Raw genomic sequence first — 56,262 nt, forward strand, 5'->3', positions numbered from 1 at the left:
GACGCTGACCGAGGTGCGGGCGCAGGGCGGGCCCCTCCCCGTCGAGCAGGCGCTCGACATCGCCGGCCAGGCCCTGGACGCGCTGCACGCCGCACACCTCCAAGGGGTCACGCACCGCGACATCAAGCCCTCGAACCTCATGCTCGGGGACGACGGCCGCGTGACCGTCACCGACTTCGGCATCGCCCGCTCCAGCGCGGCCAGTACCGGCATCACCGACTCGCACGCGGTGCTGGGCACGGCCCTCTACATGGCTCCCGAGCAGGCGGAGGGGCTCGGGGCCGTCGCGGCCTCCGACCTCTACTCCATGGGCGTCGTCTGCTACGAACTGCTCACCGGCGAGCCGCCGTTCACCGGCGAATCGGTCGTCGAGATCGCGCTCAAGCACATCCGGGAGCCGGTGCCGGACCTCCCCGCCGAATTCCCCGCGCCGGTCCGCGCCTTCGTCGCCAGGGCGCTGGCCAAGAGGCCCGAGGAGCGGTACGCGGACGCCTCGGTGATGGCCGCGGCGGCCCGGCGCGCGGCGGCCGGCCGGCCGCTCGGCGAGCTCGACGCGCCGGCCGGACCCCTCGTCGCCGGTGCCGGCCGGGGGCCGGCCGGCACGAGTGCCGCCACCGAACTGCGGCGCTCCTGGCGGGAGCGGCTGCGCATCCCCTCGGGCATCTCCACACCGCTCTCGATCGGGCTCTCGGTGACGATCACGGTCTCGGTGGCCGTCACCGTCTACTCCCTCGACTCGGGGGCCCGCCGGACCGATGCGAACGGGCCGGGGCAGCACCCGTCCACCTCCGTGTCCGCACCCGCGTCGGCCGGCGGGAGCCAGAGCCCCGGCGCGGACCCCGCGCAGAGCGCGCCGGCCGCCGCGCCCAGCGCCTCGGCGGCGCCCCCGGGCGGCGAGAACGCGGGCGCGCAGGGCGGGGCGGGCCCCGCCGCGGGCGGCGTCGGCGGCGCGGCGCCCGTACCGAATCCCCCGCCGGTCGCGGGCGGTTCGGGCAACCCCGGGAGCAAGCCCGGCTCGGGTCCGGGCGGCGGCGCCGGGGGCGGATCCGCGCCCGGAGGCAGCGGCTCGACCCCCACGGGTCCGGGCAACGGAGGGTCCAACCCTCCGCAGGGCTGCGGCGGCGCCGGCTGGAGCCCCATCACCAACGTCGGCGACGGCCTCAAGATCGGCGTGAGCGGCTCCGCCCCGCAGGGCGGCAGCAAGGTGATCATGGGCGGGACCACCGTGTTCGGCTGGCTCCACGAGAAGGAGAGCTACGACACCTTCAAGACGTGCGGCCCGTCCGGCAACGCGATGGCCCGGGCGCTGACGCAGTTCGGGGACACCGTCCGGGTGGAGCTCGCGGGCCCCTACGCGGGCGGCGCGTGGTGGAACCTGGAACACGCGCCCACGTCGGGCGCCTACTTCATCAAGGACATCGCGTTCCAGGGCGGCTGCCTGACGGACAACGGCGCCGGCAACCAGCTGACGGTCGTCGCCTGCAACGGGAGCAAGGCCCAGCAGTGGCGGTTCTCCTGAGTCGGACGGCGTGACGACTCCCCGCCTCGTCCGGGACAGCGGACGAAGGCGGGGAGTACGCAGGGGCGGGCGGGCGGGCGGGCGGGACGACGGCCGGCCTCAGCCTTCCCGTACCGCCACCGGTACGGGCCGCCGGGCGGACTGCGTCAGGCCGCTGTCCACGTGGTTCGCCCTGAGCGCCGCGTACGCGTCGCACACGGCCTCCGTCCGGACCGTGCGCCGGTCCGCGCACGCCGTCAGATCCCCCGCGCACTGCAGCTCCCAGCGCGGGAAGCGGCGGCGCGACATGGCCACGGCGGCACTCGGGGCGAAGTACAGCATCGTGGTGTTCTCGTGGGGGTTGTGCGCCGAGCCCTCGTAGACCATCCGGCCGGTGGTCTCCAGCCGGTCCGCCAGTCGGGTGAGGGCCCTCTCGTCGGGCCGGTCCATGAACAGCCCCACGTGGTTCTCGAAGCCGTGGACGCGCTCCTGCGCACCCACGTCGTCCGAGTACCCGGGGCTGCGGCGAGGGAAGAGGAAGACCTCGACCTCCGGCGCCAGACCGGTCGTGACGCGCAGCCGCGTCACCCGTATGTCCGCATCGTCCGGAAGCCAGTGGCGCTCCACCAGACGGCGCTTGACCAGCACGCTCGGTATGGTGGTCGACGCGGGCCAGCCGTTTTCCTCGAAGTACGCGAGAGCGGATTCCACTGTTTCCGGGAACAGTAGCGTTGCACAATGCGAGACAACGCATCCGCTCTTGATTTCCCGTTTGAGATCGCCCGGCATCCAGGGTGGCAGGAGAGCGTCCAGTGATTTCTCGGAGGCGTGGAGGGCGTAGTCAACAGCATGCTGGAGGCGCTGGACGTCGCACGGTTCGAACGTCACTTCAGGCATGTCGCAGCCTTTCTGTTGCCGACACCCGATTAAAGCCACGTCACCCATCAGGCGGCACTCGGCCATAGCCTGATCGAGTGAACGCCTGCGCCTGACCTGCACTTTCGACATCGCGCATACAGCACCTCGCATTCAGCACCGCACGTTCAACGGAAGGCGTCTTTCCCAGGAGGTAGAGGGCATGTCTCCGTACGGCCGAAGAAATTCTCCGCGCATCCTCATAGCCGGCGCCGGAATTGGCGGATTGACGACGGCCCTGAGCCTTCACGCGGCAGGGCAGGACGATGTGCTCATCGTGGAGGCGTGCCCCAACCTGCGCGCCGTCGGTGCCGGGATCAATCTCCAGCCCGCCGCCGTCCGGGAGTTGACCGAACTCGGACTGGCACCGGCACTCGAGAAGGTCGCCGTCGCGACGGGCCGGTTGGAGTACCACCACCGCTACGGCGGTCTGATCTGGTCCGAGCCGCGCGGCCGCGCCGCCGGCTACAACTGGCCGCAGTACTCCGTGCACCGGGCCGACCTGCAGGAGATCCTGCTGTCGGCCGCCTTGGACCGGCTCGGCCCCGAGGCGCTCGTCACCGGCGGCCGCCTCGTACGGTACGAGCAGGACCCGGCGAGCGGCCTCCGGCCGGGCACGCCCCCCGTCCGGGCGTACGTGGCGGACCGGTCGAGCCCGTACACCTGCGACCTGCTGATCGGTGCCGACGGGATCAACTCGGCCGTGCGCGCCACGATGCACCCGCACGAAGGCCCGCCCCTCGGCAACGGGATATGCATGTGGCGCGGGGTGACCGAAGGCCCGCCCTTCCTCGACGGACGCACGATGGTCATCCTCGGCTGCAACGCCCGGGTGAAGGCCGTGGCCTACCCCGTCACCCGGCCCGACCGCAGCGGGCGGTGCCTGCTCAACTGGGTCGTCGAGAGCCGCACCGACGACGGCCTCGGCGAGGAGGAGGCGCGCGGCGGCGCCGACTGGGACCGCGCCGTCCCCCCGGAAGAGGTCCTCACCCACATCCAGGGCTGGCGCAGCGAGTTCCTCGACCTCCACGACGTCATCACCCGGGCGCCGCGCATCGGCCGGTACCCGATGATCGACCGCGATCCGCTGCCCACCTGGACGGACGGCCGGGTCGTCCTGCTCGGCGACGCCGCGCACCCCTTGTACCCGACCGGCTCCAACGGCGCCTCGCAGGCGATCGTCGACGCCCGCGTGCTGGCGTACGAGCTGGCCCACCACGGCCTGGACGAGGCGCTGGCCCGCTACGAGGCGGACCGCCGGCCGCAGACCGCGGAGCTCCTGGCCGCCCACCGCCGGCTGGAGCCCGACCCGGTGCTCCGCCAGGTCGAAGCCCTGGCCCCCGACGGCTTCCACGACATCCGCCACGTCCTGCCCGAGGGCAGCCTGGCCGGCATCAAGTCCTGTACCCGCCAGGTCACCGGCGTGGACGCCACCGCGCTCAACGCCCGTTCCTCGTGGAGCGTCGCCGTATGAACACCTCCCGCATGCGCTCCACCGCCGTCGCCGCGCTCGGCTCCGCCGCACTGCTGGCGGCGCTCCTGTCCGCCACCGGGCGGCCCGCGGCCCCGCCGCCGCCCTCCGGCTCCGCCGCCCGCGTGCCCGCCTGCGACGAGAGCACCGGGAGCGCGGCCTGCGCCGCGTACGGCCGCGCCGCCCGGCTCGGCGACGGCACGGTCCGTACGTACAGCGAGTACCAGGGCGGGATACCCAAGGCGCTGGGCATCGCCCTGACCGCCCCGGCCGTCACCGGACTGCCCACCTCCGCCGCCACCGACGGCAAGCACTGCTACGACGCGGACGCCGACGGGCACCTCGACGGCATGCACGAATGCGTCGGCGGCCACAGCCTGGAACTCGGTCTCCCGGCGACCCCGGCCGCCGCGGCCGCGGTGCCCTTCCAATGGGTGCTGTTCAACTGGAACCCGCACGGGCACAACCCGCACGGCCGCTACGACGTCGCCCACTTCGACGTGCACTTCTACCTCGCCCCCCGGGCGGTCCGGACCGCGATCAAGACCGGCGCCTGCGCCCTGCTGATCGCCTGCGACCAACTGGCCGCGGCCGGCGAACCGGTCCCGGCCGCCTACCTGCCGGCGGGCTACCCCGCGAGCAGCCCGCAGACCGCCGAAGGCGCCATGGGTGCGCACCTGGACAGCCGTCCCCCGTCGACCGGCACGCTCAGCGGCCAGACCTTCATCTACGGGGCGTACGCGGGCGACCTCATCTTCATGGAGCCCATGCTCACCCGGGACTTCCTGCAGCGGCACCGCACCGCGCCCGGCCACCGGACCTGCGAGGCCATCCCCCAACCGGCCGCCTGGCGGATCCCCGGCTGGTATCCCACGCAGTACTGCACCGCGTACCGCCCCGACCAGGGCGACTACACGGTCTCCCTGACGGACTTCGTCCACTCGGGCGGCGCGCACCGCCTCGGTGCGGCGGCCCGCTGAAGCCGGTCCGCTGAAGCCGGGCCGCCGGATCCGGGCCGCCGCTGTCCCGCCGCGGTCCGGCCGCGTGGCGCAGTCGGCCGGACCGGCGGGCAGCCGTCACAATCAGTTTGTCCGTCATGCCGCCTCATCACCCATTTGGGGGCTGGTTTCATGTACGCAGCCGTCGTCCACGCCCTGGGGCAGCCGCCCCGGTACGAGTCCGTGCCCGAGCCCGTCCCCGCGGCCGGCGAGGTGGTCGTCGAGGTCCTCGCCGCCGCGCTGTACCCCCTGGTGCGCTCGTTCGCCTCGGGCGGCCACTACACGGGAGGCGACGCGCTGCCGCTGGTCCCCGGGTTCGACGGGGTGGGGCGGACCGCGGCCGGTGAGCTCGTCTACATCCCGGGGCTGGAGCCGCCGCACGGGACGATGGCCGAGCGGGTCGCGGTACCGGCCGCCGCGCTCATGCCCGTACCGGACGGGCTCGATCCGCTCGCCGTCGCCGCCGTCATGAACCCCGCGTCCTCCGCGTGGATCGCGCTGCGCGAGCGGGGCCGGCTGCGCAAGGGCGAGTCGGTGCTCGTACTCGGCGCCACCGGCAACGCCGGGCGGGCCGCCATCGGGATCGCCCTCGACCAGGGCGCGGGCACGGTGGTGGCGGCCGGGCGCGATCCGGAGGCGCTGCGCGTGGCGGCGGAGCTGGGCGCCCACCGCACGGTGCGGCTCGCGGGCCCGGACGAGGAGGTCGCGGCCGCGTTCGGCGCGGCCGCCGCCGACGTGGACGTGGTCCTGGACTACCTGTGGGACCGCCCCGCCGAGCTGGCGCTCGACGGGATCCTGCGCCACCGCGCCGATCTCACCCGTACGTTGCGGTGGGTCCAGGTCGGCTCCGCGGCGGGGCCCGACATGACCGTGCCGTCCGCCTGGCTGCGCAAGGCGGACGTGAGCGTCTGCGGGAGCGGACTCGGCTCGATCTCGGCCTCGCGCCGCGCCGCCGCCCTGCGCGAACTGCTCGAGCGGCTGCCGGCCCTGGCGCCGACCACCGAGGCGATCGCCGTGCCGATGGCCGAAGTGGAGGCCGCCTGGGAGTCGCCGATGCCGTCCGGCGGCCGGTTCGTGTTCGTCCCCACGGTCGGCGGCGCACCGGCCTCCGGTGCCCGGGAGGCCGTCGGGGACCGGGAAACGGTCTGACCGGAGCCCGGCTCGCCGCGCGTCCGGGCGGCGGCTCCGTCCCGGTGCCGGTGTCGGCGCCGGTGCGTGGTCCGGCCGCCCGTGGCGTGCGCAGCGGTGGGCCGGGCGCAAGTAGACCGGCTCACCGGAGCGGTCCCGGGGAACCCCGACGGCATGCACCCCGCGGCCCGCCCCGGCCGCCCCCCGCCGCGACGAGCACGTCCTGCCGCTGTCGCGGAGCGTATCCGAGGAACTACCCGCCGGTGCGGGGATCGTAGGACTAGCATCACCCGACGTGAGCCATCCGGGGGACCCAGAGCGCACCGTACGACTGGCCGCAGAGACGGCAATGGACGCGATGGCGGCGCGGCTGCAGCGTGTCGTCCGACTGCGGGACGTGACACCGGTGTTGGAGGCCGAGGCCCTGCGCGAAGCGCGGCGGCTCGCGGAGCTGATGCCGGGGGAGGACGACCTCGCCGTCCACCATCTGCTGGGCTGGTTCCACTGGTTCCGCCACCAGGCGACAGCCGAACGGGAAGCCCAGGTCCACCAGGTCCAGGTCCAGGGCCGGGCCAAGGACCAACCGGACCTGCGTGTTGCCGTGCAGGCGCTCACCGCGTGTTTCATCGCCGGTGACGAGAACCTGCCGGAACCGCTGGTGCCCGTCCTCGCGGAGAACGCGGCCGGGTACGCCGTGGAGGCGTTCTCGGAGTTGCGGGAGTCGGACGACCCCGCGCGGATCGCCGGCCTGGCGGACCTGTGGCAGCGCATCGTGGCGGCCGTGCCCGCCGGGCATCCCCGCCGTGCCATCCACCTGACCGCCCTCGGCAACGTGCTGCGGATCAAGTGGCGGCGGGGCGGCCGGCCGGCCGACCTCGACGCCGCCGTCGACCGTTTCCGGGAGGCCCTGTCGGCGGTCTCCGAGGAGTCCGGCCGCGCCATGTACCTCTACAACCTCGGGGACGCGCTGAACGCCCGGTTCGACCGGGCCGGAGCGGTGGAGGACCTCGAGGGCGCCATCGCCCTGCTCGGGGAGGCGGTGCGGGCGACGCCCGATGACGGCCTCTACCGCGCGCTGGTCCTGACCGGACTGGGGAGCGCGCTGAGAGCCCGCTACGAGCGGGCCGGAGCGCTGCCGGACCTCGACGGCGCCATCGCCCGGCTCCGGGAGGCGATGACCGTCTTCCCCGAGGACCAGCCCGGTCGCACCGAGGTCCTCTCCCACCTCGGGAACGTACTGCGGCTGCGCTTCGAACGGACGGGCTCCACCGAGGACTTGGACGAGGCGGTCGCGGTGGGCCGGCAGGCGGTGCAGGCTGCTCCCGCCGACCACCCCGAGCGTGCCGTCCACCTGACCAACCTCGGAGACGCGCTGCTCGTACGGTTCGACCACGACGGCGACCCGGCGGACCGGGAGGCGGCGGTGGCGGCCTGGTCGGCGGCATCGGCGACGGAGCTGTCGACGGTGTCCGTCCGCATCCGCGCGGGGCGGTCCGCGGCCCGCCTGCTGGCGCGGACGGGTGAGGCGGAACGCGCGGCGCAGGCAGCGGACGCGGCCGTGCGCCTGATGCCGCGGATGGCCCGGCGCCGGCTGGAGCGCCATGACCGGCAGGACGTCGTCGGCGATGTGGCGGGCCTGGTCTCGGCCGCGGCCGCGCTCGCGCTCGCGGCCCCGGGCGGGACGGCGGACGGGCGGGCGGAGCGCGCCCTGGGTCTGCTGGAAGTGGGCCGCGCCGTCATGTGCGGCCAAGCGCTGGAGAACCGCGGCGACCTGACCGGGCTGCGCGGCCTCCACCCTGAACCGGCGCTCAGATCGGCCGAGTTGCGGGAGAGACTCGACCGGCCCGCGGACCCGCCGACGCCCGACCGGCACCGGCCGGGGCAGCCGTTCACCACCCTCCTGGCCGAGATCCGCGCCCTGGAGGGCTTCACCTCCCTCGCCCAACCGCCCACCGCCGACGAGCTCAGGGCCGACGCGGCCCACGGGCCGATCGTGGTGTTCAACGTCAGCACGTACCGCAGCGATGCGCTGCTCCTGACGGCCGAAGGCCTCACCGGCCTCCCGCTGCCCGGGCTCGGCCACACCACCCTGGTCGACCGGATCAACGCCTTCCGGCAGGCCCGCCACACCGCGTCGTCGGGTACGGACCCGGCCGAGCGGCAGGAGGCGCAGACCGTACTCGCCGACGTCCTCGAGTGGCTGTGGGACGCCGCCGCCGGCCCCGTGCTGGAGGCCCTCGGGCACAAGGGCCCGCCCCCGCCCCAAGCGGACGGGGAGCTGCCGCGCGTGTGGTGGGCGCCGGGCGGACTGCTGGGGCTCCTGCCGCTGCACGCCGCCGGTCACCACACCGACGCGCGGGACGACCCGTCCCGGCGCACCGTCATGGACCGGGTCGTCTCCTCCTACACCCCGACCGTACGCGCGCTGCGCCACGCCCGCGAACGCGGCCGGCCCCCGGGTGCGGGCGAAGCGCCGGGCGCCGGGCGGGCGCTGATCGTCGCCATGCCGACCACTCCCGGACTGCCCGGGGAGGGCCGGTTGCGCTTCGTCGACGCCGAGGCCGCCGTGGTGGAGGCCCGCTTTCCCGACCACGTCCTCCTCAGGGAAGGGGACCGGGCGCAGGAGGACGCCGCCCCCACGAAGGCCAACGTGCTGGCGCAGCTGCCCCATTGCGCGATCGCGCACTTCGCCTGCCACGGAACGAGCGATCCCGCCGACCCCTCGCGGAGCCGGCTGCTGCTCCACGACCACGAGGACGACCCGCTCACCGTCGAGAGCCTGGCCCCCGTCGCCCTCGACCACGCCAGGCTGGCCTACCTGTCCGCCTGCCGCACGGCGGCCATCGACACCGTGAGCCCGCTCGACGAGACCATCCACCTCACGTCCGCCTTCCAGCTCGCCGGCTTCCCCCACGTCATCGGCACGCTCTGGGAGATCGACGACCAGATCGCCGTCCGCATCGCCCGGACCTTCTACGACGGCCTCAGGACGGATTCGGGAGCCGTCGACCCCGATCGGGCCGCCCGCGCGCTGCACGCCGCCGTACGCCAGGTCCGGGACGGCCACGACCTGTCACCCGGCCACGACCGCAGCCGGACCCCGCTCCTCTGGGCGGCCCACCTCCACACGGGAGCCTAGGGGGCGTCCGCACAGTCCGGCCTGGCCCGCGGCGCCCGGCACGTGCCCGTGTCCTTCGGCCCCCGGCCGCCCGCGCCGATGGCGCGACGTGGTGGGACGCTGGGAGGGGGCAGGCCCGAGCGGCTCCGGCGCTCCGGGCGAACCGTGGAGGACAACCCATGAAACGCGCAACGCGATGCGTCGCGATCAAGGCCTCGTCCGCGCTCCTGCTGGCGGGCTTCGCGTCCGGAACGCTGTTCGTCGCTTCGGCGGCCGCGGCCACCGGGGACGGAGCACGCCGCGCGGCGGCGGCCCCGTGCACGAGCAGCCAGGTCGCTGCCACGAGCGCGCAGCCGACCGGGTCCGCGCAGGTACGGATCACGGTGACCAACAAGAGCGCGAAGCCGTGCGTGCTGAAGGGCTTCCCGACCGTGGCGCTCGCGGGCCAGGGCTCGCCGGACAAGAACAAGCCGCTCCGGGTGATCCGGGTCGGCACGTCGGGGCCGGTGCAGCTGGCGGCCGGCGGCCGGGCCTCGGCGCAGCTCACCTTCACCCCGGTGCTCGGCGAGGCCGACGGCTACTGCGCCTCCGGCGCGGATCCCTTCGTCGCGCCGTCGATGGTGGTGGGCGTGGCGGGCGGGCGGCAACAGCTGGCACCCGACGACGGCAGTGAGTTCGCGCTCTGCGGCTCGACCGTTCGCGCGACCGCCTTCCGCGGGTAGAGCCGCCGGGCAGGGCTGCGGACACCGCAGGTCAATGCGGTCGTTGTAGGCGACGTGTTATAGCGTGCGCACGTCAAGCAATGTACAGTGCACACGCTCACGGGGGATTTTCCGCATGACCTACCCGCCGCAGCAGGGCCCCGGCCCTTACGGCCAGCCCGCCCCGCATGCCCAGCAGCCGCCGCAGGGCTACCCGCCCCAGCCGGGATACGGGCAGCCCCAGCAGCCGGGCCAGCCGCCGTACGGCGCCCCGCCGCAGCAGTACCCCTACCCGCAGCAGCAGTTCGCGGCCCCGCCCGCGCCGCCGCGCAAGCGCATGGGGGTCATGAAGATCCTCAAGATCATCGTCGCCGTGGTCGTCGTCATCGCGGCCGCGGTCGGGTACTACGCCAGCCGCGACGACGCCGACAAGGCGAAGGTCGGGGACTGCCTGACGAACAAGGGCAACACCATCAGCCCCGACCTCCAGGTGGTGAAGTGCGGCGGCGCGAACGCCGAGTACAAGGTGGTCAAGGTGATCCCCGACTCCCTGGACACGAACCAGTGCAAGGGCCAGTCGGACATCGGCTACCAGGAGCAGATGCGCGGCTCCCGCCGCAGCTCGGGCAAGCAGTTCGTGCTCTGCATCGACGAGGTCAAGAAGTCCTGACCCGCCCGTGACCCGAGCCGCGGCCCCGGCGGACCGCGGCTCGGTTCCCTACGACCCGGCCGAACTCCTCGCCAGGGCCGGGTAGGGGTCCTCGGCCGGCGCGGGACGGCGGGCGGGGCGGAAGCCCAGCACCAGGACCACCACGCCGATCAGGGCGAATCCCGCCGTCCAGAGGGCGCCGACGTGCATGGCGTGGACGAAGGCCGCGTCGGCCGCCCGGGCGAGCCGGGGGTCGTGCGTCGCGGCCGCGACATGGCGGGCGAGCTCCGCCGAGACCCGGGCCTGGTTCCGCACCGGATCCGGAAGGCCCGTCAGCGAGCCCTCGATCGCGTGCCGGTAGACGATCGAGGTGATCGTGCCGCCCGCCGCGATCCCCAGCACGCTGCCGGTCTGGCGCAGGGTGCTGTTGACCGCGCTGCCCGCACCGGCCCGCTCCAGGGGCAGGGAGCCCAGTACGGCGCCGGTGACGGGCGCGATCACCATGCCGATCGACGTGCCCTGCACCAGCATGACCACCGGGTACCAGGCGATCGGCGTAGCCGCGTCGAACAGCGCCACGGAGCCCATCGCCAGGGCCGCGATCGCGAGCGCGACCGCCCCGACCATCCGGACCGACGTCCTGCGGGTCAGCCGCACCGCGATCGGCGAGCCGACGACCACGCCGAGCGCTCCCGGCAGCCCGAGGAGCGAGGCGTCCCACGCCGAGAACCCGCGCGCCCCCTGCAGGTAGAAGGCGAGGTAGAAGGAGCCCGCCGTCATCGACAGGAAGACCGTCATCAGGGCGACGTTCCCGGCGGCGAAGCGGCGCTGCTTCAGCAGCCGCGGGTCGAAGCTGGGCTCGGCCATCCGCAGTTCGGTGACGGCGAACGCCGCGATCAGCGCGATGCCCGCGGCGGTGCTTCCCCACACCGCCGGCCGGGTGAAGGAGGCCTCCTGGCCGGCGCGGATCAGACCGTACGCGAGCAGCCCCAGGCCGCCGGTCGACAGGAGCAGCCCGGCCGGGTCCAGGCGGCGGACCTGCGGGCTGCGGGAGTTGGGGACGCAGCGGGCGATGAAGCCGAGGCCGAGCACGACGACCGGCACGTTGACGAGGAACACCGAGCCCCACCAGAAGCGGGCGAGCAGGGCGCCGGCCAGGATCGGCCCCGCGGCGATCCCGACCCCGGCGAACGAGGACAACGTACCGAAGGCGGCGGGTCGTTGTTCCGGCTCGAAGGTCCAGCTGACCACGGCCATGGTGGCGGGAACGAGTAAGGCGGCCCCGGCGCCCATCACGGCCCGCGCCGCGACGAGTTGGCCCGGCGTGGCGGCGTACGCGGCGAAGCCCGACGCGGCTCCGAACAGGGCCATGCCCGCCAGCAGCGTGTTGCGGTGCCCGAAGCGGTCGCCGAGCGCGCCCCCGGTGAACATCAGCCCGGCGAAGGCCAGCGTGTACGCGCCCGTGGCCCACTGGAGTTGGCCGGGTGTGGCGCCCAGGCCGCGGTCGGGATCGGTCAGCGTCTCGAAGGCGGTGGACAGGATCGTACCGTCGAGCCAGATGAGGACCTGGGCGAAGACCAGAACGCCCAGGACGAGCCGTTGGCGGGCCTTCGGCGGCGTGGCGGATGGCATGGGTGACTACCTTCGGGTCAGGAGGAGTTGGCGCTAGAATCGACAGGGACCTGACGATCCGGCGCGGCGTCATCCTGTCAAACTCGTCAAGTTCCTGTCAATCAACAAGAGTTCGGAGGACGCCTCGTGGGCGAGAAGAGCCACGACCGAGTGCTGAGTTTCCTGGTCCGCCACGCCTGGCTCAGCATGCGGGCGGCCATCGGCGCGGAGTTGGAGGAGTTCGGGCTCACCGTGCCGCAGTTCGCGACCCTGATGATGGTCAAGGAGTCGCCGGGCAAGTCGGTCGCCCAGCTGGCCCGCTCCGTCGGGAGCACCCGGCAGGCCGCCAACGAGATGCTCGCGGCGCTGGAGCGCGACGGGCTGATCACCCGCTCCCCCCACCCCACCGACCGCAGGACGCACCAGGTTCACCTCACCGACCTCGGGGCCGACCGCTACGCGGACGCGCTCCCGGCCGTACAGCGACGGGAGGCCGAGCTGGAGGCCGGACTGGCCCCGGACCAGCGCGATGCGGTCCTCGCGTGGATGGCGTCGGTCTCCACCGCCTGCCAGGCGCCGGGGGAGGGCCACTGAGCCGGTCGGGGGAGCGGCAGTCACGGCACGGGCGGCCCGTCGTTTCCCGGATATGACTGATCTGATGGTCCAGATCCCGGCCGACTGGCTGGCCCGGGTGTTCCTCTCGCTCCGCCGCGGCTCGTCGCAGGACGCCCAGGTCTCGGCGGCCGAACTCCAGCCGTTCACCGAGAAACCCGGGCAGCGGATCCCGGTGCCGCGGGCGACCGTACTGCGCACCGAGCTGGCGCTGAGGAGCGAGATCGAACGTGCCCAGGAGGACGAGCGGCGGGCCCGGCTCTCGGAAGAGGCCGACTACCTGATCAGCGCCCGGCTCGGCGGACAGGCCGACCGCTCCGATCAGTAGACGAGCTTGTACGTCACGTCCTTGGTGCCCGGGAACGGAGCCGTGTCGGTGTAGAGAAGCCGGATCGTGGCGTAGCGCTGCACGTCGGGGTGGCCGGGCCAGGGGCGCGGGTGGCTCAGGGTCACGGTGACCGGGTACGAGCGGAAGCGGCCCGCCGCGCAGTACGGGGTGCAGTCGTTCACCATGTCGGTGCCGGTGGCCGTCGCGGTCCGCTGCCCCCAGGTGTTCCAGCGCAGACCGACGAGACGGTTGTTCCCGTCACCGCAGGCCAGCAGGTACTCCCGGGGGCGCACCCGGCCCTGGGAGAAGCAGTCCACGACCACGACCGGATTGGGATCCATGACGGCCCGGGGCGTCTGCGCGGAAGCAGAAGCGGAAGCAGAAGCGGAAGCGGAAGCTGAAGCGGGTGCGGCGGCGGCGGGTACGGCGGCGCCGACCGCGAGGGCCACCGCCGCGCACATCAGGGCGGCCTTCCGTACCCGGGTCCCGGTCGCGGGAGTGAGCCCGCCGACTCGTGAAACGTCCACGCAGCCCTCCTTGCATCGGCGGTCCGGCTCCGGGCCCGCCTCGCGGCTACAGCCGTCCCCAGCTTCGCTCATCCGGCCGCACCCCGCACCCGCTGCGCCGGGGCGGCCGGCTCCGGGGGCGCCTGAGCTGCGCTCATGCGGCCCTGCGGCCCGCTCGGCTCAGGAGATCGCGTACCACTGGCTGCCCCAGCCCGTGTTGATGGTGCTCGTGGACTGATCGGCGAGGTTCACGGTGGGGGGCAGGGAGGTCTGGCCGGTCAGGAGGGTGCTGTAGCGCAGGTTCGGCGGGGTCAGGCCCGCGTTCACCGAGATCCCGGCGCCCGTGGCCTTGAGGGTGAGGGCGTTGGTGGCCCAGGTGCCGTTGAGGAGGAGGGCGATGAAGTAGGTGCCGGGGGCGGCGGTGAAGGGCTTGGTGAGGGGGAACGGCTTGGCGATCGCGTCGGTCATCAGCTGCGGGGAGACGTCCGCGGTGGAGGCGCGCAGGGTGCCGTTCGCGTCGTACACGCCGAGGTAGTTCTGGGAGAGCTGGGCGCCCGGGTCGATTCCGGCGAGCCCGAGCCAGATGTTGGACCAGGTGATCTGCTCGCGCAGCACGACCCGTACGAGGGTGACCCGTCCGGCCACGCCCGCGACGGACTGGGCTGTCACGTGCCCCGCGTCGTTGGGGTCGCCGGTCCAGGCGAGGAGGTTCTGGTCCTGCGGCCGGGGGCCCTCGAACGCGGCGCCGCCGCCCGGCGAGACGGGAGCGGGCGCCGCGGCGCTGCTGCCGCCCGTGCCCTTCGGGCTCCCGCCGGACGCGGTGCAGCCGGCCAGGACGAGCACCGTCGCGAGCGTGGCGGCGAGGACGGCCGGGACGGTGGTGGTGCGGGTGCGCATGGTCCCCCCAGGAAATGCGGCGATGCGGAAGTGCGTGTGCCAAAGGAGGCCATGGTCACACGGGGCCCGCGCCCGACCGCGACCGGGGACTACTTGGCCTCGGTGGCCACCGGCGCGGGCCAGAGGTGGTCGGGGGTCACGATGGAGGTGACGGCGTTCCCGATCATGCTGGACAGGTTCTTGCCCTGGTGGTCCATGTCGCTGTTGACGAGCACCACCAGCGTGGCCTTCTCGGCGGGGAGTTGGACGGCGATGGTCTCGTAGCCGGGCAGTTCGCCGTTGTGGCCGAGCCAGCCGTTGAAGTCGAGGATGCCGAGGCCGTACGAGGCGCCGGGGACGGCCCCGATGGGGAGCGTGCGGAGCCGCTCCGCCTGCGTCCTGGGGGTCAGCAGCCGGCCGTCCGCGAGCGCGGGGGCCCAGGTGTGCAGGTCGTCGAGGTCGGAGATGATCCCGCCGGCGGCCCAGGCCCAGGAGGGGTTCCAGTTCGTGGCGTCGGCGACGGTGCCCTTCGGAGTGAAGTCCGTGTACCCGTGGGCGTGCGGATCGGGCATGGCGCCGTCACCGGGCAGCGAGGTGTCGTTCAGCTTCAGCGGCGCGAACACGTGCTCGCGGAGGTAGTCGGCGAGGCTCTGCCCGCTGACCTTCTCGACCAGCATCCCGAGCAGGACGGTGTTCGTGTTGCTGTACTCCCACTTGGCGCCGGGCTTGAAGTTCGGGGGGTGGCTGAACGCGACGTCCACCAACTGGCGCGGGGTGTACGTGCGGTGCGGGTCGGCGCGGACGCCGTCCAGCCACTTCTCGTCCTCGGTGTAGTTGAAGAGGCCGCTGCGCATGTCCGCCAGTTGGCGGAGCGTGACGGAGCCCCCGCCGGGGACGCCGGAGACGTACCGCGAGACGGGGTCGTCGAGGCCGACCTTGCCCTGGTCGACCAGCTGGAGGAGGCCGGTGACGGTGAACGTCTTGGTGACGCTGCCGATCCGGGTGTAGAGGTCGGTCTTCATGGGCGTGCCGGTCTGCTTGTCCGCGACGCCGAACGACTTCTCGTACACGCCGCGGCCGGGCATCCACAGGCCGATGTTGAGGCCGGGCATGCCGGTCTGCTCCATGACCTTCGTGATCGCCGCGTCCAGCTTGCGCACGGTGGCGGGATCGAAGTCCGCGCGTACGGAGGCGGACCCGGTACCCGCGCACAGCGCGGCCAGCAGCACCGCCACCGCGGCGGGAACGCCCGCCCGCCGGACCCCGCGCCCACGGAACGAACGACGCCCACCCATGACCGGTCACCCCTGCCCAGGCTCGACCCAACACGGCTCCCCGAGCCCCCGAGGCACTCCCCCAAGCGTAGGAGCGCCCCCCACCCCCCGCGATTCGCCGGGCGGCGGGGGTCCACCTGCTAGCTGCGCTGCCAAAAGGTGCAGTCGCGAGCCGTGGGCGCCACACCGCCGCCGCTCGCCGTGGGGCACGGGACCGGCTCCCCACTCGGTGCCGGGGCACGTTCCCAGTGCTTCGGCTCCTGCGTGGCGGCCGTCGGGTCGTCGAGGTACAGCGTGTACGCGCCCCCGGCCAGGACGGCGGCGGCCCAGCCGGCCACGACCCAGCGCCAGACCCGTCGCTGCACTGCTGTCTCCCCGTCCCGAGCCGGATGATCCACGTGCCGCCGGGCGGCGCGTTACGGGGCGATCGGGAGGCGGCGCTTGTGGTCGGTCAGGCGGTAGCGGCGGACGATCGTGTCGAAGGCGCGCTCGTCGACCGGCTTGCCCTCCAGGAAGTCGTCGATGTCGTCGTACGTGACACCCAGCGCGTCCTCGTCGGCCTTGCCCGGGTCCAGGGTCTCCAGGTCCGCCGTGGGGGTCTTCCAGACCAGCTCCGCGGGGGCGCCCAGGGCGTCGGCCACGGCGCGCACCCGGCGCTTGGTCAGACCGGTCAGCGGGACCAGGTCGGCCGCGCCGTCGCCGAACTTCGTGAAGAAGCCGGAGACCGCCTCGGCCGCGTGGTCGGTGCCGACGACCAGGCCGTCGTGGGCCCCGGCCACCGCGTACTGGGCGATCATGCGCTGGCGGGCCTTGATGTTGCCCTGCACGAAGTCCTGGTGGTGGGCGTCCCGGAACACGGTGCCCCCGGCGAGGGCGGCCTCCAGCGCGGCGTCGCTGGCGGGCTTCACGTCCACCGTCAGCACCCGGTCCGCCTTGATGAAGCCGAGGGCCAGCTGGGCGTCCTTCTCGTCCGCCTGGACGCCGTACGGCAGCCGCATCGCGTGGAACGTCGCCTCGTGGCCGGCCTCGCGGGCCCGCTCCACGGCGAGCTGGCACAGCCGTCCGGCCGTGGTGGAGTCGACCCCGCCGCTGATGCCGAGGACCAGGGAGCGCAGGCCGGTGGAGGTGAGCCGCTCGGCCAGGAAGGCCACCCGGCGCTCGATCTCCACGTGCGCGTCGAAGGTCTCCGACACCTGGAGTTCCCGGGCGATCTCCTGCTGCAGAACGGTGGACGCCGGCCGGCTCACGGCTGCTCCTCGTGGTCGATGGTGATGCGTGGGTGCACTGCCCTGCCGACCCTAGTCGAACCCCTCCGGCGGCTCGAAGGCGGCCGGGCTTGACGGATGCGTCCGAAGTTATGACACTCGAAGTGCAAGTAGTTGTTTTCTTGTCGATGACCCCCGAGGGTCAGGAGGCAGTCGTGTCGGAGCGTCGGATCTACGTGGTCGCGGGGGCCGTCATGGGTGGCGTCTGGGCGTGGGGCTCGGACACTCCCGCCTGGGAACACGCGCTGCGCCTCGTCGTGCTCGTCGCGTGTGCCGCACTGGTGATGTCGCTGCGGCACCGCCGCCGGGCCCGTCTCGGCCGGCCCGTCGACCGCCGTCTGCACTGCGGCCTGCTGCTCGGGAAGGTGCTGCTGGTGGTGGCGGCCCTGCTGCTCGACCAGCTGCTCGGCCTGTGGGTCGCCGAGCCGAGCCTGATCACCGCGGCCGTCCTGTTCGCGGGCATCGCGGCGGGCGGCCCCGCACTGCACCGGCGGCTCGCTCGGGGCGGCAGCGGCGCGGGCGGCAGCCGCGCGGCCGGCCGCGGGACCCCGGCGGCCCGCACACCCTCGGACCACCGGGTCCTGTCGGGGGCCGACGCGCGGTAGGCGCCCTACGGCCGGTCGGCCGGCCCGGCCTGCGCGCTCGGCCCGGCCGGCCGGTCGGCCGGGTCCGTACTGGCCAGGAGGGCGTGCACGGCCGTCTCCATCGTCCGGGCGGCCGCCTCGACACTGAGGCCGCTGTTGCGCCAGTGGTACCAGGCGCCCCAGGTGGTCACCGCGTCCAGCCCGTGGAGCACCTCGGTCCTGCGCTCGGCGGGCAGCCGGTCGAGCTCCTCGCCGAAGACCTCGGCCAGCCGGCTCCGGGCGAAGTCCAGGACCTGCCGGGTGACCTCCTGGATCCGGTCGCCGTGCTGCTCCAGCCTCATCAGCGTCAGCTGGGCCGGTGTGATCCACTCCAGGATCCGCGCGCGCTGTTCCGTGAGCGCCGAGACCCGTGCGGCCCGCGGGCCGTCGGTCGGCAGGGGCCTGGTCTGCTCCATGAGCTGCTCCAGGCGCCGCGCGATGGCGGTCTCCACCAGCTGGGACATGTCGGCGAAGTGGTGGAAGACCAGGCGGCGGGAGACGCCGGCGCGCTCGGCGACGCGGTCCGCGGGGAAGTGCGACTCGCCCTCGTCGAGCAGGGACAGTACGGCGTCCGCGATCTTCACGCGGGACTGGCGGCTGCGCTCGGCGCGGCCGTCCGCGAGTCGTTCCTGTGGCTGCCCGGCCGACTGCTGCACGTTGACCCCTCCCGGCTTCGCTCCTCGCCATTGTCGCAAAGGGGGCGGCATGTCCGTCACTCCGTGCCGCCCTGTCGTGCCGGGCGGGAGCCCGCGTTGATTTAATTGCACTTCAAGTGTAATGATGCCGGAAACGAGCCACGCCGACGAGGGGGATCCCGTACGCATGTTCGCCACCCTGGGGCGCTGGTGCGCCCGACGGCCGAAGCGGGTCGTGACCGCCTGGCTCCTGCTGCTGGTGGGCCTGGCCGCGGCGGTGGGCGTGCTCGGCAGCGCGACCACCGAGACGGTCTCCATACCGGGCAGCGACAGCCAGGCGGCCCACGACGCGGCCCGTGCGTTCGCCGACTCCGCCTCGGGCCGCCAGCCCCTCGTCCTGCACACGCCCGCCGACGGCCCGTCCCTCGCCTCGGACCGGGCACGTGACGCGGTCCAGGCGGCCGCCCGCGCCCTCGCCGCCCGCGACCACGTCGTCGCCGTCACCACCCCGTACGAGCCGGGCGGCGCTGCGGCCCTCGCCCCCGACGGGCACACCGCCTATCTCGCGGTCGAGCTGGACCTGGCCGGCCGGGACATCACCGCCGCCGTCGTCCACGACCTCATGGACGCCGCCCGGCCGGCTCAAGCCGCCGGCATCGAGGTCACTCCCGGCGGCAACCTGGCCGAGGCCGCCGACAAGAAGTCCACCCGGAGCAGCGAGGTCATCGGGCTCGTCGCGGCCTTCGCCGTCCTCTTCCTCGGGTTCCGCAAGCCGGTCGCGGCCGCGGTGCCGCTGGCCACGGCCGTCGTGGGGCTCGGCATCTCGCTCGCAGTCATCGGCCTCGCCGGCCACGTGACGGACATGCCCTCCTCCGGCGCCACCATCGCGGCGATGATCGGGCTCGGCGTGGGCATCGACTACAGCCTCTTCTGCCTCACCCGTTTCCGTGAACTCCTCGCCACCGGGAAGCCGATCGAGGACGCCGCCGCCCTGACGATCGGCGCCTCCGGCAAGGCGGTGGCCTTCGCCGGCGCCGCGGTCATCGCGGCCCTCGCCAGCCTGGCCCTCGGCGGCCTGCCGCTGCTCCGCGCCCTGGCGCTCGCGCCCGGCATCGCCGTCCTGGTCGCCATGGCGGCCACCCTGACCCTGCTCCCCGCACTGCTCACCCTGCTGGGCCGGCGCCTGGCCCCCGCCCCGGCCGCCCCGGACGGGCCCGAGGCCTCCGGGGCGCCCGCCCGCGGCTGGGCGCGCACCGCCCGGCACGTCGCCGACCGGCCGTGGCGGTACCTGCTCGCGGGCCTGGCCCTCTTCGCCCTGCCGGCGCTCGCCGCGACACAGCTGTCCTTCGGACAGCTCGACGGCGGCGACAAGTCCCCGGGTACGGCCGGCCGTACGGCATACGACCGGCTCGCGTCCGCATTCGGCCCCGGCGTCAACGGACCGCTCCAGGTAACCGACACCCTGGCGAAGCCGGTCTCCGGACCGGCCGACCCCGCCGTCACGGCCGTCGCTCAGGCGCTCAAGGACACCAGCGGCGTCGCCGCGGTCGGACCCGCCCAACTGAGCCGCGACGCCAGGACCGTGCGCTGGCAGGTCACCCCCACCACCGCGCCCGGCGATCCCCGTACCGCCGCCCTGGTGCACCGCCTGCGCGAGCACACCCTCCCGCCCGTCACCCGGAACACGGGCCGGGAAGTCCACGTGGGCGGCATCCCCGCGACCCAGCTGGACCTCAACGACCGGCTCGCGCGGCGCCTGCCTGCGGTCATCGGAGCCGTCCTCGCCATCGCCGGGCTGCTCCTGCTGCTGGCCTTCCGGTCCCCGCTGGTCGCCGCCAAGGCGGCCGTGCTCAACCTGCTCTCGGTGGCCGCCGCCTACGGCGTGCTCACCGCGCTGTTCCAGTGGGGCTGGGGAGCGGCGCCGCTGGGCCTCGGCGGACCCGTGCCGATCCCCGGCTACGTACCGCTGCTCATGTTCGCCGTCCTGTTCGGGCTCTCCATGGACTACGAGGTCTTCCTGCTGAGCGCGGTACGCGAGGCGTGGCTGGCGAGCGCGGACAACCGCGGCGCGGTGATCACCGGCCTGGCGCGGACCGGCCGGATCATCACGTCCGCCGCGCTCATCATGGTGTGCGTCTTCCTCGGCTACCTCCTGTGGGACGACCCCGTCGTCAAGATGTTCGGGATCGGCCTCGCCACCGCCGTCGCGCTCGACGCCACGGTCGTGCGCGGGCTCCTCGTCCCCACCACGATGGTCCTGCTCGGCAAGGCCAACTGGTGGCTCCCGCGATGGCTCGACCGGCTGCTGCCGCAGATGCACATCGAAGGCGGCGAGCAGGACGCCGCCCGTCCCTCCTCCGTCCCCGACCCCGTGAGGAACGCATGAACCACCGCACCGCCGAGGCCCGCGCCCGCGCACGGGCCGTCGTACGAGGGTCCGCCGCACGCGGCACCGCCGCGCGCCGACCGCCCCGCCCGCGCCGCACCCGGAGGTGGGCGCCGGCCGCCGCGTGCGCGCTGCTCGCCGGCCTCGTACTGGCCGACCGCGTGGCCGTCGGCGCGGCCGAGGGCCGGATGGCCGACCGGATCGCGGCCCGGCAGAGCGCCCTGGTCGCGGCGCCGGACGTCTCCATCGACGGTTTTCCCTTCCTGTGGAACGCGGCCGCGGGAAGCTACCCCGAGGTGGAGGTGGACGGCCGGGCGAAGACGGAGGACGGGCTGCCCGTCACCGCCTCCTTCGACCTGCGCGAGGTGTCCAGGACGGCGGGAGGGTACGCGGCGGCGCAGGCGCGGGCCGAGTTCAAGGTCCCCCTCGACGCACTCGCGGCGAAGCGCGGTCCCGGTGTCCGGCTGACCGGGCACGACGGGCGGCTGCAGATCACCCGGTCCGTCATGGGCGTGCCGCTGGTCGTGACCGCCGCGCTGGGGCTCTCCGGCGGCACCGTCACGCTCGAACCGACGGAGGCGTCCTTGGCCGGGCGTCCCCTGAACCCGGCCAATCCGCAGATCGCGGCCGCGCTGAAGGCGGCGGAGCGCAAGATCCCCGACCTGCCGCTCGGCCTCGTCCCGTCCGGGATCTCCGTCGACGCCGGCGCCGTCACCGTGCACGGCGAGGCGAAAAACGTCACCCTCCCCGGGGCGTGAGCGGGGGAGGCCCCGCGCCGCCCGGCGGCCCGGTCAGCGGCTCTTCTTCTGGGCTTCGACGATGCTCCGGACCGTGTCGTCCACCCCGGAGCGGCTCTGCACCCACTCCGAGAAGGCGGGGAACTGCCCGGCGATCGCGATGAGCACCTTCAACTCGGCGGGTGCGATGTTGACTTCACACCGGTTGCGTTCGACGGCGCGGATGACGCCCCGCGCCACCCGGGCCGGCGAGGAGGTCCGCGCGCCGCCGGGGGTCTTGACGCCGGTCGCGGCGTGCATGCCCGCGTCGCGGACGAATCCCGGCTGGATGACGGACACCCCCACGCCCGTGCCGCGCAGATCCTGCCGGAACGCCAGCGCGAATCCGCGCAGCCCGAACTTCGTCGCGTCGTACAGCGAGGACGACTTGGTGGCCGCCTTTCCCGAGATCGAGCCGATGAGGGCGATGTGTCCGCGCCCCGCACCGACCATCCGGGGCGCGAGCAGTCGGGACAGCATGACCGGTGCCCGCAGGTTCACGGCGAGGGCCCGATCGATCTGCTCGGGGGTGTAGTCCAGCAGGTCGCCGCTGGACGGGAGAGCCGCGTTGGCGATGAGGATGTCGGTCTCCGGGCACTCCTCGGCCAGCCGCTCGACCTCGGACGGGTCGGCGAGATCGGCGAGGACGGGCCGGGCGCCGAGTTGCGCGGCGACTGCCTTGAGCGCGTCCTCGCGGCGCCCGGTGACCACGAGGTCGGCACCCTTCGCCGCGAGCGTACGGGCCAGCGTGAGGCCTATGCCGCCTGTGGCCCCGGTGAGGAGAACCGTTGATCCGGTGATGCGCATCCCAAACCCTCCTGTCACTGTTCGTTTGAACGAACAGTGACAGTCAAGTGGCCCGGGAGGCCAGGGACTTCACCGAACCCGGCCGGTCACCCGCCGGCGGGCGCGGCGGCGCGCAGGCCTTCGAGCAGGGTGGCCAGGTAGCGGCGCGCGGTGTCGACGCGGTCGGCGGGAGCGGCGCCGTGGACGTCCACGGCGTACGCGATGCCGCACATGAGCGGGACCAGATCGCCCGGGGCCAGGTCCTGGCGGACGGCCCCGGCGGTCCGGGCCCGGTCGAGCAGTACCCGGCCGGTCGACCAGAGCGCCGCCTTGAGTTCCGTGGTGCGGGGGAGGGAGTCTTCGGGCGCGGCCGTGACGGGGGCCAAAGAGGCGTCGGTGACCTGCACTTCGAGGGTGCGGGTCAGGAAGCCCTCCAGCGCGTGCCAGGGGTCCGGGTCGGCCAGCGCCTGCCCGCCGTGGGCGGCCAGGGCCTCCAGGCTGGGGGTGGCGACGGTCTCCAGCAGCGCCTCGGGCGTGGCGAAGTGCCGGTAGACGGTGCCGACGCCGAGTCCGGCGCGGCGGGCGACGTCGTTGAGCTGCAGCGCCGCGCCCTGGTCGACCAGCTCCCGGGCGACGGCGACGATCCGCTCCCAGTTGCGGGCCGCGTCCTTGCGCAGTGGCGTCGTCGTCATGGGGACATGGTAACTGGATGGCTCATCCGGATGTGCCGCGCTCCCGCTCCGGCCGTCGAAGGAGTGGCGGTCGGTCGCGCTAGTGTTCCCGTGTGAGCCTTCATGTCGTCATGGGATTCGGGCCCGCAGGGGCCGCCACCGCTCGACTCCTGGCCGAGGAGGGGCATTCGGTACGGGTCGTGACCAGGTCGGCCCGCGCCGCCGAGCCGGGCATCGAGCACCTCGCGCTGGACGCGGCGGACGGCAGGCGGCTGGCCGAGGCGGCCCGCGGCGCGGCCGCGATCCACCACTGCGCCGCTCCGCCCTACCACCGCTGGGCCGGGCAATGGCCTCCGCTCGTCTCGTCCGCCTGCGCCGCGGCGGAGGAGACCGGCGCCGTCCTCGTCATGCTGGGCAACCTCTACGGCTACGGACCCGTGGACGGCCCCCTGACGGAGGGGCTTCCCCTGGCGGCCACCGGGACCAAGGGCCGGGTGCGCGCCGCCGGTTGGGAAACGGCGCGGAAGCTGCACGAAGCGGGCCGCATCCGGGCGGTCGAGGTGCGGGCCTCGGACTTCTTCGGGCCCGGCGTGACCGACGGCGGGCACTTGGCCGGGCGGGTCGTGCCGCCCCTGCTCCGCGGCAAGCCCGTCTCCACCCTCGGCGATCCGGACGCCCCGCACAGCTGGAGCTACCTTCCCGACGTGGCCCGGGCCCTGGTCGCGGTCGCGGGCGAGGAGCGGGCCTGGGGACGCGCCTGGCACGCCCCGACGGGACCCGCCCGGTCCGTCCGGGAGATGGTGGACCTGCTCGCCGCGCAGGCGGGCGCGGGGCCGGTCGCGGTGCGCCGGCTGCCGTCGGCCGTCCTGGGCGCGGCCTCGCTCTTCTCGCCGCTGCTGCGCGAACTGAAGGAGATCCGCTACCAGTTCGACCGCCCGTTCATCGTCGACTCGACGGCCTGCGAAACCGAGTTCGCCCTCCGCGCCACTCCCGTCGACGAGCAGGTCGAGGCGACGGTGGACTGGTGGCGCGGGCGACTGGCCGCCCCGCGGTGACGCCCGCGTCAGAAGAGCGTGCGCTCGATGCGGCGGAGCATCTCGGTCTTCCCGGCCGCGCCGCCCTCCGCGGCCGCGGGCGGGTCCTCCCCGCGTGCCGGCGCTCCGCCCGGCCGCTGCGACAGCAGGTAGGCGATGACCTCCGCCTCCTGTTCCTGGACGTCGTCGTACGTGGCGCGCAGCAGCATGTCGCGCACGAGGGCGGGGTCGAGGTTGGGGAAGAGGATCCGGGAGCTCGCCTCGTCCAGCACGCCGGGTCCGCGGTGGCCGCAGATGATGTGCCCCAGCTCGTGCAGGACGATGTGCTCCTGATGCGCGCCGGTGGTGTTGGCGTCGTAGAAGATCAGGTCCTCGTCGCGCGCGGCGACCCACATGCCGCACGGCTGTGACGCGGGCATCGGCATGGGCACCAGTGTGATGGGCCGGTCGCGGGTCGCGCCGAGGTGGCGGCAGAGCTCGTCCACATCGGCTCCCTCCGGGAGGCCGAGTGCGGCGATCCGCCGCGCGCCGTCCTTCCGGAGCTTCTTGAGACCGCTGCGGCGGTCCTGGTCGGCCGTCCGCCCCTTCCAGGGGACCCTCACTCCGGATCCGAGGAGCCCGCCGATCCCGGGGGTTCGGCGGGGTCGGTGACGGGCGGAAGGCCCTGCAGCTGCCGGTACTGGTCCATGATGGCCGTGATGGCCTGGAGGTTCTCCTTCTTCATGCCGGCCGCGCGCATGGCCACGGAGCGCACTCCGGCCTGCCGCAGGGCCTCGATGGCGGCTATCTCGCCGAGCACCGACTCGGCGACCTCGTCGTCGAAGAAGTAGGCGACCGATACGCCGAAGAAACGGGCGAGGGCGGCCAGCAGGTCCGGTGAGGGATTGGAGCGCTTGCCGGTCCGCAGCTGAGACAAGTACACGCCGCCGGCCTTGATCTCGGGATTGACCCGCTTCAGCTCCTCGGCGACCTCGGCATTGGTCCAGCGCCTGCCCTTGGGACGAGCCGTCTTGAAGAGGTCGTCCAGACGCACTGCCAGCACGGGCCGGTCGTCAGTCTCGGACACTGCGCATCTCCCTCCCGTCACCTCCCCGGCATTGCTCTCAGCTATTTTCCAGTTTTGCAGATTAGCGGTCAGTTGACAATCTGGCGTGAGTCCGCCACCGTGGACCCCGTCGATAGCTGACAGCTAACTTTGCTTCACGGGGGTAGCCGAGTGAGTTGTCCGTCGTATCGGCCCGGCTCGGGCCGGCCCTCGGGGGATGGGGGCCGGTCTGGCCGGGATGCCTCTCCGGGCCCGGCCGCACACGGGGAAACCCGCCCGGCCTGACGGGGGGCAGACCGGGCGGGAGCTCTCGACCCGCTTAACTGATCTTACGGTAGACGGACGCGACTTGGGTGAGCCAAGCCACCTCCGCCGGGAAGTTGTCGGGGTCGCGGTCGTCGAACTCGCCGGCGTCCTTGCTGTGCTCGGGGGCGGTCCCGGTGCGCTTCGCCTCCAGCGCCTGCCTGATCCGCACCGCCTCGGCCAACGCCTGCCGGTACTCCTTGCCCGCCTCCGGGCCCGCGCCCGCGGTGTCGGCCGCGGACCGGTCGATGTACGGGCGCAAGTCCCGCCACCCGTCCCGTATTTCGATGACGCGCCGGTGCAGCCGGTAGTCCAGGTCGGACACCGGGACCGGAGCCGTACCGGGCGGCTCCAGGACGATGTCCGGAGAGGCCTCGTACAGGTCCCGCCAGAGCGGGTACAGCGCCCGGTACGAACGGTAACTGCGCACCCAGTCCAGCAGCTTGGCCGCCGAAGCCTCCCAGGAGGAGATGGTCAGGCTCAGCGAGAGCAGCAGGATGCCGGCCGCGCTGAACACGTTGGAGGCGAGCTGCCAGACGCCGATGTCGATCCCCGCCGCGGCGGTGAGGATGTTGACCGTCCGGCACGTGCAGTAGAGGAAGAGGACCACCGCGGCGACGGAGAGCAGGCGCAGCGCCTGTCGCAGCGAGGCCTTGCCCGTCATCCGGGCGTAGGGGCCGCACTGGCGGAAGATGGTCACGCACGGAACCGCCTGGGAGACGATGAAGACCAGGAGGTACGTGAGGACCAGGGGCTGTCCGCTGCCGGTGTTGAAGTCCGCCGCCGGACGGCTCGTCCCGTCGGCGACGAAGAAGAGCGCGATCAGCAGCGCGCTGAGCGCCGCCCCCGTCACCAGCCAGTAGCGGACCCTTCGCACCGCCTCCTCGGTGGCCGCCGCCCAGTGCAGCAGGATGATCTGGGCGCTGACGCAGAAGGCGACCGCCGACACGTGCATCACCAGGATGGCCAGGTTCCCCACGCCCAGGAAGCTGCCGCCTCCCATGGCGAGCGCGCCCATCGTGAACGTCAGGCACTGGAGCAGCAGGGTGACCATCAGGGCGCGGTAGGCGCTGTCGCGCCGGCTGCGCCCCGCTTGGCACAGCCGATAGGTGAGCGCGGCGTACGAGGAGAGCGCCGCGACGACGAAGCAGAGGGTTCTAGCGGTGTTCACGGCCCTCCTTCTCGTCGTCGGCAGTAGTGGAAACAGACATGGGCCGAACCGTACCCACCGGGTCGTCCGGCAGGCGTTTGCATAGCCATGCGTTTAAGTGCATACTCTTCCCATGTCAAAGGTTCTCACCTCCCTGCCCACCGGCGAGCGCGTCGGCATCGCCTTCTCCGGCGGCCTCGACACCTCCGTCGCGGTCGCGTGGATGCGCGACAAGGGTGCCGTCCCCTGCACCTACACCGCCGACATCGGCCAGTACGACGAGCCCGACATCGCGTCGGTGCCCGGTCGCGCGAAGGCCTACGGTGCCGAGATCGCGCGCCTGGTCGACTGCCGGGCGGCGCTGGTCGAGGAGGGTCTGGCCGCACTCGCCTGCGGGGCGTTCCACATCCGCTCGGGCGGCCGTGCGTACTTCAACACCACGCCGCTCGGCCGCGCCGTGACCGGCACCCTGCTGGTCCGGGCGATGCTCGAGGACGACGTACAGATCTGGGGCGACGGCTCGACCTTCAAGGGCAACGACATCGAGCGGTTCTACCGCTACGGCCTGCTCGCCAACCCCCACCTGCGCATCTACAAGCCGTGGCTCGACGCCGACTTCGTCCACGAGCTCGGCGGGCGCAAGGAGATGTCCGAGTGGCTCGTCGCCCACGGGCTGCCGTACCGCGACAGCACGGAGAAGGCGTACTCCACCGACGCCAACATCTGGGGCGCCACCCACGAGGCCAAGACGCTGGAGCACCTCGACACCGGCGTGGAGACCGTGCAGCCGATCATGGGCGTGCGGTTCTGGGACCCGTCGGTCGAGATCGCCGCCGAGGACGTGACCATCGGCTTCGACCAGGGCCGCCCGGTGACGATCAACGGCAAGGAGTTCCACTCCCCGGTCGACCTGGTGATGGAGGCCAACGCCATCGGCGGCCGCCACGGCATGGGCATGTCCGACCAGATCGAGAACCGGATCATCGAGGCCAAGAGCCGCGGCATCTACGAGGCGCCCGGCATGGCGCTCCTGCACGCCGCGTACGAGCGTCTCGTGAACGCGATCCACAACGAGGACACCCTCGCGCACTACCACTACGAGGGACGGCGCCTCGGCCGGCTCATGTACGAGGGCCGCTGGCTGGACCCGCAGGCGCTGATGGTGCGCGAGTCGCTCCAGCGCTGGGTCGGCTCGGCGGTCACCGGTGAGGTGACGCTGCGGCTGCGGCGCGGCGAGGACTACTCGATCCTCGACACCACCGGCCCGGCGTTCAGCTACCACCCGGACAAGCTCTCGATGGAGCGCACCGAGGACTCGGCGTTCGGCCCGGTGGACCGGATCGGCCAGCTCACCATGCGCAACCTCGACATCGCCGACTCGCGCGCCCGGCTCGAGCAGTACGCGGGCCTCGGCATCGTCGGCACCGCGCACCCCGAACTGATCGGCGCCGCGCAGGCGGCGGCGACCGGCCTGATCGGCGCCATGCCGGAGGGCGGCGCCGAGGCCATCGCCTCCCGCGGCGAGGTCTCCGAGGACGACGAGCTGCTGGACCGCGCGGCGATGGAGTTCGGCACCGACTGACCGACTGACCGGCTGACCGCCTACCGGCTGACCGGCCGGCGGGCCCCGCCCCGGGCGGTCCCACGTCGACGACGTGCGGACCGCCCGGGGCGTTCGCCCGCGTACCGCCGGAGGGCACGGACACCCGCCGGAACCGATCGTCGAGCCGCCGCCCCCGCCAAGGGGTGTCCGCCTGGGCGGTGTCTTTCGGATCATGCCGGGCCCGCGGCGCCTGGCACCGCGCCTCGCGGCGTTCTCGTCGGTCGCCGACACACCACGTCGGCTCCCTCCTCGGCCTTGCGATGCACGGCGCCAGACACCGCGGGCTGACCCGGCCTGATCCGAAAGACACCGCCTAGGATGCTCCCCATGCCGGACGCCTTCCCCCGCCCCGAGCCGTTCATCCCGCGCACCGACCCCGCCGCGCTCGAAGACCTCCGGGCGCGGCTGCGCGCCACCCGGTGGCCGGACGCACCCGAGGACGCCGGCTGGTCCCTCGGCACCGACCTCGCCTACCTGCGCGAGCTCGTCGCCTACTGGGCCGAGGAGTTCGACTGGCCGGCCCAGGAGGCGGCGCTCGCCCGGCTGCCGCACTTCCGCGTGCCGCTCGGCGGCGGGTCCGGGCCAGGGGTCCACTTCGTGCACGCCCGGGCCGTGGCGCCGGCCGGGGCACCCGTCCTGCCCCTCGTCCTCGGCCACGGCTGGCCCGACTCGTTCTGGCGGTACTCGAAGGTCGTCCCGCTCCTCGCCGACCCCGGGGCGCACGGGGCCGATCCCGCCGACGCCTTCGACGTGGTCGTCCCCGACATGCCGGGCTTCGGGTACTCCGAGCGCCCCGCCGGCCTGCCCCTGGACGCCGTCGCCGTCGCCGGGCTGTGGGCCGAGCTGATGGAGCTGCTCGGGTACGAGCGGTTCGGCGCGGCGGGCGGGGACGTGGGCAGCCACGTGAGCCGCTACCTCGCCCTCGACCACCCCGCCCGGGTCGTCGCCGTCCACCGTACGGACGCGGGCCTGCCGCTCTTCACCGGAGACCCGGCGGAACTCGCGCCCGAGGAGCGCGCCTGGCTGGAGGAGGCCGCGGCCTGGGGCGCGGCCGAGGGCGGGTACGTCGCCATGCAGCGTACGAAACCCCAGACCGCCGCCTTCGGGCTCACCGATTCCCCGGCCGGGCTCGCCGCGTGGATCGTCGAGAAGCTCCGGGCGTGGAGCGACTGCGGGGGAGACGTCGAGCGGAGCTTCACGAAGGACGAGATCCTCACGAACGTCACGCTCTACTGGCTCACGGGGACGATCGGCTCGTCCATGCGCATGTACCGCGCGAACGCCGCGATCCCGCCCGCCCGGCACGCCCGCCGGGTCGAGGTGCCCTCCGGCTTCTCGATCTTCCAAGGCGATGTGGTCCGCCCGCCGCGGGCGTGGCTGGAGCGCACGGCGAACGTCGTGTACGCGACCGAGCCCCCGCGCGGCGGGCACTTCGCGCCGTTCGAGGAGCCCGAGCTGTACGCCGAGGAACTCCGCGCCTTCTTCCGCCCCTACCGCGAGGCGGTGCGGAACGTGCGCCGATAGGCGTCCGGCGGGACCCCGACCGTACGGTTGAAATGACGGCGCAGCGTGGCGTCGGTGCCCATGCCGGTGGCCGTGGCGATCGTGCCCACGGTCTCGTCCGTGGTCTCCAGGAGCTCCTGGGCGCGGTGGATGCGCTGCGTCAGCAGCCAGCGCAGAGGAGTGGTGCCGGTGACGTCGGTGAACACCCGCGCCAGGTGGCGCGAGCTCATGTTCGCCCGCCGGGCCAGGTCCTCGACGGTCAGCGGCTGGTCGAGCCGTTCCATCGTCCAGGCGAGCAGCGCGTCCAGGGGGTGGTCGCGCGGTTCGGGCACCGGCGTGGTGACGAACTGGGCCTGGCCCCCGGCCCGGTGCGGCGGGACGACCAGGCGTCTGGCGACCTGGTTGGCGACGGCCGAGCCGTGGTCGAGGCGGACCAGGTGCAGGCACAGGTCCATCGCGGCGGCCTTGCCGGCCGAGGTGAGCACGCTGCCGTGGTCCACGTAGAGCACGTCCGGATCGACTTCCACCCGGGGGTACTTGGCGGCCAGCGCGGCGGCGTGCAGCCAGTGCGTGGTGGCCCGGCGCCCGTCCAGCAGCCCCGCCGCCGCCAGTACGAACGCGCCCGTGCACAGGGAGGCCACGCGCGCGCCCGCCTCGTGCGCGGCGCGCACGGCGTCGACCAGTTCGGCGGGCGGGTCCGCGTCCAGGTCGGCGACGGCCGGGACGATCACGGTGTCCGCGTGCACCAACCGGTCCAGTCCCGCGTCGGGTTCGAGCCGGAAGCGGCCGCCCACGGGCACGGAGGGCGGGCCGCACAGGGCGAACTCGTACCAGGGGTCCGCCAGATCCGAGCGGTCGACTCCGAACACGTCGCAGGCCGCGGCGAGTTCGAAGTGAGGGACCCCGGGCGTGACGGCCAGCGCGACAAGGCTCATGTCCGAAAGTGTACGGGGCGTGGCATTACCGTCCCTCGCGGCCGGCGGCCGCGGCGGGCACGATGGCACCAGTGATCGACCGACGGGGGAGCCTCATGGAATCGAATCGAGCGGTGGCGGCGGTAACGGTGTTCGGCGCGTACGGGCACACCGGACGCTTCGTCGTCGCCGAGCTGCTGGACCGGGGGCTGACCCCGGTCCTGTCCGGCCGCGACGCCGAGAAGCTCCGCGCGCTGGCCGCTGACTTCCCCGGACTCGACGTCCGGCCGGCGTCGGCCGACGACCCGGACGCGCTCGACCGCGCGCTGGCCGGCGCCGCCGCCGTGATCAACTGCGCCGGACCCTTCGCGGAGACCTCCGCACCCGTCATCGAGGCGGCGCTGCGCGCACGGATCGCCTACCTCGACGTCGCGGGCGAGGTGGAGGCCGCCGCCGACACCTTCGCCGACTTCGCCGACCGGGCCCGCGAGGCCGGCATCGTGGTCGTGCCCGCGATGGCCTTCTACGGGGGGCTCGGGGACCTGCTCGCCACCGCCGCACTGGGCGGGGCCACCGCGGCCGACGAGATCGACATCGCCTTCGCCCTCAGCAGCTGGCAGCCCACCGCCGGGACGCGCGGGTCCAGCCGGGTGTCGCGGAGCAGGCGCGAGGGCCGCCGGCTCGTCTACGCGAACGGCCGGCTGGAGCTCCGTACCGACGCCGCGCCCACCGGGCGGTGGTCCTTCCCCGATCCGGTGGGGGACCAGGACGTGATCGGCGAGTTCACCACCACCGACACCGTGACCATCGCGCACCACCTGTCCGCCCCGGACATCCGGACCTTCATGACGACCGGGGCGGTCAAGGACGTCCTGGCACCGGACGCGGCAGCGCCGAAGCCGGTCGACGAGCGGGGCCGGTCCGCGCAGACCTTCCTCGTCGACGTCACCGTCCGCACGGGCTCCACCCGGCGCCGCGCGGTGGCCCGCGGGCAGGACATCTACGCCGTCACCGCGCCCCTCGTCGTCGAAGCGGTCGTCCGGATCCTCGACGGACGGGTCAAGGCGGCCGGCCTCGTCGCCGCGCCCGGCGAGGTCTTCGACGCGCACGCCTTCCTGACCGCGCTGGCCCCCCGGCACCTCGCGTACGAGCTCGGCGCCGCCGAGCCGCGCGGCTGACCCGACGCTCCGGCCTCAGGCGGAGGTGCGGCCCCGGCTCGGACGGCCGTTCGTGGGCGGGTACCCGGGCTTCGCCGGCGTCGACGCCGTGGGCCGCACGGGCGGGGGCACCGGCAGCGGAGGCAGGGCGGGCTCGTACAGCCAGGCCGAGAACACCTCGTCCACCGGCTCGGCCGCGTACCGGGCCACGTGCGTGGTGAAGGCGGCGGTGCTCACCACGCCGTGCCGGTGCACCGTGGTCCAGTCGCGCAGCATGCGGAAGAACGCTCCGTCGCCCAGGGCGCAGCGGATCGCGTGCACCGCGAGCCCCCCGCGCTGGTACAGCCGGTCGTCGAACATCAGCTTGCGGCCCGGGTCGACCAGCCGCAGGTCCTGCGGCAGCGAGGCCAGCAGCCGGTGCGCGGCGGCCGCGTGCTCGTGGGCGCTGCGGCCGCCCGAGCGCTCCGACCACAGCCATTCGGCGTACTTCGCGAAGCCCTCGTTCAGCCAGATGTGCCGCCAGTCGGTGATGGTCACGCTGTTGCCGAACCACTGGTGCGCGAGCTCGTGGGCGACGAGCCGCTCCGACCCGCGGGCGCCGTCGACGTGGTTGGCACCGAAGAGGGACAGGCCCTGGGCCTCCACCGGGACGTCCAGTTCCTCGTCGGCGACGACCACCGCGTACTCCCCGAAGGGATAGGGCCCGAACAGGTCCTCGAACAGCTGCATCATGGCGGGCTGCCGGGCGAAGTCGCGGGAGAACCGCGGCAGCAGGTGCGCCGGTACGTGGGCGGTCATCGGCACCCCGCCGAGCCCGGGGTCCCCGAGCAGCACCGTCTGGTACACGCCGATGGACAGGCCGACCAGGTAGCTGGAGGTCGGCGCGGGCTGCTCGTACACCCAGGTCGTCGTGGACGCCCTGGTCGTCCGGGTGAGCAGCCGCCCGCCCGCCACCACCGTGTACGAGGAGGGGGTGTTGATCGAGATCTGGTACGAGGCCTTGTCGGCGGGCCGGTCGTTGCACGGGTACCAGGAGGGCGCGCCGACCGGCTGGCTGGCCACCAGTGCGCCGTCCTCCAGCTCCTCCCAGCCGAGCCCGCCCCAGGGGCTGCGGACCGGCTTGGGGTTGCCCGCCCAGTGCACCTCCACCGTGAAGGCGGCGCCGGCGGGCAGCGGCTTGGCCGGGCGGACGCGCAGCCTGCCGCCCCGGTGGGTGTAGTGCGGGACCCGGCCGTTCACGGTGACCCGGCCTATTTTGAACTCGGCCAGGTTCAGGTGGAACTCGGTGAGCGGCGCCCGCCCGGCGATCGCGCTGATCCGGGCGGTGCCGGCCAGCCGGTTGGGGCCGGGCCGGTACTCCAGAGCGAGTTCGTACCGGTGCACGCGGTAACGGGAGTCTCCGTTGTCGGGGAAGTACGGGTCCGATGCCGCTGTTCTCTGGCCGCTCATTGCCGCTTCCGCTCCCTGCGCTGTGCCCGGGCCCTTGTCAGGCCCGCCATGCCTCGATCGGGTTGCCCAGCCAACGGGTGTCGGCGGGGACGGATTCCCCGGCCATCACGAGAGAGGCGGGACCCAGTGTGCTGTGGGCCCCGACCGAACTTCCGGGCAGGACGATGCCGCCCGGGCCCAGCGTGGCACCCTCGCGGAGGACCACAGTATCCGTCCTCAAGATCCGGTCGTGGAAGAGGTGAGTCTGCAACACGCATCCGCGGTTCACGGTGACCCCGTCACCCAGCTCCACCAGGTCCGACTCGGGCAGCCAGTAGCTCTCGCACCACACGCCCCGGCCGATCCGGGCCCCCAGTGCGCGCAGCCACAGGTTCAGCAGCGGGGTACCGGGCACGGATCCGGCCAGCCACGGCACGGCCAGTACCTCGACGAAGGTGTCGGCCAGCTCGTTGCGCCACACGAAGCCGCTCCACAGCGGGTGCTCTCCGGTCCGGTGCCGGCCCACCAGCAGCCACTTCGCGAGCACCGAGACCGCACCGGCGGCCGCACCGGCGGCGAGCAGGACCAGTCCGGACAGCAGTGCGGTGCCCCAGACCCCCGGGCCGCCGCTCGCCGTGGCCAGGGCGCACAGCGCCGCCACCATGAGCACGGCCAGCGCCGCCGAGCAGAACACCGGCAGGAGCCGGCACAGCTCGACCAGTGCGCGCGCCCACAGCAGCCGCGCGGGCGGATCGTAGGTCCGGCTCTGGTCGGAGGCCTCGGCGGACCGGGGCAGCTTCACCGGCGGCAGGCCCAGGTAGGAGCTGCCCTTCTTGGCCTTCTTCGGGGTCGCCGAGAGGACGCCGACCAGCCCGCCGTCCGGCACGCTGCGGCCGGGCGCGGTCATGCCCGAATTGCCGAGGAACGCCCGGCGGCCGATCTCGGAGTGCCCGATGTGCATCCAGCCGCCGCCCAGCTCGTACGGGGCGGTCAGGGTGTCGTCGGCGAGGAACGCGCCCTCGCCCACGGTGGTGAGGCTCGGCAGCGCGAGCACGGTGGAGACCTCCGCGCCCCGGCCGATCTTCATGCCGAGCAGCCGCAGCCACACCGGGGTGATCAGACCGGCGTACAGCGGGAAGAGGGTCTCGCGCGCCAGGTCCATCAGCTGGGTGACCGTCCAGGCCTGCCAGCCGACCCGGCTGTGCGTCGGATGCGTCCCGGTGCGCAGGCCCAGGCTGAGCAGGCGTACGGAGACCAGCAGCAGGGCCGCGTACGTGAACCCGTACGCGAGGGCCCCGGGCACCACGGCGAGCAGGGCCCCGCGCAGGGCCTCGGCCAGACCCGCGTCGGCGGGCACGAACCGGCCGACCACGAGCAGCGCGGGCACGGTGGAGAGCACCGGCAGCGCATTGAGGCCGATGCCGGCCGCCCCGTAGGCGGCCCGCCAGAAGGGCCCGCGCGGCGGGCGCTGCTTGGGCCAGCTGTGCTTGGCCTTGCCGAGCTTGACGGCGGGCGCACCGGCCCAGCGCTGGCCGGTGGGGACCGTACCGGCCACGGCCGAGCCGGGGGCCACCTCGGCCCGCTTGCCGACCCGCGCACCGGGGAAGAGCATGCTGCGGGTGCCGACCACCGCGCCCGCGCCGACCTTGACCGGGCCGATCACGAGCCGGTCCCCGTCCAGCCAGTGCCCGCAGAGGTCCACCTCGGACTCCACGGCGCAGCCGCGGCCGAGCTTGAGCATGCCCGTCACGGGAGGCAGCGAGTGCAGGTCCACCTCGGGGCCGACCTTGGCGCCCAGAGCCCGCGCGTACCGCTCCAGCCAGGAACCGGTGAGCGAGGTGGCGCCCACGTACTCGGCCAGCCGCTCGGCCGTCCAGAGCCTCAGGTGCACGCTTCCGCCGCGCGGGTGGCGTCCCGCCTTCACCCCGCGCAGCAGCAGGCGCGCCCCGCCGGCCGCGATCGCGAGGCGGCCCGGCGGGCTGAAGAGCACCGCGGCGGCGGGGACGACGGCCCACCAGGAGGCGGTCGGCGCCCACGGATAGGCGCCGAACCAGTGCAGGGCGTTGCCCAGCGCCAGCAGCGCCACGCTCCAGCGCAGGCCGACCAGGGTGAACAGCGGGAGCAGCAGCAGCGACTGCACCACCTTGGACCGCAGCGGGACGGGCGTGACGACCCGGGCCGCCTCGTCGTCCCGTACGGACTTCTCCAGCCGCCGGGCCAGCTTGCGCAGGACGGGCTGCTGGTAGATGTCGAGGACGGCCGCGCGCGGGTAGCGGGTGCGCAGGCGGGTGGTGAGCTGGGCGGCGGCCAGGCTGTTGCCGCCGATCGCGAAGAAGTCGTCGGCGGGGCCGCCGACGGGCACCCCGAGGGTCTCGGTCCACTGCTCGGCGAGCCAGGCCTCGGTGCCGTACATCTGTTCGGTGGGGCCGGTGGTCTCCAGCTCGGGCAGCGGCCAGGGCAGCGCGTCGCGGTCCACCTTGCCGGAGGTGCGGGTCGGCAGCTCGTCGACGGGCGCGAGCAGCGGCACGAGGGCCGCGGGCAGCTCGGCGCGCAGCCGCTCCACGGCCGCCGCGTGGTCCCAGCCCTCCTGGGCGACCAGGTAGCCGACGAGCAGCTGGTTGCCGCTGCGCGCCGTACGGACGGCCGCGGCCGCGCCGGCGACGCCGGGCAGGGCCTGGAGCGCCGCGTCCACCTCGCCCAGCTCGATCCGGCGGCCGCCGAGCTTGATCTGCTCGTCACCGCGGCCGAGGAAGACCAGGCCCTCCGGTTCCGCGCGCACCAGGTCGCCGCTGCGGTAGGCGCGCTCCCAGCCGAGGGACTCCAGCGGGGCGTACTTCTCGGCGTCCTTCTCGGGATCGAGGTAGCGGGCCAGACCGACCCCGCCGATCACGAGCTGGCCGCTGCCGCCCATGGGGACCGGCTCGCCGGACTCGTCGACCACGGCCAGCTCCCAGCCGTTCAGCGGGAGGCCGATCCGGATCGGCTCCTCGCCGGTCAGGAGCGAGGCGCAGGCGACGACGGTGGCCTCGGTGGGCCCGTACGTGTTCCACACCTCGCGGCCCTCGGTGACCAGGCGCTGGGTCAGCTCGGGCGGGCAGGCCTCGCCGCCGAAGATCAGCAGCCGGACCTCGTCGAGGGTCTCGGGCTCCCAGAGCGCGGCCAGGGTCGGCACCGTGGAGACCACGGTGATCTCCTGCTCCACCAGCCAGGGGCCGAGGTCGGCGCCGCTGCGGACCTGGGAGCGGGGGACGGGCACCAGGCAGGCGCCGTAGCGCCAGGCCAGCCACATCTCCTCGCAGGAGGCGTCGAAGGCGACGGACAGGCCGGCCATGACCCGGTCGCCGGGGCCGATGGGCTCCTCGGTGAGGAACAGCGCGGCCTCGGCGTCCACGAACGCGGCGGCGCTGCGGTGGCTGACGGCGACGCCCTTGGGCTTGCCGGTGGAGCCCGAGGTGAAGATGATCCACGCGTCGTGCTCGGGCCCGGGGCGCGCGGCGCGGCCGGCGACGTCCGCCGGACCGGTGACGTCGATGCGCTGTCCGCCGCCCAGCACGGCCCGTACCCCGGCCTCGCCGAAGACCAGCTCGGCCCGCTCGTCGGGGTCCTCGGCGTCGACGGGGACGTAGGCGGCGCCCGCGGCGAGCACGGCGAGAATGGCCACATACAGTTCATTGGTGCCGGACGGCACGCGGACGCCGACCCGGTCTCCGAGCCCCACGCCGGCGGCCGCGAGGGCGCGCCGGCGGCGTTCGACCTCGTGGGCCAGCGCCCGATAGGTCAGCTGGGCGGAGCCGTCGTCGAGGGCGAGTTCGTCGGGGTACGCCCGTACGGAGGCCTCGAAGACGTCGACGAGGGTGCGCGTGGGGGCGGCGGGCCCGGCGGAGAACCGGGCGGACTTGCCGGACTCCTCGTGCGCGTCCTTGTCGTCGAGCAGGGTCAGGTCACCGAGCTCAGGTGTGGCTGCCATCGGCCCTCGCGTCTCGCTCCCGGGGGGGACATCCGGGTCGCCGGCGGAGCCCAGGTCTGCCCGGGTTGTTCCGGTCCGGCGTCGAACAACCGGCCATTCTACTGCGGCATCAAGAGTTTTCCCGCTGAAGGCTTGGCCCGTGGCGGAGAACGACCGGTCCGGCCGAGGGCTCTGATCAGGGGCTTAGGGCGGGCGGCGGGGTGCTCAGGAGGGTGCCGAGCCGGTGATGGCGGTGACGGTGTGGCGGAGGGTGGAGCTGTGCGGTGAGGGGTCGCGCCAGCGGGCACCGATGTGGCCGTCGGGACGGACGAGCAGCGCTCCCTGCGGGCCGAGGCCGCAGCGCTCGGCGTGCTCCCCGGGCAGGGTTTCGATGCGTACCGGCCACGGCGCGGCGGCCTGGCGTTCCCAGTGGCCGGGATCCGGGGTGAGCACGGTGAACCACTCGCCGCATGCGTCGAGGGTGGAGCGGCCGTCCGTGAGCCACAGGTGCGGCAGGCGGTGACCGGGTTCCGGGGTGGGGACGTAGTCGGGGCCGGCATCCGTGGCCGTGCCCGTATCCGTGCCCTTGTCCGTATCCGTGCCCGCGTCGTCACCGTCGAGGACCGCTGTGGAGCGGTAGGCGGCGCCGAGTACGAGGCCCAGCTGGGCGAAGTACCGCTCCGACCAGGGCAGCTCGACCCGGTCCCGCGCCGGTGCGCCGCCGCGGAGCTGCTCGCGCCGCCGCTGCAGTACCTGGACCATCAGCCGGGCGTTCTCCACTCCCTGGCGCAGCGTCCGCCGGGCGACGGGCTCCCGTTCCGCCGCGTAGGTGTCCAGGAGGCCCGGCCCGGCCCACCCGCGCAGTACGCCCGCCAGCTTCCAGCAGAGGTTGTGCGCGTCGGCGACGCCCGTGTTCATGCCCAGGCCGCCGATCGGGGGGATCGCGTGCGCGGCGTCGCCGGCCAGCAGGACCCGGCCGTGGCGGAAGCGCTCGGCGACGAAGGCGTGCATCACCCAGTGCTGCACCCTCCGTACGTCGGCCCGTACCTCGGCGCCGGGGCCGAGGGCGCGCGAGACGAGGCCGGACCAGTCGGTGCGGGCCCCGTCGCCGGGGGTCGGGCCGAACCAGAGCCAGCCGCCTTCGGGGTGGACCGGCCCGAACGATCCGTGCGCCGTGAAGTAGACCCCGGCGGGCTGGCGGGCGCTCCAGCGCCCGAGGTCGGCGTCGAAGACGACCGTGGTGAACTCGCCCATCGCGCCGGGGCCGGTGGTGCCGATGGCGAGGCACTCCCGCACGGTGGAGTGCGCGCCGTCGGCGGCGATCACGTAACGGGCCCGGACGCGGGTCCGCGCACCGCTTCGGCGGTCGAGGAGCACGGCCACGACCCCGTCGGGCTCCTCGGCCAGACCGGTGAGCTCCACCCCGAACCGCAGGGGCGCGCCGGTGTCGCCGGCTGCGGAGAGGAGGACGGGTTCGAGGCGGTCCTGCGAGGTGAGCACGCCGATCACGGGGCTTTCGGGCACGGGCGCGTCGACCCCGACCATCGCCGCCGTGGCGAAGTCCTCGTCGTACAGGGTGTCGCGGAAGCGGGCGCGGCCGTACTCGGGGGCGAACGCGGCGGCCGTGATCCGGTCGGCCAGCCCGAGCTGGCGGAAGATCTCCATCGAGCGCACGTTGACCAGCCGGGACCGAGGGAACGGCGACAGCTCGGCGTGCTTCTCGACGAGCAGCGTCGACACGCCCCAGCGGGCCAGCAGCGCCCGGGCGGTGAGCCCGACCGGCCCGCCCCCGACGATCAGTACCGCCACCTCGGCATCCGCTCCGGACAAGCCTCGCTCCTCGTACGCACCGCGGGTCGGTCGACCGTCCTGCCCACAGTAGGGCCACGGGCGGACGGGGCCCTGTCGCCACTGCCGACGGCGGGCGGAAAACCACTTGAAAGAAAACCGGGTGACTCGGAAGCTGACGCGGTGATGGCAGATCTGTCCCCCAGCGGCCTGAGCTGGGACGAAGCGGACCCCGCGCGGCACCCGTTCGACAGTGCGACGGCGAGCCGGGTGGTCCGCTCCCTCGGGCCGGCCCAGCGCGTGCCGCGCCGTCCCGACCTGCCCTTCGCGGACCCGGCGATGAGCGCCTGGAGCCGGGGCGAGGCCAGGTCCTGGGCGGATGCCATGTCGCACGCCCTCGTGGAACGCTACGGCCGCTGGGCCGTGGGCTGGCGATGGGCGCACGACGAAGGGGACTTCGACGGAGGCCCGGTCGGGAACTGGTGCTGTCCGCGGGACTCGATCACCACGCCCGAAGAGACGCTCGACCGTGTCGTCGCGGCCCTGTGCGAGTGGCGAGAGTGGCTGGAGAGCCTCGCAGGGTGGTTCGAGGCCTACCCGCTGGAGGTGGCCGAGGTCGAGGAGCAGCGGATCCTGTGGGACCGCTCCGCCCGCAGCATCATCCTGCAGGTCACCGACCGCACCGGCTGCGGCAGCGGCTGGTACGGGCACTGCCGCCAAGTGCTGACCTGGTTCCTCAGCCGTACGGGAGTGGATCCCGACGCCGCGCGCGATCTGGTCGACGCCGCGATCGGCGGGCGGTTCCGGAGCTGGACCGGCCCCGACCCGGAGCTGGTCGACGATGTCGCGGAGCGGCTCGCGCTGTCGCTGCGCCCGGACGACGCCCGCGTACGGTCCGCCGAGCCTGCGCCCGACCACCTGGAGCGCTGGCTGGTGGTGCGCGAGGCCGTGCCGTGGCCGGTGGCCCGCGAGGGCGACGAAGCGTGGTCCGAGGCACCGGTGACCCCGTCGAGCGACGGCGCGGCGCGGGACATCCGGGCCTTCGACGGGGCCGTGGACCCCGCCCGGGCCGAGGGCCTGCTCGCCGCCCTGGAGCGGGCGCGGGCCGACGCGGAGCGCGGCGCCCCGCTCGACTTCGATCTGCTCCGCGGGTGGCAGCGGCACGTCCTCGGCACGCCGCAGCCGCCGCCGTTCCGCAGTCTGCCCGCCTTCGCCAAGAGCGGCCGGGAACGCTACGGCATCGGCCCGGACACCCGCGCCCGCCTCGACGCGTGCCTTGCCGAGAGCGCGCAGGCGAGCGGAGGGCCCGGGCGGCCCCTGCCGCTCACCGCGCGCGCCGCGCGCGCCTACCTCGACGTCTGCTTCTTCCACCCGTTCGACGACGGCAACGCCCGATCCGCCTTCCTCGCCCTGGTGTTCGTCCTCGCCCGCGAAGGCGTCGCGCTCGACGGGGTCACACTCATCCGCCGCATCACCTGTCAGGCCGACGATCCCGAGGACGCGGTGTCCCTCGCCCGGTCCATCGGCTTCCACCTCGAAGACACCCGCCGCACCGCCGCCGCGCGGGGCGCCTGACCGGTCGCGGGCGCGCCCGGACCGCTACAGCTCGTCGAGCCGGAGGAACACGAGGGCCCTGCGGGTGAGGGCGAGGAGGTCCTCGGGGTCGTCCTGGGCGGCCCAGTGCTCCACGGCCGCGGTGAACGCGTCGAGTACGGCGCCCGCCAGCAGCCGTACCTCCAGGCTGTCGGCCGGTCTGCCGGTCCGGGCTGCGAGCACCGGCAGCAGCCGCTCCCGCATCTCCTGTACGGCCGCCAGCCAGCGCGACCGGAGGGCCGGGACGCCGCCCATGAGGCGGACCAGGGCGCGGCCGGGCTCCGGGTCCGCGAGGCGCCGCTCGGACATCGGCGTCGCCAACACCCGCTCCACGGCGGCGATCAGCGGCTCCTCGGCCGGCTGCGCCGCCAGGGCGTCGACCAGCTGGCCGACACCGGAGGTGACGAGGGGGGTGAGCGCGTCCTCCTTCGAGGAGCAGTAGCGGTAGAAGGTGCGCAGCGAGACGCCCGCCGCCGCCGTGATGTCCTCGACCGTCGTCGCCTCGTACCCGCGCTCGGCGAAGAGCGCCGCCGCGGTCTCCGCGATCTCGACGCGGGTCTCCTGCCGCCGCCGCTCGGTCAGAGGCGGCCGCCCGCGTTCTGCCGCCATCCTGCCGTCCCTCTCCTCGTCCTTGCCGGTCCCGCCTGCGCACAGGCGTGCGTGCGTACGGGTCATGCTGCCCGGCCGGGGCCGGGGCGGCCAATTACGGCATCCATTGCGGCACAAACCCGCTACTTGGCGCAACGTGCCAATAAATGTATGTTGATCAACACCTCGCACGTCGCGGACCCCGGAACGCGGCACGCGGACGAGCGACACGAGCCAAGGAGAGTGCCCATGTCCCCTTCCCGGCCCCGCACTTACCTCGTCACCGGAGCCGCCTCCGGCATCGGCGAAGCCACCGCCGCCCGCCTCCGGGCGCGCGGCCACACCGTGCTCGGCGCCGACCTCGCCGGATCGGACATCGACGCGGACCTGGCCACGCCCGAGGGGCGGGAGCGGCTCGTGGACCGGGCCCGGGAACTGGCCGACGGCCGCCTGGACGCCGTCATCGCCGCTGCCGGCCTCCACCTCTTCGACGCCAGGACCGTCAAGGTCAACTACTTCGGTGCGGTGGCCACCTTGGAGGGACTGCGCCCCCTGCTCGCCGCCGGCACCCACCCGCGCGCCGTCGTGATCTCCTCGCTCACCGCGATCCACCCCCACGACCCCGCCATCGCCGACGCCGCCCTCGCCGGCGACGAGAGCGCCGCCACCGCCGCCGCGGAAGCCGCCGTGGAGCGAGGCGAAGGCCACGCCGTCTACGGCTCCTCGAAGAACGCCCTCGCCCGCTGGGTCCGCCGCACCGCCGCCACCGCCGCATGGGCGGGTGCCGGCATCCCGCTCAACGCCATCGCCCCCGGCACGGTCCTCACCCCGATGACCGAGCCGATGCTCGCCACCCCGGGCGTACGCGAGGTGGTCGACTCGGTCATCCCCATGCCCCTGCACGGCCACGCCGCCGCCGAACAGGTCGCCCCGCTCCTCGACTTCCTGACCTCGCCCGAGAACACCCACGTCACGGGGCAGATCGTCTTCATCGACGGCGGCGCCGACGCCACACTGCGGGGTGACGGGGCATGGTGACCCGTACGCTGCTGCGCACCGTCGTCCTGCCCGCCACCCCCGCCGAGGTCTGGCAGGTCATCGGAGGCTTCGGCGCCTTCCCCGACTGGCACCCGCACCTCCTGCCCTCCGTCATCGAGGACGGCGCCGACCCCGAAACCCCCGGTGCCGTACGGGCCTTCACGTACGAGGGCCGGGTCGTCCTCCGCGAACGCCTCCTCGCCAAGGACCCGGCGGCCCACGCGTACCACTACTCCGTGGAGGCCCCGGCCTTCCCGATCCGCGGCTACGAGGCGACGCTCCTCGTCCGCCCGCACGAGGACGGTGCGGAGGTCCGCTGGCAGGGCACGTACGAGGCGGAGACCGACGACGCCGTCGCCCAGGTCGAGCAGGCCTTCGGCGAGGGCACGTACGCGACGGGCCTGGCGGCCCTGAGCGAGCGATTCGCGCGGTGGCGGGATCGGCTCACCGGTGCTCTGGCGGATCCCCCGGAAAAAATGACACGCACCGGGTGATCGCTCGGGAAACACTGTCGGCATGAGTCTCGAAGCCTTCCGGACGCCGCAGGAGCGGGCCCTTCGCCACGTCGCGGATCTGTCGTCGGGTCCGCCGCTCGACCCGGCGCTGCGGGTGACCCTCAACTTCCACCCCGACCGTGTGGCGCACGGCCGGTCGATGCTGGACTCCCTGGCCGACGACGAGGTCTACCACTCGCAGTTCGTCACCGGTACGAGCAACGGAGGCCTGACCGCGCACCCCGGCGGGGACCGGTGGCGCTGGGAGAGCCGGATCTTCAACGGGGCCTACGACGCGGCGCCGGCCCACGAGCGGCCGGCGTACGGGGCATTGAACTTCCGCCACAAGGCGGTCGGGGCGGCGCCCCGCTTCGGTTCGGCTCATTTCCGGCTCACCGCCGAAACGCTGATACGGACCACGTTCTGCTACCCGGACAGCTTCCTCGAACCGTCGGACTTCGGCGTCGCCGACCGCATGCGGCTGATCGAGCTCGCCCGGGCCGACGACCAGGACGCACTCGACGACTACGTCGAGGCGCAGGTCCACGGGCCGGTCCGGCCGGACCGCGACGTGGAGGCACTGGTCCTGGACCCCGCTTTCCGGGGGACGCCCGTCGAGGAGGCCGCCCGGCGGCTCGCCTGCCCCGTGGAATGGCACCCCGGTTTCCGGCTCACCGTCGACGAACTCCGACTCCACCCCGACTATCGCGGCCACGAGTACGTCGAGTTGGGCACGCGGATCGCGGTCGACGGCGTCCTCGACCCCCGCATCCTCGGCGACGCCGCGCGGACGGGTGAGCACGACCCGCAGGCCGTCAAGAGGGTGTGGCACTGCCTCGCGCGTTTCGGGGAGTCCCGGGACCAGCACCGCCGGGCCGGGCCGGTGGCCGCCGCTCATGTCGCCCGGGCGTAGCGGACGTTACCGCTCCAGATGCGCTCGAGCCGTACGCGCGTGCCCGGCCGTGGGGCGTGCCAGATCTTGTCGTGACCGGCGTAGATTCCCACATGCCCCATGGTCGCGCCTGCGGGGAAGAATACGAGATCGCCCGGTACGCGCTGAACGCGGCCGATGTGGCGTGTGTTCTCGTACTGCTCGTCGGCGGTGCGGGGAAGCACCCGGCCGGCCTTTCGGAAGGCGTAGAGCGTGAGGCCCGAGCAGTCGAATTCCCGCGGCCCCGTCGCTCCGTACACATAGGGGGCGCCCCGCTTGGACGCGGCGATCTCGACGGCCTTGGCGCCGTACGGAGAGGCCGCCTGGGCCTCGGCGGCGGGGCCGGTGAAACTGGCCAGGGAGATTATGACGGAGAACGTGAGAACCGTGGCGATACGGCGGGTCGTCAGGTGGGCGGTGGAGCGTTTTCGGTTGTCCGTGCTGGTACAGCTCAATCGTGATACCTCCGCATTGTGTTGCTGAAACAGTCCCGGTTGAGGTTCTGCGTCGGTGACATTGCGTACTGGCTCTCGATGGCGGACCAGTTTTGTCCGATCGGCGCGAAGTTGAGGCCATCGGACACGGCTTCAAGGATCTCGGTTGAGTAAAATCGTCCGAGCTTATACGCATGAATTATTTTCCGGAATGGCGGACGGGGGAGTGCTCCATACGGGTTCAGGGCCGGCCGGTGAATTCCCAGGACCGGATGTCGCGGTAGTGGATCGGTCCCGGGCCGCGGCCTATGTTGCTGCCGACCAGGTGGAGGCGCTCGGTCGGCCACGCGCGGCCGGCGAACTCCGTGAGCGTGGCGGCGATTTCCAGCGCGCTGGACGGGTCGCTGCGGCGGGCGCGGGCCAGCGTCAAGTGCGGGCGCAGCGGCCGTTCTTCGAAGGCGATGCCGCATTCCCTGACGAGGGTGCGGACCTCGGAAGTGAGCAGGTGCAGCCCCTCGACGTCCCCGTCGATTCCGCTCCACAGGACCCGCTGGTCGAAGTGTCCGCTGCCGCGCAGCGCCAGTTCCAGCGGCCGGCGCGCCGCCGCGAGGGCGGCGAGCGGCGGCTGCAGGAGCGGGACCGCGGCGACCGGCAGCTCGCCGAGGAAGGCCAGGGTGATGTGCCAGTCCTCGATCCGGTTCCAGCGCATGCCCGGGTAGGCGCGGTAGGCGGGCCGCAGTTCCCGCGCCAGTTCCTCCTTGGCCTCGTCGGGCGGGGCGAGGGCGATGAACACGCGGACGGTGGCGGCTGCGGGCGGGGGCTGGATCTGATCGTTCACGAGGGACTTCGTACCGCACCCCGGCGATCCCGTCATCTTCCGCCCCCGCCTGCGGCGGGCATGATGGGCGCCGTGCCCGATCCCACACCCGACCCCGCCCGCGCCATCACCGCGTACTGGAACGCCGCCGCTGCCGCCTTCGACGAGGAACCGGACCACGGCCTGCGCCAGGAGCGCACCCGTGCGCGCTGGGCCCGGCTCCTGTCGGCCTGGCTGCCCCGCGCGCCGGCCGACGTCCTCGACGTCGGCTGCGGCACCGGATCCCTGTCACTGCTCCTCGCCGAGGCCGGCCATCGCGTCACCGGAGTGGACCTGGCGCCGCGGATGGTGGCCCGCGCCGAGTCCAAGTTCACGGCCGCCGGCCTCGCGGGCCGGTTCCTGGTCGGCGACGCCGGCGCCCCGCCGACCGGGCAGGAGCAGTACGACGCCGTACTCTGCCGCCACCTGCTGTGGACCCTGCCCGCCCCCGGGGCCGCGCTGCGCGCGTGGGTCGCCCGGTTGCGGCCCGGCGGCCGGCTGATGCTGGTCGAGGGCAGGTGGCGGCAGGCCGGACAGGCCGGACAGGGCGTCACGCCGTACGTCGCCGGAGCCGGGTCCCTGCCCTGGGACGGCGGCGTCACCGCCGCGGACCTGGCCGCCGCCGTCCGTCCCCTCGTGGCCCGGATGCACGTGGAACCACTGGGCGCAGACGCCGAGTTGTGGGGCGGCCCGGTCGACGACGAGCGGTACGCGCTGATCGCCTACGTCTGACGCAGCAGCAGCCGCGCGGCGACCTCCGCCCCGTCGGTGCGGATCTCGCCGGCCACGGCGCTCGCCCGGGCACGGGTCTCGGGGGCCAGGGCGGCCTTCAGCGCGGCCGACAGCGACTCGAAGGTCGGCGTCGGGCCGTCGTGCGCCGCGCCGATGCCCAGGTCGGCCACGCGGCCGGCCCAGTACGGCTGGTCCGCCATCTGGGCCACCACCACCTGCGGCACACCGGCCCGGGCGGCCGTCGTCGTCGTACCCGCACCGCCGTGGTGGACGACGGCGGCCACCCGGGGGAACAGCGCGTGGTGGTTGACCTCGCCGACGGCGAAGCAGTCGTCCCGGTCGTCGGTCAGGGCCAGATCGGCCCAGCCGCCGGAGAGGAGGACGCGGCGGCCCTGCGCGCGGACCGCCTCGACGGCCGCCCGGGCGACGTCCTCGGCGTCGCGCATCGGAATGCTGCCGAAGCCCACGTACACCGGCGGTGCGCCGGCGTCGAGGAAGGCCTCCAACTCGGCCGGGAGCGTGCTCTCGTCGGGGCGGAACCACGCCCCCGTCTGTACGACGTCGAGGTCGGCCGGCTCCGGCCACGGGCTCAGGACCGGGTCCGAAGCGAGCAACGGCCGGTCGGTGAGGACGTAGTTGCGGAAGTCGTCCACCGGGGGCAGGCCGACCGACTCCCGGTGGGCGTTGAGCCCGGTCCCGAACAGCACGTTCATGTTCTCGATGTCGAGGTCCCACAGCGCCCGGTTGTCGGTCACCTCCGGCGGGAAGGGCCGGCCCGGCCGAGCGAACGGCGGATGGTGCGGGGACGGCAGGTAGCTGGGGAAGTAGGCCACGAACGCGTAGGGGATGCCCAGCTTCTCGGCCACCGACCGGGCCCCGGCCGCGGCCGGGAACAGGCCGGTCGCCACGATCGCGTCGCATCCGTCGGCCGCCGCCGCGACCGCCTCGTACGTCGTGGCGACCATCGCGGCGGCGCGCTGGGGCAGCCCCTGCGCGGGCATCGGCGCCGTCCCGGTCACCGCTCCCTGCACGACCGGGCGCACCGGCGGCCCGATCGGCGCCAGCGGTATGCCCACTTGGCCGAGCAGCTCGGCGAAGTCCGGCGGCGCACACACCGCGACCTGCGCGCCGCGCGCCCGCAACTGCGCCGCCAGCCCCACCATCGGCTCGACGTCCCCGCGCGACCCGTACGCCATCAACAACACGCGCATGCGTGACTCCCACTCCCACAAGTTCCTGTTCCGGCCTGCTGATTCTGCGGCACGGCCGGGCCGGTGCCGCAGTCACCCGCAGCCCGCCCGCGGATCAGTGGTGCGCCGTCAAGCGCCTCGTGAGCATCCCTCCACCGACGATCAGCGCCACGCCCAGCCACCACATGTTGTCGAAGATCAACACGGCGACCCCGATCGGCACCAGCAGTCCGGCCAGGGGGACGAACATCCCGGAGAGGTGCGGCGGCTCCGGGCCTGGCAGGCCCGCCTCGCGCAGGGCCCGGGCGCGTGCGACGTCCGGGTACCACTCGGTGAAGCGCAGCGCGGCCACGATGGCCAGGATCTGGATGATCCATCCGGTCCAGATGTTGTTCGGGTTGTGCAGCACCAGGTCGCCGTACGCGCCCGCGACGGCGGCGACCAGGAAGGCCAGCCCCCACACCCCGGTGATGAGGTAGTTCGTCCGCAGGAAGGCGGGCGTGTGCCAGTACGCCGGATCGACCCGCTCCCGCGCGTACTGGAGGGTGAAGGGCATGCGGACCGCCATGGAGCCGAAGGCGATCACGGCGAGGGCGATGTTGGACACCTCGCCGGCGTACGTCTCCAGCCACCGGCGGGTGCCGTCGCTCGCGAGGACCCCGATGACGGCGAGGACCGTGAAGAAGACCAGGTCGGCGATTTCCAGCAGCTTCCACGAGCTGCCCCGGTTGATGATCCGGCCGGCCCCGACCAGCACGATCGTCGTCGCCAGGGCCAGTACGACCGCGATCTCGAACCTGCCCGGCCCGACCACGAGCGAGAAGATGATCCACGGCGCCATGCCGATGACGGGATTCTCCAGGAATCCCGCGATGCCGCCGCGGGCCGTGGCGGGCCCTTCGGTCTTCACGCTTCCAGGGTGCGCCGACGCGGCGGGTGGGGCCATCCGGGGTGGTGACCCCGCTCGGCCGTACGGCCGCACCCGCCATCCGGCGCTTGATCGCCGCCACCGCCTCGGCGCGGGAGGAACCCGGCCGTTACGCGGTGCTCGTCATGCGGGCGAAGACGACCACGTTGCTGTCGTAGTAGTGCTTCTTCGGGTCGAAGTCGCCGCCGCAGGTCACGAGGCGCAGGCCCGCGTAGTCGAGGTTCTTGTAGACCTCGAGGGTGGGGAAGTCGGCCTTCGGGTACTCGGCGACGCGCTCGACCGTGAACGTGGCCGTCTTGGCGTCCCGCCGGGTCACCTTGATGGTGTCACCGGCCTTCATCGTCTTCAGCTTCTCGAACACGGCTGCCGCGCCGTTCCACGTGACATGGCCGGCGATCACGGCCGGGCCTTGGGAGCCGGGTGTCGGGCCCGGCTCGTACCAGCCCGCGAGGCCGGGGTTCTTCGGGGTCTCCATGCTGCCGTCCGCGTTCTGGCGCAGGGTCTCCAGGGTGCTGGAGAGGCCGAGGGACGGGATGGCGATCTTCTGCGGCTCCGACCGGGCCAGGACGGGCTCGGCCGGAGCCCCGGCCTTCGGCGTCGCGTGGTGGCCGCCTGCGGACGCCGCCGTGGTGGGAGCGCTTCCGGCGGCCTTGCCCGCGGGGGCGGGGGAGGCCGCCGGGTCCTGCCCCGCGCAGCCCGCGAGGAGCAGCGCGCCGAGAGCGAGGGCGGCGGCGCCCAGGGAGCGGCGCACGGTCCGCGGGGAGGTCGTCCGGATGGGAATCATGCGGCGGCCGCCTCGGTCTCCGTACGGACCCGCGCCGCCGCGGTCCGCCGCCGCGCGAGGAGCACCACACCGGCCGCCGCCGCGGACACGGCGAGCGCCGCCCCGGCCGGCATCGTCGCGCCCTCCGGCGCGCCGCCGCCCGTCTCGACGCCGCCGACCGGAAGGGAACCCACGGACGCGCCCATGACCATGCCGCAGTTGGTCGGGGCCGTCGCCTCCTGGGGCAGCTTCGGGTCGAGCTCGCTCTTGCCGGCCCCTTGGACGTCGTAGGTGCCGTTGCCGTTGCGGTCGATGCCGTGCTGCACGATGTGCAGGTCCTTGATGTGGTCGACCACGTCCTGCGCGACCGTGATCGTCCGCTTGTACGAGAGCTTGCCCTGCTTGTCGGCGACGGGCATCCGGTCCACGGCGAGTCCGCTGGCCGCCTTGGTGTCGCCGGACGTGGTCAGCGAGATGTTGATGTCGCCGTAGTCGACGGTGGCCTCGGTGTTGCTCAGCACCCCGTCGCGGTCGGTGTCGTCGCTGGCGTCCGGGCACTGGAAGTCGTGCCCCTTCGTCGAACCGTGCAGGTGCTGGGCCGAGGGCTGTCCCGGCACCATGCCCTCGGACTGGATCTGCACGGTCAGCTGGTTGCCCTTGATGCTCAGCATGGCCGTACCCCGGGAACCGGAGTCGTTGAGCTGCGCGAGGTCGATCTGGTACGCCTTCCCGCCGTCCGCGGCGAGAGCCGGGCAGGAAAGCCCGAGGGTCAGGAACACGGCGGCGGGCCCGGCGGCGAGTACCACGAGGCGACCAGTGCGCTTGGCAATCACATTCGCTCCTGTTCCGCGGCTCCCGGGAGGAGGGAGCCGCAGATCGTACGGGGGTGAAGCGAGCCCCGGAGAGGGTCTCGCCGCTACTTCGGAGCGCCAACGCCCTTGGATGGGTGCCTCTTCGAAAAATCTTCCGCAGCCGGACCGGCCCCGCCCGGCGTCCTGTCCGCGCCCGGCCGCGCGGGGTGCTGCTTCGCGCCAACTCGCCTGGAATGCAGGTGAGTTATCGCCGCACTGGCCTATGTTCCTTGGGGTATGCACCAGTTCACCACAGGAGGTCAGATTGCAGCACAGGCGACGCTTCCTCGCCTTCCCACGCGTCTTGCGCCGATCCCACCTGCTCATGGCCTTCGGCCTCGGTTCGCTGCTGATCGGTCTGATGCCCTGGCTCGGCGTCGGCGGGCCGGCGGCTGCCGGGAGGGCCCCCGCGCCCCGGCCCGCGCCCGTTCCCTTCGACCAGCAGACCGCGCGGCAGTCGCCGCACCACGGCGTCGCGCCGGCCGGCGCCATGGAGCCCACGGCCCCGGTCCTCGACCGGACCGGCTGGACGGCCACGGCCGGTGACGAGGAGACGAGCGGTGAGAACGGCCGCGCCGCCAACGTCCTCGACGGCAACACCGGCACCATCTGGCACAGCAAGTGGACCGGCACCCCCGCCCCCCTGCCCCACACCATCACCATCGACATGCACCGCACCGTCGTCGTCTCCGCGCTCGTCTACCTCCCGCGCGCAGACGGAGCCAACGGCCGCGTCGGCGAGTACGGCATCAGCGTCAGTACGGACGGACAGGACTGGGCGGCGGCGAGCCCCGTCGCCACGGGCACGCTCGCGGACGACGGCAGCGCCAAGACGCTCGGGTTCGCCCCGCAGGGGGCCCGGTTCGTCCGGCTGACCGCGCTCACCGAGGCCGGCGGCCGCGGCCCCTGGACCTCCGCCGCCGAGATCAACCTGCTCGGCGACCCCGGCACCCCGGCAGCCACCGTCGACCTGCCCCGCACCGGCTGGACGGCCACGGCAAGTGACGAGGAGACGAGCGGTGAGAACGGCCGCGCCGCCAACGTCCTCGACGGCGACGCCGCCACCCTCTGGCACAGCAAGTGGTCGGGCACCCCGACCCCCCTGCCGCACAGCATCACCATCGACATGCACCGCACGGCGGCCGTCTCCGCGCTCGTCTACCACCCCCGCCTGGACTGGGCCAACGGCCGGGCGGGCGCCTACACCATCGCCACCAGCACCGACGGCACGGCCTTCGGCACACCGGTCGCCGCGGGCACCTGGCGCGACGACGACACCGTCAAGACCGCCACCTTCGTCCGCACCGAGACCGCGCGCTACATACGGCTGACCGTGACCACCGAGGCCGGCGCCCGCGGCCCGTGGACCTCGGCCGGCGAAATACGCCTGAGCGGACCGGCCAGCCCGGCCGCCCACGGCTCCTGGGACCGGATCACCGGCTTCCCCCTGGTGCCCGTGGCCACCGCCGCCCTCCCCGGCGACAAGCTGCTCGCCTGGTCCGCGTACGCCGTCGACCGCTTCGGCGGCAGCAACGGCTACACCCAGACCGCGATCCTGGACCTCAAGACCGGCAAGGTCACGCAGCGCCGCATCGACAACACCGGCCACGACATGTTCTGTCCCGGCATAGCGATGCTGGCCGACGGCCGCGTACTCGTCACCGGCGGAAGCAACGCCGAGAAGGCGAGCATCTACGACCCGGCCACCGACACGTGGTCCGCCACCGCCAGCATGAACATCGCCCGCGGCTACCAGGCCATGACCCTGCTCTCCACCGGAGAGGCCTTCGTCCTCGGGGGATCCTGGAGCGGGACCGCGAACACCGACAAGGCCGCCGAGGCCTGGTCGCCGGACACCCGTACGTGGCGAAAGCTCCCCGGAGTCCCGGCCGCCCCGGCCCTGACCGCCGACCCGGCCGGACCCTACCGGGCCGACAACCACATGTGGCTGTACGCCACTTCGGGCGGCAAGGTACTCCAGCTGGGCCCGAGCAGGCAGATGAACTGGATCTCCACCGGCGGCCAGGGGGGCATCACCCCCGCCGGCACCCGGGCCGACAGCCAGGACGCCATGACCGGCAACGCCGTCGCGTACGACATCGGCAAACTGCTGACCCTCGGCGGCTCGCCCGCGTACGAGAAGACACCGGCCACGCAGCGCGCGTACACGGTGGACGTCTCGGGCGGCCAGACGGTGCGGGCCGCCCGTACCGGGGACATGGAGCACGCCCGCGCCTTCGGCAACAGTGTGGTCCTGCCCGACGGCAAGGTGGCCGTCTTCGGCGGACAGGCCTATCCGGTGCCCTTCAGCGACGCGACCTCGGTGCTCGCCCCCGAGCTGTGGGACCCGGCGACCGGCCGCTTCAGCCCGCTCGCGACCATGGCCATCCCGCGCAACTACCACAGCGTGGCCAACCTGCTGCCGGACGGGCGGATCTTCTCGGGCGGCGGCGGCCTGTGCGGCGACTGCGCGACCAACCACGCGGACGGCGCCGTCTTCACCCCGCCGTACCTGCTGAACGCGGACGGATCCCCCAAGCCCCGTCCCGTCATCACCGGGGGAGTGCCCTCCAGGGCGGCCCCCGGCACCTCGCTCACGGTGAGCACCCAGGCCCCGGTGGCCTCGTTCGTCCTGATGCGGGCCGCGGCCGCGACCCACTCCACGGACAACGACCAGAGGAGGGTTCCGCTCGCCTCCACCGCCACGGGATCCGGCTCCTACACGGTGTCCGTGCCGGCGGACACCGGTGTGGTCCTGCCGGGGAACTACATGCTCTTCGCCCTCGACGCCCAAGGCGTCCCGAGCGTCGCCAGGTTCGTCACCATCTCCTGAATGCCGCGAGCGGTGTCCGGCGGCCGCGGAGCCGACCGGACACCGCTCGCGGTGCACACCCGTCCGATAAGTTGGCCCACTGGACGGTCCGTTCGCAGCGGACCGGTGCAACGTTCGTGGGGGACGGGGGAGTCCGTGGAGTCTTTGCGGCCTGGTGACCTGCCGGAGATCGGCGGGTACCGCCTGCTGGCGCGGCTCGGCGAGGGCGGAATGGGCGAGGTGTTCCTGGCCCGGACCCCCTCCGGCCGGCCGCTGGCCCTCAAGACCGTGCACCGGGAGCTGAGCCTGGAGCCGGACTTCGCCGAACGGTTCGCGCGGGAGATACGCACCAACGACCGCGTACGCAGCCCGTGGACGGTCTCGGTGGTGGACTTCAGCCCGCCGGGAGCGCTGCCGCAGTGGCTGGCGACCGAGTACGTCGCCGCGCCGTCGCTCGGCGACTGGGTGCGCGGGTACGGGCCGCTGCCGGAACCCGCCGTGTGGTGCCTGGCCCGGGAGCTGTCGGCCGCGCTGGTGACCGTACGGGCGGCGGGCGTCGTGCACCGCGACATCAAGCCGGCGAACGTACTTCTCGGCCCCGAGCGGCCCTACCTCATCGACTTCGGCATCGCCCGCGCCGTCCGCGACCCCCGCCACACGCAGACGGGTGCGGTGATCGGCACGCCCGGCTTCCTCGCGCCGGAGCAGGCGACCGGCGCCGTGGCCCAGGCGCCCGCCGACGTGTTCTCGCTGGCCGCCGTCCTCGTGTACGCGGCGACCGGCAGCGGTCCGTTCCTGACGGGCGGAGAGGAGCTGTCGCTGCCGGCCCTGCTGTACCGGATCGTGCACGACGAGCCCGTGCTGGAGGGGGTGCCGCAGTCGCTGCTCGCCCTGGTACGGGAGTGCCTGGCCAAGGACCCGGCCGCGCGGCCGACGGCCGAGGAGGTACGGGCACGGCTCGGCGCGGCGGAGGAGGGGGACTGGAGCGCGGCGGTGCCGCAGACCCTGATCGCGGAGGCCGGCCGCCGCGAGGCCGAACTCCGGCGGCTGCTGGGCGCGGGGCAGCCGCCGGCCGTCGCTCCGGCGGGGACCGGCACCGCGCCGATTCCCCCGCCACCGCCGTTCGCCCCGGTTCCCGTGGCGAACGGGGCCGGGACCGGCGCGGGGGCCGGGGCCGCGGCCGGCTCGGGCTCCCGGGGGCGCCCGGTGTTCGTGGCGGCCGCCGGTGCCGCCGTACTCACCGCGGCCGTCACGCTCGTGATCGTGCTGGCGAAGGGCGGTGACGACGGTCACGGGGGCGGGTCCGCCGCCTCGCCCCCGCCGTCGTCGCCCTCGTCCTCCGCGGCGCCGGTCGCCGGATCCCTGCCGCAGGCATGGGTCGGATCGTGGTCCGGCACCGGGCCGGGGACACCGGACGCGGACGGGATCACCCGGGCGCGGACGGGCGGGTTCGCGGTCACGGTCACGCTGAACGCCGGATCCGCGGGCGAGATCGTGGGCAAGCAGGTCAGCAACGTCAAGGAGGCCTCGTCCGGGCGCGATCTGGGCTGCACGGAGGCCCTCAAACTCCAGCAGATCAAGGGGGACACCGCGGTCTTCGCGGCGGTGACCAGTCATCCGACCGATCGGGCGGCCTCGTTCGACTGCCCCCAGGGCAACCTCTACGTGCTGAAGATGGAGTCCGCGGACCGGCTGACGCTCGAATCGGAAGGCGCCCAGTCGGCCGGAGCCCCGGCGGCCCTGACCCGCACGCCCTGAATCCCGTTCGTTCCGCCGGGCGCTTCAGGGCGTCAAGAACGCGACCAGGGCCGCCGCCACCGCCTCCGGGTCCTCAAGCTGGGGGTAGTGCCCGACGGCCGGCGGGCCCGTCAGCTCCACGACGTGGGCGTCCGGCAGGCGACCCCGGATCCGGGCCAGCACGTGGGCGCCGCTGATCGGGTCGGCGGGGCCCCACACGAACAGCGTCGGCCCGGCGAAGTCCTCCAGCGCCGAGACCCACCGGGCACGGTGCACACGGCGCTCGTCGATGTAGCGCAGCAGGCGCGGGGCGAGGCGGTGGCCGCCGGCGCGGGAGGCGGACATCCACAGGTCGTGCAGGTCCCCTTCATGGAGAGGCCGGCCCAGCACGGTGCGCAGGGTCGCCCCGAAGCGGCGCTCGGTGGTGAACGGCGCCACGAGCGGGCCGAGGGGGCCGTGCAGCAGGCGCTGGATCGGCACGGGGCGGTGCAGATCGGGGTAGAGGCCGCCGTTCAGCCAGGCCATGCGGGTGATCCGGGCCGGGTCGCGGGCCAGCAGCTCCTGACCGACGCTCACCCCGTAGTCGTGCGCGACCACGGCCGTGGCGCCGATTCCGCACCGCCGCCAGACCTCCTCGACCAGCGAGGCCTGGTCGAGCACCGCATAGCGGTGGCGCCGGGGCTTGTCGCTCTCCCCGAAACCGAGCAGGTCGAGCGTCGTCACCCGCAATCCGGCCGCGGCGAGCACCGGTACCACTGCGGCCCAGTCGTGGGACGAGGTCGGGAACCCGTGGACGAGGGTGACGGGTGGGCCCTGCGGCGGCCCGTCCTGGCGTACGAAGACGCGGTGCCCGCCGATCCGCTCCGTACCGCCGCCTTCGGTCCACCGGTGCAGCGGTGGCAGGGCGCGTTCGCCGCTCATGCGCGGGCCTCCTCGGAGTGGCGGTGGTCCAGCCCGTACAGCAGGGTCCGCAGGCCGAACTCGAACTCGGCATCGGAATCGAGGGAGTTGAACAGCTCGGCGTGGCGGTGGACGGACGGGTGGGTGAGAGGGGAGAGGGAGCCGAACAGCTCGGTCATCGCGGCGCGCTGTCCGGCGGTCCGGGCGGCGCCGCCCGAGTCGAGCACGGCGGCGCCGATCACGAAGTGGGTGACCGTGAGGTAGACGTGGACGGCCGACCGCGGTCCCCACCCGTGGGCGAGGAGCTGCCCGAGGGCGTGCTCACGGGCCCGCAGGGCGTTGGGGCCCAGCAACTGCCCGGCGGTCAGCAGGGGGACGACCGCCGGGTGCGCCGCGAGGACCCGGCGGAACTCCAGCGCCCCCCGCTCCAGCCCGGCCCGCCAGTCCCCGCGCAGTTCGGGCAGCATGATCTCGCCCAGCATGTGGTCGACGGTCTCGATGAGGAGCTCCTCCCGGCTCGCGACGTGCCGGTAGAGGGAGGTGTGGCGGACCTGGAGGCGCTCGCCGAGCCGGCGCATCGTGAGCGCCTCCAGGCCCTCCTGGTCGGCCAGTTCGAGCGCGCCCGCCGTGATCCGGTCGAGCGTGAGCCCGCCCTCGCGCGGCCTGCGCCGGTCGCGTTCGGCGTAGCGGGCCTGCCACCAGGCGGGTGATCCGGCCTTCGCGGAGGCCGGCTCGGTTTCGTGCGGGAGCGTCATGGGCGGGGGAGCCTACTCGAAGAGGTCGGGTTCCGTGCGGACGGTCTCGTCCCACAGCGGCTGGAAGGAGAACCACCCGGCGAGCGGGAACCCGGTCTGGTCCCTGGTGTACCGGGCGGATTCGGGGTCGATCAGGTGCGGGGTGCCCGCGGCCTCGGCCAGCAGCTGCGCCTGGGCGCTGCGCTCCATGGAGATGAACCACCAGGCAGCCTCGTCGACCGATTCGCCGACCGTGAAGATGCCGTGGTTCTGATGGATGACGGCCTTGTGCGGCCCCAGCCCCGCGGCGAGCCGTCGGCCGGCCTCCTCCTCGACCACCACGGCGCCGGCGCCGTCCCGGTGCACGGTGTGCTGTTCGTACACGGCGCAGGCGTCCTGTGTGATCGGGTCCAGCGGGCGCCCGAGGCTGGAGAAGGCCTTGCCGTGGACGGCATGGGCGTGGCAGGCGGCGACCACGTCGGGGCGGGCCGCGTGGATCGCGGAGTGGATCACGAATCCGGCTCGGTTGACGGGCCGCCTGCCGTGGCGGACCTGTCCTTCGTGGTCGACGAGGATGAGGTCGCTGACGCGGACGTGCCGGAAGGACATGCCGAACGGGTTCACCCAGAACATGTCGGTGTACTCCGGGTCCCGCACGGTGATGTGTCCCGCGACCCCTTCGGAGAAGCCGAGGCGGCCGAAGACGCGGCAGGCGCCGGCGAGCCGCTGCTTGCGGTGCTCGCGCTCCTCGGCGGGGTCGGTGAACACGGGCGGCAGCGGCAGCTCGAGGTTCTCCTGACGGGGGACGAAGGCGCTGCCGCGCCACCCGCTCCCACCCTCGGCAGGGCCTGCCTCCGGGTCCGTCGCGTCGTTTCCGTGGGTGTCCGCCATAGGGTCCATGTCCCGCCTCACTCGATGATGCGTCCAGTGGACGCATATTTTGCGTCCGCTGGACGCATCACGCAAGAGGTCCGCGCCTGCGG

At 73.6% G+C, this 56,262-nt stretch carries 50 protein-coding genes (1 of these 50 running past the window's edge); 23 read left to right on the forward strand and 27 right to left on the reverse strand.

Features of this window, described 5'->3' with window-relative positions:
• Window positions 1-1,519: the 3' portion of a protein kinase gene (locus tag ACFYZS_RS35290; protein WP_389021989.1), read on the forward strand. Its footprint begins 299 nt before the window's first position; only the last 1,519 of its 1,818 coding nucleotides appear in the window; the start codon falls outside the window, past its left edge; it ends in the stop codon at window positions 1,517-1,519.
• Window positions 1,520-1,618: 99 nt separating this feature from the next.
• Here ACFYZS_RS35290 and ACFYZS_RS35295 read toward each other — a convergent pair whose 3' ends face one another.
• The gene (locus ACFYZS_RS35295) at window positions 1,619-2,209 is read right to left on the reverse strand and encodes a hypothetical protein (protein WP_389021992.1); all 591 of its coding nucleotides are present in this window, start codon (window positions 2,207-2,209) and stop codon (window positions 1,619-1,621) included.
• Between the two features lie 367 nt (window positions 2,210-2,576).
• Between ACFYZS_RS35295 and ACFYZS_RS35300 the strand changes: the two genes are divergently transcribed.
• The 6 genes from ACFYZS_RS35300 (at window position 2,577) to ACFYZS_RS35325 (ending at window position 10,499) form a co-directional block, all read left to right on the forward strand.
• Window positions 2,577-3,887 carry a flavin-dependent oxidoreductase gene (locus tag ACFYZS_RS35300; protein ID WP_389021995.1) on the forward strand — a complete coding sequence of 437 codons (1,311 nt, stop codon included), beginning with the start codon at window positions 2,577-2,579 and terminating at the stop codon, window positions 3,885-3,887.
• Window positions 3,884-4,864 carry a hypothetical protein gene (locus tag ACFYZS_RS35305; RefSeq protein WP_389021998.1) on the forward strand — a complete coding sequence of 327 codons (981 nt, stop codon included), beginning with the start codon at window positions 3,884-3,886 and terminating at the stop codon, window positions 4,862-4,864. Before ACFYZS_RS35300 ends, ACFYZS_RS35305 begins: the two co-directional genes overlap by 4 nt.
• A gap of 150 nt (window positions 4,865-5,014) precedes the next feature.
• Window positions 5,015-6,031, forward strand: coding sequence for a zinc-binding alcohol dehydrogenase family protein (locus tag ACFYZS_RS35310; protein ID WP_389022001.1), 1,017 nt, complete (start codon window positions 5,015-5,017; stop codon window positions 6,029-6,031).
• A gap of 274 nt (window positions 6,032-6,305) precedes the next feature.
• Window positions 6,306-9,149 carry a CHAT domain-containing protein gene (locus ACFYZS_RS35315; RefSeq protein WP_389022004.1) on the forward strand — a complete coding sequence of 948 codons (2,844 nt, stop codon included), beginning with the start codon at window positions 6,306-6,308 and terminating at the stop codon, window positions 9,147-9,149.
• 158 nt (window positions 9,150-9,307) lie between these two features.
• Window positions 9,308-9,850, forward strand: coding sequence for a DUF4232 domain-containing protein (locus ACFYZS_RS35320; protein ID WP_389022007.1), 543 nt, complete (start codon window positions 9,308-9,310; stop codon window positions 9,848-9,850).
• 115 nt (window positions 9,851-9,965) lie between these two features.
• Window positions 9,966-10,499, forward strand: a complete 534-nt coding sequence (locus ACFYZS_RS35325) for a hypothetical protein (RefSeq protein WP_389022010.1) — start codon at window positions 9,966-9,968, stop codon at window positions 10,497-10,499.
• Window positions 10,500-10,547: 48 nt separating this feature from the next.
• Here ACFYZS_RS35325 and ACFYZS_RS35330 read toward each other — a convergent pair whose 3' ends face one another.
• Window positions 10,548-12,110 carry an MFS transporter gene (locus ACFYZS_RS35330; protein ID WP_389022012.1) on the reverse strand — a complete coding sequence of 521 codons (1,563 nt, stop codon included), beginning with the start codon at window positions 12,108-12,110 and terminating at the stop codon, window positions 10,548-10,550.
• A gap of 126 nt (window positions 12,111-12,236) precedes the next feature.
• Between ACFYZS_RS35330 and ACFYZS_RS35335 the strand changes: the two genes are divergently transcribed.
• A complete protein-coding gene (locus ACFYZS_RS35335; RefSeq protein ID WP_389022014.1) occupies window positions 12,237-12,683 on the forward strand; it encodes a MarR family winged helix-turn-helix transcriptional regulator in 447 nt (148 codons plus the stop codon).
• Between the two features lie 52 nt (window positions 12,684-12,735).
• A complete protein-coding gene (locus ACFYZS_RS35340; protein WP_389022016.1) occupies window positions 12,736-13,029 on the forward strand; it encodes a hypothetical protein in 294 nt (97 codons plus the stop codon).
• Here the strand turns inward: ACFYZS_RS35340 and ACFYZS_RS35345 are convergent.
• From ACFYZS_RS35345 to nadE, 5 genes are all read right to left on the reverse strand, one after another.
• Window positions 13,023-13,556, reverse strand: a complete 534-nt coding sequence (locus ACFYZS_RS35345) for a hypothetical protein (protein ID WP_389022018.1) — start codon at window positions 13,554-13,556, stop codon at window positions 13,023-13,025. The genes ACFYZS_RS35340 and ACFYZS_RS35345 overlap by 7 nt on opposite strands.
• 159 nt (window positions 13,557-13,715) lie before the next feature.
• Window positions 13,716-14,432, reverse strand: coding sequence for a hypothetical protein (locus tag ACFYZS_RS35350; protein ID WP_389022021.1), 717 nt, complete (start codon window positions 14,430-14,432; stop codon window positions 13,716-13,718).
• An 89-nt stretch (window positions 14,433-14,521) separates the two neighbouring features.
• The gene (locus tag ACFYZS_RS35355) at window positions 14,522-15,706 is read right to left on the reverse strand and encodes a serine hydrolase domain-containing protein (protein WP_389022023.1); all 1,185 of its coding nucleotides are present in this window, start codon (window positions 15,704-15,706) and stop codon (window positions 14,522-14,524) included.
• Window positions 15,707-15,825: 119 nt separating this feature from the next.
• On the reverse strand, window positions 15,826-16,050 hold the full coding sequence (locus ACFYZS_RS35360) for a hypothetical protein (RefSeq protein WP_389022026.1): 225 nt from the start codon (window positions 16,048-16,050) through the stop codon (window positions 15,826-15,828).
• Window positions 16,051-16,101: 51 nt separating this feature from the next.
• Window positions 16,102-16,932 (reverse strand): ammonia-dependent NAD(+) synthetase, encoded by an 831-nt coding sequence (nadE, locus tag ACFYZS_RS35365; protein WP_389022029.1) that lies wholly within the window; start codon window positions 16,930-16,932, stop codon window positions 16,102-16,104.
• Between the two features lie 173 nt (window positions 16,933-17,105).
• Here nadE and ACFYZS_RS35370 point away from each other — a divergent pair, with 173 nt between their 5' ends.
• Window positions 17,106-17,555: a hypothetical protein gene (locus ACFYZS_RS35370; RefSeq protein ID WP_389022032.1), complete on the forward strand. Its 450-nt coding sequence runs from the start codon at window positions 17,106-17,108 to the stop codon at window positions 17,553-17,555.
• A gap of 5 nt (window positions 17,556-17,560) precedes the next feature.
• On the opposite strand, the gene ACFYZS_RS35375 is transcribed toward ACFYZS_RS35370, so the two are convergent.
• Window positions 17,561-18,229 (reverse strand): TetR/AcrR family transcriptional regulator, encoded by a 669-nt coding sequence (locus tag ACFYZS_RS35375; RefSeq protein WP_389022035.1) that lies wholly within the window; start codon window positions 18,227-18,229, stop codon window positions 17,561-17,563.
• Between the two features lie 124 nt (window positions 18,230-18,353).
• Between ACFYZS_RS35375 and ACFYZS_RS35380 the strand changes: the two genes are divergently transcribed.
• Window positions 18,354-20,594, forward strand: a complete 2,241-nt coding sequence (locus tag ACFYZS_RS35380; protein WP_389022038.1) for an MMPL family transporter — start codon at window positions 18,354-18,356, stop codon at window positions 20,592-20,594.
• A complete protein-coding gene (locus ACFYZS_RS35385; protein WP_389022041.1) occupies window positions 20,591-21,352 on the forward strand; it encodes a DUF2993 domain-containing protein in 762 nt (253 codons plus the stop codon). The genes ACFYZS_RS35380 and ACFYZS_RS35385 overlap by 4 nt, the downstream gene beginning before the upstream one ends.
• A gap of 33 nt (window positions 21,353-21,385) precedes the next feature.
• On the opposite strand, the gene ACFYZS_RS35390 is transcribed toward ACFYZS_RS35385, so the two are convergent.
• Together ACFYZS_RS35390 and ACFYZS_RS35395 are read right to left on the reverse strand one after the other, a co-directional pair.
• The gene (locus ACFYZS_RS35390; RefSeq protein ID WP_389022044.1) at window positions 21,386-22,177 is read right to left on the reverse strand and encodes an SDR family NAD(P)-dependent oxidoreductase; all 792 of its coding nucleotides are present in this window, start codon (window positions 22,175-22,177) and stop codon (window positions 21,386-21,388) included.
• 86 nt (window positions 22,178-22,263) lie between these two features.
• Window positions 22,264-22,848 carry a TetR/AcrR family transcriptional regulator gene (locus ACFYZS_RS35395; RefSeq protein WP_389022047.1) on the reverse strand — a complete coding sequence of 195 codons (585 nt, stop codon included), beginning with the start codon at window positions 22,846-22,848 and terminating at the stop codon, window positions 22,264-22,266.
• A gap of 92 nt (window positions 22,849-22,940) precedes the next feature.
• Here ACFYZS_RS35395 and ACFYZS_RS35400 point away from each other — a divergent pair, with 92 nt between their 5' ends.
• Window positions 22,941-23,882, forward strand: a complete 942-nt coding sequence (locus ACFYZS_RS35400; RefSeq protein WP_389022050.1) for an NAD-dependent epimerase/dehydratase family protein — start codon at window positions 22,941-22,943, stop codon at window positions 23,880-23,882.
• 8 nt (window positions 23,883-23,890) lie between these two features.
• On the opposite strand, the gene ACFYZS_RS35405 is transcribed toward ACFYZS_RS35400, so the two are convergent.
• From ACFYZS_RS35405 to ACFYZS_RS35415, 3 genes are all read right to left on the reverse strand, one after another.
• Complete coding sequence (locus ACFYZS_RS35405; protein ID WP_389022053.1) at window positions 23,891-24,463, reverse strand: toxin; 573 nt, start codon at window positions 24,461-24,463, stop codon at window positions 23,891-23,893.
• Complete coding sequence (locus tag ACFYZS_RS35410; protein WP_389022056.1) at window positions 24,460-24,927, reverse strand: helix-turn-helix domain-containing protein; 468 nt, start codon at window positions 24,925-24,927, stop codon at window positions 24,460-24,462. The genes ACFYZS_RS35405 and ACFYZS_RS35410 overlap by 4 nt, the downstream gene beginning before the upstream one ends.
• Window positions 24,928-25,225: 298 nt before the next feature.
• Window positions 25,226-26,380: an MAB_1171c family putative transporter gene (locus ACFYZS_RS35415; RefSeq protein WP_389022059.1), complete on the reverse strand. Its 1,155-nt coding sequence runs from the start codon at window positions 26,378-26,380 to the stop codon at window positions 25,226-25,228.
• A gap of 112 nt (window positions 26,381-26,492) precedes the next feature.
• On the opposite strand from ACFYZS_RS35415, the gene argG reads away from it, so the two are divergent.
• Complete coding sequence (argG, locus tag ACFYZS_RS35420; protein WP_389022062.1) at window positions 26,493-27,941, forward strand: argininosuccinate synthase; 1,449 nt, start codon at window positions 26,493-26,495, stop codon at window positions 27,939-27,941.
• A gap of 348 nt (window positions 27,942-28,289) precedes the next feature.
• Window positions 28,290-29,486, forward strand: coding sequence for an epoxide hydrolase family protein (locus ACFYZS_RS35425; RefSeq protein WP_389022065.1), 1,197 nt, complete (start codon window positions 28,290-28,292; stop codon window positions 29,484-29,486).
• Here the strand turns inward: ACFYZS_RS35425 and ACFYZS_RS35430 are convergent.
• On the reverse strand, window positions 29,453-30,400 hold the full coding sequence (locus tag ACFYZS_RS35430) for a helix-turn-helix domain-containing protein (RefSeq protein ID WP_389022067.1): 948 nt from the start codon (window positions 30,398-30,400) through the stop codon (window positions 29,453-29,455). The genes ACFYZS_RS35425 and ACFYZS_RS35430 overlap by 34 nt on opposite strands.
• A gap of 95 nt (window positions 30,401-30,495) precedes the next feature.
• Here ACFYZS_RS35430 and ACFYZS_RS35435 point away from each other — a divergent pair, with 95 nt between their 5' ends.
• A complete protein-coding gene (locus ACFYZS_RS35435) occupies window positions 30,496-31,557 on the forward strand; it encodes a saccharopine dehydrogenase family protein (RefSeq protein WP_389022070.1) in 1,062 nt (353 codons plus the stop codon).
• 15 nt (window positions 31,558-31,572) lie between these two features.
• Here the strand turns inward: ACFYZS_RS35435 and ACFYZS_RS35440 are convergent, their stop codons facing one another.
• The 3 genes from ACFYZS_RS35440 to ACFYZS_RS35450 all read right to left on the reverse strand — a co-directional run bounded on the left by ACFYZS_RS35440 (window position 31,573) and on the right by ACFYZS_RS35450 (window position 38,740).
• On the reverse strand, window positions 31,573-32,985 hold the full coding sequence (locus ACFYZS_RS35440) for a M1 family metallopeptidase (RefSeq protein WP_389022072.1): 1,413 nt from the start codon (window positions 32,983-32,985) through the stop codon (window positions 31,573-31,575).
• Between the two features lie 37 nt (window positions 32,986-33,022).
• The gene (locus tag ACFYZS_RS35445; RefSeq protein ID WP_389022075.1) at window positions 33,023-36,931 is read right to left on the reverse strand and encodes a Pls/PosA family non-ribosomal peptide synthetase; all 3,909 of its coding nucleotides are present in this window, start codon (window positions 36,929-36,931) and stop codon (window positions 33,023-33,025) included.
• Between the two features lie 204 nt (window positions 36,932-37,135).
• Window positions 37,136-38,740, reverse strand: a complete 1,605-nt coding sequence (locus tag ACFYZS_RS35450; protein ID WP_389022078.1) for an FAD-dependent monooxygenase — start codon at window positions 38,738-38,740, stop codon at window positions 37,136-37,138.
• Window positions 38,741-38,884: 144 nt separating this feature from the next.
• Between ACFYZS_RS35450 and ACFYZS_RS35455 the strand changes: the two genes are divergently transcribed.
• Complete coding sequence (locus ACFYZS_RS35455) at window positions 38,885-40,273, forward strand: Fic family protein (RefSeq protein ID WP_389022081.1); 1,389 nt, start codon at window positions 38,885-38,887, stop codon at window positions 40,271-40,273.
• A 24-nt stretch (window positions 40,274-40,297) separates the two neighbouring features.
• Here the strand turns inward: ACFYZS_RS35455 and ACFYZS_RS35460 are convergent, their stop codons facing one another.
• A complete protein-coding gene (locus ACFYZS_RS35460; RefSeq protein WP_389022084.1) occupies window positions 40,298-40,900 on the reverse strand; it encodes a TetR/AcrR family transcriptional regulator in 603 nt (200 codons plus the stop codon).
• A 228-nt stretch (window positions 40,901-41,128) separates the two neighbouring features.
• Between ACFYZS_RS35460 and ACFYZS_RS35465 the strand changes: the two genes are divergently transcribed.
• From ACFYZS_RS35465 to ACFYZS_RS35475, 3 genes are read left to right on the forward strand one after another with little or no spacing between them, the layout of a single operon-like run.
• Entirely contained in the window at window positions 41,129-41,917 is a 789-nt protein-coding gene (locus ACFYZS_RS35465) for an SDR family oxidoreductase (protein ID WP_389022087.1), read from the forward strand.
• The gene (locus tag ACFYZS_RS35470; RefSeq protein ID WP_389022090.1) at window positions 41,911-42,411 is read left to right on the forward strand and encodes an SRPBCC family protein; all 501 of its coding nucleotides are present in this window, start codon (window positions 41,911-41,913) and stop codon (window positions 42,409-42,411) included. Before ACFYZS_RS35465 ends, ACFYZS_RS35470 begins: the two co-directional genes overlap by 7 nt.
• Window positions 42,412-42,433: 22 nt before the next feature.
• Entirely contained in the window at window positions 42,434-43,324 is an 891-nt protein-coding gene (locus ACFYZS_RS35475; protein WP_389022093.1) for a DUF3626 domain-containing protein, read from the forward strand.
• Here the strand turns inward: ACFYZS_RS35475 and ACFYZS_RS35480 are convergent.
• Together ACFYZS_RS35480 and thpR are read right to left on the reverse strand one after the other, a co-directional pair.
• A complete protein-coding gene (locus tag ACFYZS_RS35480) occupies window positions 43,306-43,737 on the reverse strand; it encodes a C40 family peptidase (protein WP_389022196.1) in 432 nt (143 codons plus the stop codon). The genes ACFYZS_RS35475 and ACFYZS_RS35480 overlap by 19 nt on opposite strands.
• Before the next feature lie 280 nt (window positions 43,738-44,017).
• Window positions 44,018-44,614 carry an RNA 2',3'-cyclic phosphodiesterase gene (thpR, locus tag ACFYZS_RS35485; protein WP_389022096.1) on the reverse strand — a complete coding sequence of 199 codons (597 nt, stop codon included), beginning with the start codon at window positions 44,612-44,614 and terminating at the stop codon, window positions 44,018-44,020.
• Between the two features lie 72 nt (window positions 44,615-44,686).
• On the opposite strand from thpR, the gene ACFYZS_RS35490 reads away from it, so the two are divergent.
• Complete coding sequence (locus tag ACFYZS_RS35490) at window positions 44,687-45,364, forward strand: class I SAM-dependent methyltransferase (RefSeq protein WP_389022099.1); 678 nt, start codon at window positions 44,687-44,689, stop codon at window positions 45,362-45,364.
• On the opposite strand, the gene ACFYZS_RS35495 is transcribed toward ACFYZS_RS35490, so the two are convergent.
• The 4 genes from ACFYZS_RS35495 to ACFYZS_RS35510 all read right to left on the reverse strand — a co-directional run bounded on the left by ACFYZS_RS35495 (window position 45,355) and on the right by ACFYZS_RS35510 (window position 49,078).
• Window positions 45,355-46,575: a glycosyltransferase gene (locus ACFYZS_RS35495; RefSeq protein WP_389022102.1), complete on the reverse strand. Its 1,221-nt coding sequence runs from the start codon at window positions 46,573-46,575 to the stop codon at window positions 45,355-45,357. The two genes, ACFYZS_RS35490 and ACFYZS_RS35495, sit on opposite strands and share 10 nt — an antisense overlap.
• 94 nt (window positions 46,576-46,669) lie before the next feature.
• Window positions 46,670-47,464, reverse strand: a complete 795-nt coding sequence (locus tag ACFYZS_RS35500; protein WP_389022105.1) for a hypothetical protein — start codon at window positions 47,462-47,464, stop codon at window positions 46,670-46,672.
• Window positions 47,465-47,591: 127 nt separating this feature from the next.
• Complete coding sequence (locus ACFYZS_RS35505; RefSeq protein WP_389022108.1) at window positions 47,592-48,266, reverse strand: class F sortase; 675 nt, start codon at window positions 48,264-48,266, stop codon at window positions 47,592-47,594.
• Window positions 48,263-49,078: a hypothetical protein gene (locus ACFYZS_RS35510; RefSeq protein ID WP_389022111.1), complete on the reverse strand. Its 816-nt coding sequence runs from the start codon at window positions 49,076-49,078 to the stop codon at window positions 48,263-48,265. The genes ACFYZS_RS35505 and ACFYZS_RS35510 overlap by 4 nt, the downstream gene beginning before the upstream one ends.
• 322 nt (window positions 49,079-49,400) lie before the next feature.
• On the opposite strand from ACFYZS_RS35510, the gene ACFYZS_RS35515 reads away from it, so the two are divergent.
• Together ACFYZS_RS35515 and ACFYZS_RS35520 are read left to right on the forward strand one after the other, a co-directional pair.
• On the forward strand, window positions 49,401-51,929 hold the full coding sequence (locus ACFYZS_RS35515; protein ID WP_389022114.1) for a discoidin domain-containing protein: 2,529 nt from the start codon (window positions 49,401-49,403) through the stop codon (window positions 51,927-51,929).
• A gap of 135 nt (window positions 51,930-52,064) precedes the next feature.
• Window positions 52,065-53,666, forward strand: a complete 1,602-nt coding sequence (locus ACFYZS_RS35520) for a serine/threonine-protein kinase (RefSeq protein ID WP_389022117.1) — start codon at window positions 52,065-52,067, stop codon at window positions 53,664-53,666.
• A gap of 24 nt (window positions 53,667-53,690) precedes the next feature.
• Here ACFYZS_RS35520 and ACFYZS_RS35525 read toward each other — a convergent pair whose 3' ends face one another.
• From ACFYZS_RS35525 to ACFYZS_RS35535, 3 genes are read right to left on the reverse strand one after another with little or no spacing between them, the layout of a single operon-like run.
• Window positions 53,691-54,566, reverse strand: a complete 876-nt coding sequence (locus tag ACFYZS_RS35525) for an alpha/beta fold hydrolase (protein WP_389022120.1) — start codon at window positions 54,564-54,566, stop codon at window positions 53,691-53,693.
• Window positions 54,563-55,300 carry a TetR/AcrR family transcriptional regulator C-terminal domain-containing protein gene (locus tag ACFYZS_RS35530; protein WP_389022123.1) on the reverse strand — a complete coding sequence of 246 codons (738 nt, stop codon included), beginning with the start codon at window positions 55,298-55,300 and terminating at the stop codon, window positions 54,563-54,565. The genes ACFYZS_RS35525 and ACFYZS_RS35530 overlap by 4 nt, the downstream gene beginning before the upstream one ends.
• A gap of 12 nt (window positions 55,301-55,312) precedes the next feature.
• Window positions 55,313-56,170, reverse strand: a complete 858-nt coding sequence (locus ACFYZS_RS35535) for a class II aldolase/adducin family protein (protein WP_389022125.1) — start codon at window positions 56,168-56,170, stop codon at window positions 55,313-55,315.
• Window positions 56,171-56,262: the final 92 nt, after the last annotated feature.

The organism is Streptomyces sp. NPDC001903 (assembly GCF_042891345.1).
Taxonomy (GTDB): domain Bacteria; phylum Actinomycetota; class Actinomycetes; order Streptomycetales; family Streptomycetaceae; genus Streptomyces.

Excerpts from the sequence above, each read along its gene's own strand:
- ACFYZS_RS35355 (WP_389022023.1), bottom strand. The coding sequence starts at position 15,706 with ATGGGTGGGCGTCGTTCGTTCCGTGGGCGCGGGGTCCGGCGGGCGGGC.
- argG (WP_389022062.1), top strand. The coding sequence starts at position 26,493 with ATGTCAAAGGTTCTCACCTCCCTGCCCACCGGCGAGCGCGTCGGCATC.
- ACFYZS_RS35380 (WP_389022038.1), top strand. The coding sequence starts at position 18,354 with ATGCCGGAAACGAGCCACGCCGACGAGGGGGATCCCGTACGCATGTTC.
- ACFYZS_RS35430 (WP_389022067.1), bottom strand. The coding sequence starts at position 30,400 with ATGAGCCTTGTCGCGCTGGCCGTCACGCCCGGGGTCCCTCACTTCGAA.
- ACFYZS_RS35445 (WP_389022075.1), bottom strand. The coding sequence starts at position 36,931 with ATGGCAGCCACACCTGAGCTCGGTGACCTGACCCTGCTCGACGACAAG.
- ACFYZS_RS35320 (WP_389022007.1), top strand. The coding sequence starts at position 9,308 with ATGAAACGCGCAACGCGATGCGTCGCGATCAAGGCCTCGTCCGCGCTC.
- ACFYZS_RS35455 (WP_389022081.1), top strand. The coding sequence starts at position 38,885 with ATGGCAGATCTGTCCCCCAGCGGCCTGAGCTGGGACGAAGCGGACCCC.
- ACFYZS_RS35525 (WP_389022120.1), bottom strand. The coding sequence starts at position 54,566 with ATGAGCGGCGAACGCGCCCTGCCACCGCTGCACCGGTGGACCGAAGGC.
- ACFYZS_RS35395 (WP_389022047.1), bottom strand. The coding sequence starts at position 22,848 with ATGACGACGACGCCACTGCGCAAGGACGCGGCCCGCAACTGGGAGCGG.
- ACFYZS_RS35530 (WP_389022123.1), bottom strand. The coding sequence starts at position 55,300 with ATGACGCTCCCGCACGAAACCGAGCCGGCCTCCGCGAAGGCCGGATCA.
- ACFYZS_RS35300 (WP_389021995.1), top strand. The coding sequence starts at position 2,577 with ATGTCTCCGTACGGCCGAAGAAATTCTCCGCGCATCCTCATAGCCGGC.
- ACFYZS_RS35495 (WP_389022102.1), bottom strand. The coding sequence starts at position 46,575 with ATGCGCGTGTTGTTGATGGCGTACGGGTCGCGCGGGGACGTCGAGCCG.
- ACFYZS_RS35535 (WP_389022125.1), bottom strand. The coding sequence starts at position 56,170 with ATGGCGGACACCCACGGAAACGACGCGACGGACCCGGAGGCAGGCCCT.
- ACFYZS_RS35425 (WP_389022065.1), top strand. The coding sequence starts at position 28,290 with ATGCCGGACGCCTTCCCCCGCCCCGAGCCGTTCATCCCGCGCACCGAC.
- ACFYZS_RS35460 (WP_389022084.1), bottom strand. The coding sequence starts at position 40,900 with ATGGCGGCAGAACGCGGGCGGCCGCCTCTGACCGAGCGGCGGCGGCAG.
- ACFYZS_RS35325 (WP_389022010.1), top strand. The coding sequence starts at position 9,966 with ATGACCTACCCGCCGCAGCAGGGCCCCGGCCCTTACGGCCAGCCCGCC.
- ACFYZS_RS35470 (WP_389022090.1), top strand. The coding sequence starts at position 41,911 with ATGGTGACCCGTACGCTGCTGCGCACCGTCGTCCTGCCCGCCACCCCC.
- ACFYZS_RS35390 (WP_389022044.1), bottom strand. The coding sequence starts at position 22,177 with ATGCGCATCACCGGATCAACGGTTCTCCTCACCGGGGCCACAGGCGGC.
- ACFYZS_RS35505 (WP_389022108.1), bottom strand. The coding sequence starts at position 48,266 with ATGATTCCCATCCGGACGACCTCCCCGCGGACCGTGCGCCGCTCCCTG.
- ACFYZS_RS35435 (WP_389022070.1), top strand. The coding sequence starts at position 30,496 with ATGGAATCGAATCGAGCGGTGGCGGCGGTAACGGTGTTCGGCGCGTAC.
- ACFYZS_RS35310 (WP_389022001.1), top strand. The coding sequence starts at position 5,015 with ATGTACGCAGCCGTCGTCCACGCCCTGGGGCAGCCGCCCCGGTACGAG.
- ACFYZS_RS35330 (WP_389022012.1), bottom strand. The coding sequence starts at position 12,110 with ATGCCATCCGCCACGCCGCCGAAGGCCCGCCAACGGCTCGTCCTGGGC.
- ACFYZS_RS35385 (WP_389022041.1), top strand. The coding sequence starts at position 20,591 with ATGAACCACCGCACCGCCGAGGCCCGCGCCCGCGCACGGGCCGTCGTA.
- ACFYZS_RS35340 (WP_389022016.1), top strand. The coding sequence starts at position 12,736 with ATGACTGATCTGATGGTCCAGATCCCGGCCGACTGGCTGGCCCGGGTG.
- ACFYZS_RS35475 (WP_389022093.1), top strand. The coding sequence starts at position 42,434 with ATGAGTCTCGAAGCCTTCCGGACGCCGCAGGAGCGGGCCCTTCGCCAC.
- ACFYZS_RS35350 (WP_389022021.1), bottom strand. The coding sequence starts at position 14,432 with ATGCGCACCCGCACCACCACCGTCCCGGCCGTCCTCGCCGCCACGCTC.
- ACFYZS_RS35465 (WP_389022087.1), top strand. The coding sequence starts at position 41,129 with ATGTCCCCTTCCCGGCCCCGCACTTACCTCGTCACCGGAGCCGCCTCC.
- ACFYZS_RS35440 (WP_389022072.1), bottom strand. The coding sequence starts at position 32,985 with ATGAGCGGCCAGAGAACAGCGGCATCGGACCCGTACTTCCCCGACAAC.
- ACFYZS_RS35305 (WP_389021998.1), top strand. The coding sequence starts at position 3,884 with ATGAACACCTCCCGCATGCGCTCCACCGCCGTCGCCGCGCTCGGCTCC.